The organism is Nocardioides salsibiostraticola (assembly GCF_054783655.1).
Map to the genome: position 1 here is coordinate 397,283 of NZ_BAAGQD010000025.1, position 55,886 is coordinate 453,168.

Annotated in this window: 52 protein-coding genes and 1 pseudogene (1 of these 53 cut by a window edge); 29 read left to right on the forward strand and 24 right to left on the reverse strand. The window is 68.1% G+C overall.

The window, feature by feature from the left end:
- Positions 1-55 precede the first annotated feature (55 nt).
- The 7 genes from rsmI to ACYVLV_RS14215 all read left to right on the forward strand — a co-directional run bounded on the left by rsmI (position 56) and on the right by ACYVLV_RS14215 (position 7,679).
- Positions 56-928 (forward strand): 16S rRNA (cytidine(1402)-2'-O)-methyltransferase, encoded by an 873-nt coding sequence (gene rsmI / locus ACYVLV_RS14185; protein ID WP_460810890.1) that lies wholly within the window; start codon positions 56-58, stop codon positions 926-928.
- The gene (locus ACYVLV_RS14190; RefSeq protein WP_460810892.1) at positions 925-1,788 is read left to right on the forward strand and encodes an alpha/beta fold hydrolase; all 864 of its coding nucleotides are present in this window, start codon (positions 925-927) and stop codon (positions 1,786-1,788) included. The genes rsmI and ACYVLV_RS14190 overlap by 4 nt, the downstream gene beginning before the upstream one ends.
- On the forward strand, positions 1,785-2,624 hold the full coding sequence (locus ACYVLV_RS14195) for a TatD family hydrolase (RefSeq protein ID WP_460810894.1): 840 nt from the start codon (positions 1,785-1,787) through the stop codon (positions 2,622-2,624). The genes ACYVLV_RS14190 and ACYVLV_RS14195 overlap by 4 nt, the downstream gene beginning before the upstream one ends.
- 246 nt (positions 2,625-2,870) lie before the next feature.
- Positions 2,871-4,028 (forward strand): transglycosylase family protein, encoded by a 1,158-nt coding sequence (locus ACYVLV_RS14200; protein ID WP_460810896.1) that lies wholly within the window; start codon positions 2,871-2,873, stop codon positions 4,026-4,028.
- A 17-nt stretch (positions 4,029-4,045) separates the two neighbouring features.
- Entirely contained in the window at positions 4,046-4,945 is a 900-nt protein-coding gene (gene rsmA / locus ACYVLV_RS14205) for a 16S rRNA (adenine(1518)-N(6)/adenine(1519)-N(6))-dimethyltransferase RsmA (protein WP_460810897.1), read from the forward strand.
- A complete protein-coding gene (locus tag ACYVLV_RS14210) occupies positions 4,942-5,865 on the forward strand; it encodes a 4-(cytidine 5'-diphospho)-2-C-methyl-D-erythritol kinase (protein ID WP_460810898.1) in 924 nt (307 codons plus the stop codon). The genes rsmA and ACYVLV_RS14210 overlap by 4 nt, the downstream gene beginning before the upstream one ends.
- Positions 5,866-5,888: 23 nt before the next feature.
- Complete coding sequence (locus ACYVLV_RS14215; RefSeq protein WP_460810899.1) at positions 5,889-7,679, forward strand: ABC-F family ATP-binding cassette domain-containing protein; 1,791 nt, start codon at positions 5,889-5,891, stop codon at positions 7,677-7,679.
- Positions 7,680-7,755: 76 nt separating this feature from the next.
- Here the strand turns inward: ACYVLV_RS14215 and ACYVLV_RS14220 are convergent, their stop codons facing one another.
- Positions 7,756-8,253 carry a MarR family winged helix-turn-helix transcriptional regulator gene (locus tag ACYVLV_RS14220; RefSeq protein ID WP_460810900.1) on the reverse strand — a complete coding sequence of 166 codons (498 nt, stop codon included), beginning with the start codon at positions 8,251-8,253 and terminating at the stop codon, positions 7,756-7,758.
- Positions 8,254-8,321: 68 nt separating this feature from the next.
- On the opposite strand from ACYVLV_RS14220, the gene ACYVLV_RS14225 reads away from it, so the two are divergent.
- Entirely contained in the window at positions 8,322-8,717 is a 396-nt protein-coding gene (locus ACYVLV_RS14225) for a VOC family protein (protein ID WP_460810902.1), read from the forward strand.
- Here ACYVLV_RS14225 and ACYVLV_RS14230 read toward each other — a convergent pair.
- Together ACYVLV_RS14230 and ACYVLV_RS14235 are read right to left on the reverse strand one after the other, a co-directional pair.
- Positions 8,710-9,789, reverse strand: coding sequence for a phosphotransferase family protein (locus ACYVLV_RS14230; protein ID WP_460810904.1), 1,080 nt, complete (start codon positions 9,787-9,789; stop codon positions 8,710-8,712). The genes ACYVLV_RS14225 and ACYVLV_RS14230 overlap by 8 nt on opposite strands.
- A pseudogene (locus ACYVLV_RS14235) lies at positions 9,786-10,886 on the reverse strand (TIGR03857 family LLM class F420-dependent oxidoreductase). Before ACYVLV_RS14235 ends, ACYVLV_RS14230 begins: the two are co-directional and overlap by 4 nt.
- Before the next feature lie 79 nt (positions 10,887-10,965).
- Between ACYVLV_RS14235 and ACYVLV_RS14240 the strand changes: the two are divergent.
- Complete coding sequence (locus ACYVLV_RS14240) at positions 10,966-11,442, forward strand: hotdog fold domain-containing protein (RefSeq protein ID WP_460810906.1); 477 nt, start codon at positions 10,966-10,968, stop codon at positions 11,440-11,442.
- Positions 11,443-11,532: 90 nt separating this feature from the next.
- On the opposite strand, the gene ACYVLV_RS14245 is transcribed toward ACYVLV_RS14240, so the two are convergent.
- The 6 genes from ACYVLV_RS14245 to ACYVLV_RS14270 all read right to left on the reverse strand — a co-directional run bounded on the left by ACYVLV_RS14245 (position 11,533) and on the right by ACYVLV_RS14270 (position 17,668).
- Positions 11,533-12,423, reverse strand: coding sequence for an amino acid ABC transporter permease (locus ACYVLV_RS14245; RefSeq protein WP_460810908.1), 891 nt, complete (start codon positions 12,421-12,423; stop codon positions 11,533-11,535).
- Positions 12,420-13,082 (reverse strand): amino acid ABC transporter permease, encoded by a 663-nt coding sequence (locus ACYVLV_RS14250; protein WP_460810909.1) that lies wholly within the window; start codon positions 13,080-13,082, stop codon positions 12,420-12,422. The genes ACYVLV_RS14245 and ACYVLV_RS14250 overlap by 4 nt, the downstream gene beginning before the upstream one ends.
- Before the next feature lie 87 nt (positions 13,083-13,169).
- Positions 13,170-14,048, reverse strand: coding sequence for a glutamate ABC transporter substrate-binding protein (locus ACYVLV_RS14255; RefSeq protein ID WP_460810911.1), 879 nt, complete (start codon positions 14,046-14,048; stop codon positions 13,170-13,172).
- Between the two features lie 51 nt (positions 14,049-14,099).
- Positions 14,100-14,876 carry an amino acid ABC transporter ATP-binding protein gene (locus ACYVLV_RS14260; protein ID WP_460810912.1) on the reverse strand — a complete coding sequence of 259 codons (777 nt, stop codon included), beginning with the start codon at positions 14,874-14,876 and terminating at the stop codon, positions 14,100-14,102.
- A 94-nt stretch (positions 14,877-14,970) separates the two neighbouring features.
- Entirely contained in the window at positions 14,971-16,176 is a 1,206-nt protein-coding gene (locus ACYVLV_RS14265) for an alginate O-acetyltransferase AlgX-related protein (RefSeq protein WP_460810913.1), read from the reverse strand.
- A 4-nt stretch (positions 16,177-16,180) separates the two neighbouring features.
- Positions 16,181-17,668, reverse strand: coding sequence for an MBOAT family O-acyltransferase (locus ACYVLV_RS14270; RefSeq protein WP_460810915.1), 1,488 nt, complete (start codon positions 17,666-17,668; stop codon positions 16,181-16,183).
- Between the two features lie 149 nt (positions 17,669-17,817).
- On the opposite strand from ACYVLV_RS14270, the gene miaB reads away from it, so the two are divergent.
- On the forward strand, positions 17,818-19,320 hold the full coding sequence (miaB, locus tag ACYVLV_RS14275) for a tRNA (N6-isopentenyl adenosine(37)-C2)-methylthiotransferase MiaB (protein ID WP_460810917.1): 1,503 nt from the start codon (positions 17,818-17,820) through the stop codon (positions 19,318-19,320).
- A 5-nt stretch (positions 19,321-19,325) separates the two neighbouring features.
- On the opposite strand, the gene ACYVLV_RS14280 is transcribed toward miaB, so the two are convergent.
- Positions 19,326-19,613, reverse strand: a complete 288-nt coding sequence (locus tag ACYVLV_RS14280; RefSeq protein ID WP_460810918.1) for a hypothetical protein — start codon at positions 19,611-19,613, stop codon at positions 19,326-19,328.
- A gap of 282 nt (positions 19,614-19,895) precedes the next feature.
- On the opposite strand from ACYVLV_RS14280, the gene ACYVLV_RS14285 reads away from it, so the two are divergent.
- Complete coding sequence (locus ACYVLV_RS14285) at positions 19,896-20,588, forward strand: DUF559 domain-containing protein (protein WP_460810919.1); 693 nt, start codon at positions 19,896-19,898, stop codon at positions 20,586-20,588.
- Between the two features lie 95 nt (positions 20,589-20,683).
- On the opposite strand, the gene ACYVLV_RS14290 is transcribed toward ACYVLV_RS14285, so the two are convergent.
- Genes ACYVLV_RS14290 through ACYVLV_RS14305 form a run of 4 tightly spaced genes read right to left on the reverse strand, consistent with a single transcriptional unit; the run spans position 20,684 to position 21,790 of the window.
- Positions 20,684-20,953, reverse strand: coding sequence for a hypothetical protein (locus ACYVLV_RS14290; RefSeq protein ID WP_460810921.1), 270 nt, complete (start codon positions 20,951-20,953; stop codon positions 20,684-20,686).
- Positions 20,950-21,432, reverse strand: coding sequence for an NUDIX hydrolase (locus ACYVLV_RS14295; protein ID WP_460810923.1), 483 nt, complete (start codon positions 21,430-21,432; stop codon positions 20,950-20,952). Before ACYVLV_RS14295 ends, ACYVLV_RS14290 begins: the two co-directional genes overlap by 4 nt.
- On the reverse strand, positions 21,429-21,590 hold the full coding sequence (locus ACYVLV_RS14300) for a hypothetical protein (RefSeq protein ID WP_460810924.1): 162 nt from the start codon (positions 21,588-21,590) through the stop codon (positions 21,429-21,431). The genes ACYVLV_RS14295 and ACYVLV_RS14300 overlap by 4 nt, the downstream gene beginning before the upstream one ends.
- On the reverse strand, positions 21,587-21,790 hold the full coding sequence (locus tag ACYVLV_RS14305; RefSeq protein WP_460810926.1) for an antitoxin: 204 nt from the start codon (positions 21,788-21,790) through the stop codon (positions 21,587-21,589). Before ACYVLV_RS14305 ends, ACYVLV_RS14300 begins: the two co-directional genes overlap by 4 nt.
- A gap of 62 nt (positions 21,791-21,852) precedes the next feature.
- Between ACYVLV_RS14305 and miaA the strand changes: the two genes are divergently transcribed.
- The 3 genes from miaA to ACYVLV_RS14320 are packed head-to-tail and all read left to right on the forward strand — an operon-like array spanning position 21,853 to position 24,194.
- Positions 21,853-22,794 carry a tRNA (adenosine(37)-N6)-dimethylallyltransferase MiaA gene (miaA, locus tag ACYVLV_RS14310; RefSeq protein ID WP_460810927.1) on the forward strand — a complete coding sequence of 314 codons (942 nt, stop codon included), beginning with the start codon at positions 21,853-21,855 and terminating at the stop codon, positions 22,792-22,794.
- Complete coding sequence (locus tag ACYVLV_RS14315; RefSeq protein ID WP_460810928.1) at positions 22,791-23,333, forward strand: dihydrofolate reductase family protein; 543 nt, start codon at positions 22,791-22,793, stop codon at positions 23,331-23,333. The genes miaA and ACYVLV_RS14315 overlap by 4 nt, the downstream gene beginning before the upstream one ends.
- Positions 23,334-23,384: 51 nt before the next feature.
- Entirely contained in the window at positions 23,385-24,194 is an 810-nt protein-coding gene (locus ACYVLV_RS14320; RefSeq protein ID WP_460810930.1) for an SDR family NAD(P)-dependent oxidoreductase, read from the forward strand.
- 26 nt (positions 24,195-24,220) lie between these two features.
- Here ACYVLV_RS14320 and ACYVLV_RS14325 read toward each other — a convergent pair whose 3' ends face one another.
- Together ACYVLV_RS14325 and ACYVLV_RS14330 are read right to left on the reverse strand one after the other, a co-directional pair.
- Complete coding sequence (locus ACYVLV_RS14325; RefSeq protein ID WP_460810931.1) at positions 24,221-25,750, reverse strand: flotillin family protein; 1,530 nt, start codon at positions 25,748-25,750, stop codon at positions 24,221-24,223.
- A 30-nt stretch (positions 25,751-25,780) separates the two neighbouring features.
- Positions 25,781-26,311, reverse strand: coding sequence for a hypothetical protein (locus ACYVLV_RS14330; protein ID WP_460810933.1), 531 nt, complete (start codon positions 26,309-26,311; stop codon positions 25,781-25,783).
- Positions 26,312-26,538: 227 nt separating this feature from the next.
- Between ACYVLV_RS14330 and ACYVLV_RS14335 the strand changes: the two genes are divergently transcribed.
- The 4 genes from ACYVLV_RS14335 (at position 26,539) to ACYVLV_RS14350 (ending at position 30,040) form a co-directional block, all read left to right on the forward strand.
- Entirely contained in the window at positions 26,539-27,171 is a 633-nt protein-coding gene (locus ACYVLV_RS14335) for an MSMEG_1061 family FMN-dependent PPOX-type flavoprotein (protein ID WP_460810935.1), read from the forward strand.
- The gene (gene dapF / locus ACYVLV_RS14340; protein WP_460810937.1) at positions 27,164-28,009 is read left to right on the forward strand and encodes a diaminopimelate epimerase; all 846 of its coding nucleotides are present in this window, start codon (positions 27,164-27,166) and stop codon (positions 28,007-28,009) included. Before ACYVLV_RS14335 ends, dapF begins: the two co-directional genes overlap by 8 nt.
- Positions 28,010-28,150: 141 nt before the next feature.
- Entirely contained in the window at positions 28,151-28,927 is a 777-nt protein-coding gene (locus ACYVLV_RS14345; protein WP_460810939.1) for an SDR family oxidoreductase, read from the forward strand.
- Between the two features lie 171 nt (positions 28,928-29,098).
- Positions 29,099-30,040 (forward strand): NAD(P)/FAD-dependent oxidoreductase, encoded by a 942-nt coding sequence (locus ACYVLV_RS14350; RefSeq protein WP_460810940.1) that lies wholly within the window; start codon positions 29,099-29,101, stop codon positions 30,038-30,040.
- A gap of 3 nt (positions 30,041-30,043) precedes the next feature.
- Here the strand turns inward: ACYVLV_RS14350 and ACYVLV_RS14355 are convergent, their stop codons facing one another.
- Positions 30,044-31,198 carry a Gfo/Idh/MocA family protein gene (locus tag ACYVLV_RS14355; RefSeq protein WP_460810941.1) on the reverse strand — a complete coding sequence of 385 codons (1,155 nt, stop codon included), beginning with the start codon at positions 31,196-31,198 and terminating at the stop codon, positions 30,044-30,046.
- Positions 31,199-31,510: 312 nt separating this feature from the next.
- Here ACYVLV_RS14355 and hflX point away from each other — a divergent pair, with 312 nt between their 5' ends.
- Entirely contained in the window at positions 31,511-33,022 is a 1,512-nt protein-coding gene (gene hflX, locus ACYVLV_RS14360; RefSeq protein WP_460810942.1) for a GTPase HflX, read from the forward strand.
- 126 nt (positions 33,023-33,148) lie between these two features.
- Positions 33,149-35,065, forward strand: coding sequence for an ATP-dependent DNA helicase (locus ACYVLV_RS14365; protein WP_460811017.1), 1,917 nt, complete (start codon positions 33,149-33,151; stop codon positions 35,063-35,065).
- A gap of 2 nt (positions 35,066-35,067) precedes the next feature.
- Here the strand turns inward: ACYVLV_RS14365 and ACYVLV_RS14370 are convergent, their stop codons facing one another.
- The 4 genes from ACYVLV_RS14370 to lexA all read right to left on the reverse strand — a co-directional run bounded on the left by ACYVLV_RS14370 (position 35,068) and on the right by lexA (position 40,658).
- Complete coding sequence (locus ACYVLV_RS14370; protein ID WP_460810943.1) at positions 35,068-36,378, reverse strand: alkaline phosphatase family protein; 1,311 nt, start codon at positions 36,376-36,378, stop codon at positions 35,068-35,070.
- Entirely contained in the window at positions 36,378-38,081 is a 1,704-nt protein-coding gene (locus ACYVLV_RS14375) for an alkaline phosphatase D family protein (RefSeq protein WP_460810944.1), read from the reverse strand. The genes ACYVLV_RS14370 and ACYVLV_RS14375 overlap by 1 nt, the downstream gene beginning before the upstream one ends.
- 118 nt (positions 38,082-38,199) lie before the next feature.
- Positions 38,200-39,795 (reverse strand): MXAN_6640 family putative metalloprotease, encoded by a 1,596-nt coding sequence (locus tag ACYVLV_RS14380; RefSeq protein ID WP_460810945.1) that lies wholly within the window; start codon positions 39,793-39,795, stop codon positions 38,200-38,202.
- Positions 39,796-39,944: 149 nt separating this feature from the next.
- Positions 39,945-40,658: a transcriptional repressor LexA gene (gene lexA, locus ACYVLV_RS14385; RefSeq protein ID WP_460810946.1), complete on the reverse strand. Its 714-nt coding sequence runs from the start codon at positions 40,656-40,658 to the stop codon at positions 39,945-39,947.
- A 195-nt stretch (positions 40,659-40,853) separates the two neighbouring features.
- Between lexA and ACYVLV_RS14390 the strand changes: the two genes are divergently transcribed.
- Entirely contained in the window at positions 40,854-41,696 is an 843-nt protein-coding gene (locus ACYVLV_RS14390; RefSeq protein ID WP_460810948.1) for an SDR family NAD(P)-dependent oxidoreductase, read from the forward strand.
- Between the two features lie 201 nt (positions 41,697-41,897).
- Complete coding sequence (locus ACYVLV_RS14395) at positions 41,898-42,233, forward strand: LysM peptidoglycan-binding domain-containing protein (RefSeq protein ID WP_460810950.1); 336 nt, start codon at positions 41,898-41,900, stop codon at positions 42,231-42,233.
- A 223-nt stretch (positions 42,234-42,456) separates the two neighbouring features.
- On the opposite strand, the gene ACYVLV_RS14400 is transcribed toward ACYVLV_RS14395, so the two are convergent.
- Positions 42,457-42,915, reverse strand: a complete 459-nt coding sequence (locus ACYVLV_RS14400) for a hypothetical protein (protein ID WP_460810952.1) — start codon at positions 42,913-42,915, stop codon at positions 42,457-42,459.
- Between the two features lie 275 nt (positions 42,916-43,190).
- On the opposite strand from ACYVLV_RS14400, the gene ACYVLV_RS14405 reads away from it, so the two are divergent.
- The 4 genes from ACYVLV_RS14405 (at position 43,191) to ACYVLV_RS14420 (ending at position 48,376) form a co-directional block, all read left to right on the forward strand.
- Positions 43,191-43,730 (forward strand): DUF6318 family protein, encoded by a 540-nt coding sequence (locus ACYVLV_RS14405; RefSeq protein ID WP_460810953.1) that lies wholly within the window; start codon positions 43,191-43,193, stop codon positions 43,728-43,730.
- A gap of 23 nt (positions 43,731-43,753) precedes the next feature.
- Positions 43,754-44,464 (forward strand): PKD domain-containing protein, encoded by a 711-nt coding sequence (locus ACYVLV_RS14410; protein ID WP_460810955.1) that lies wholly within the window; start codon positions 43,754-43,756, stop codon positions 44,462-44,464.
- A gap of 363 nt (positions 44,465-44,827) precedes the next feature.
- The gene (nrdR, locus tag ACYVLV_RS14415) at positions 44,828-45,355 is read left to right on the forward strand and encodes a transcriptional regulator NrdR (protein ID WP_460810956.1); all 528 of its coding nucleotides are present in this window, start codon (positions 44,828-44,830) and stop codon (positions 45,353-45,355) included.
- A 174-nt stretch (positions 45,356-45,529) separates the two neighbouring features.
- A complete protein-coding gene (locus tag ACYVLV_RS14420) occupies positions 45,530-48,376 on the forward strand; it encodes a vitamin B12-dependent ribonucleotide reductase (protein ID WP_460810957.1) in 2,847 nt (948 codons plus the stop codon).
- Between the two features lie 82 nt (positions 48,377-48,458).
- On the opposite strand, the gene ACYVLV_RS14425 is transcribed toward ACYVLV_RS14420, so the two are convergent.
- Together ACYVLV_RS14425 and ACYVLV_RS14430 are read right to left on the reverse strand one after the other, a co-directional pair.
- Positions 48,459-48,848 carry a DUF2237 family protein gene (locus ACYVLV_RS14425; protein ID WP_460810958.1) on the reverse strand — a complete coding sequence of 130 codons (390 nt, stop codon included), beginning with the start codon at positions 48,846-48,848 and terminating at the stop codon, positions 48,459-48,461.
- Between the two features lie 51 nt (positions 48,849-48,899).
- On the reverse strand, positions 48,900-51,062 hold the full coding sequence (locus ACYVLV_RS14430; RefSeq protein WP_460810959.1) for an Hsp70 family protein: 2,163 nt from the start codon (positions 51,060-51,062) through the stop codon (positions 48,900-48,902).
- A gap of 126 nt (positions 51,063-51,188) precedes the next feature.
- On the opposite strand from ACYVLV_RS14430, the gene ACYVLV_RS14435 reads away from it, so the two are divergent.
- The 3 genes in view from ACYVLV_RS14435 to ACYVLV_RS14445 are tightly spaced (at most 56 nt apart) and all read left to right on the forward strand, a layout consistent with a single transcriptional unit that may run on beyond the window.
- Positions 51,189-52,601: a hypothetical protein gene (locus ACYVLV_RS14435; protein ID WP_460810960.1), complete on the forward strand. Its 1,413-nt coding sequence runs from the start codon at positions 51,189-51,191 to the stop codon at positions 52,599-52,601.
- Positions 52,602-52,657: 56 nt separating this feature from the next.
- Positions 52,658-54,487 (forward strand): dynamin family protein, encoded by a 1,830-nt coding sequence (locus ACYVLV_RS14440; RefSeq protein ID WP_460810961.1) that lies wholly within the window; start codon positions 52,658-52,660, stop codon positions 54,485-54,487.
- Positions 54,487-55,886, forward strand: partial view of a dynamin family protein gene (locus ACYVLV_RS14445; RefSeq protein ID WP_460810963.1) — the 5' portion only. 88 nt of this gene lie beyond the right edge of the window; the window shows 1,400 of its 1,488 coding nt (coding positions 1-1,400); it begins with the start codon at positions 54,487-54,489; its stop codon lies off the right edge, out of view. Before ACYVLV_RS14440 ends, ACYVLV_RS14445 begins: the two co-directional genes overlap by 1 nt.

Here is a 55,886-nt window from a genome sequence, read left to right on the forward strand (position 1 = left end):
CCCGAAGATTACTCGCGGTTGGTGGGGCCGCGTACGGGGCTGACATGATCGAGACGTGACTGACCACGGGACCGACCAGGGAGCGGGGTACGGCGTCCTGGTCCTCGCCGCCACCCCGATCGGTCGGGTCTCGGACGCACCACCGCGGCTGGCCGAGGAGTTGGCGACCGCTGCGGTGATCGCGGCCGAGGACACTCGCCGCCTGCGACGACTCACCACGGACCTGAACGTGCAGATCACCGGCCGGGTCGTGTCCTACTTCGAGGGCAACGAGGTTGCCCGCACCCCGTCGCTGGTCGAGGCGTTGCTGGCGGGCGAGCGGGTCCTGCTGGTCACCGACGCCGGTATGCCGTCCGTCTCCGACCCGGGCTACCGCCTCGTCGCCGCCGCCGTCGAGGCCGGGATCACCGTCACCTCCGTCCCGGGGCCCTCCGCGGTCCTGACCGCGCTGGCCGTCTCCGGACTCCCGGTGGACCGGTTCTGCTTCGAGGGGTTCCTGCCGCGCAAAGCCGGGGAACGGTCCCGCAGACTCGCCGGTCTGCTCCACGAGGAACGCACCATGGTCTTCTTCGAGGCACCTCACCGCACCCAGGCGACCCTGGCCGCGATGGCCGAGACCTGGGGTCCGACCCGTGCGGCGGCGGTGTGCCGAGAACTGACCAAGACCCACGAAGAGGTACGCCGCGGTCCGCTCCCCGAGCTCGTCACCTGGGCCGCGGAGAAGGAGGGCGGCGTCCGGGGTGAGGTGACCATCGTGGTGTCGGGTGGTTCGCCGGTGGTCGAGATCGGGCAGGATGCCGAGAGCCTGCGAGCCGCCGTGGCGGAGCGCGAGGAGATCGGGATGACTCGAAAGGACGCGATCGTGGAGGTGGCGAAGGTGGCGGGTGTGCCCAAGCGTGAGGTCTATCAAGTGGTGCACGTCGGATGACCTCCCCGGAGGCGAAGCGGACCTTCGGTGGCCGGTTGACCACGTTGCGGCACGACGGTCTGGCCTTCGACGTCTTCGACCAGGGCCCGCTCGACGGTGAGGTCGTGGTGCTGCTGCACGGGTTCCCCGAACGCAGCACCTGCTGGCGGGATGTGGCGCCCCAGCTGCACGCCGCGGGCTTCCGAACGGTGGCCATGGATCAGCGCGGCTACTCACCTCGCGCACGGCCCCGACGGCGCCGGGACCACAGCGTCACGCACCTCTCCGACGATGTGGCGGCCCTGATCGACGCCGTCGGCGGACCGGTGCACCTCGTCGGACACGACTGGGGCGCGGTCGTGTCCTGGGTGGTCGCGCAAAGATTCCCGGATCGTCTGCGGACGCTGACCGCGGTGTCGGTGCCACACCCCACGGCGTACCTCCGCTCGACGGTGACCTCGCGACAGTTCTTCAAGTCGTGGTACGTCCTGGCCTTTCAGATCCCACGGCTCGCGGAGTGGCTGGCCAGCCGCCACGGCGGGTTCATGGAGAAGCTGCTGCGGACCTCGGGATGGTCGGTCGCGGAGGTCGAGCGCTTCCGCACCGAGATCGTGGAGTACGGCGCGATGCGGGGTGGCCTGAGCTGGTACCGCGCGCTCCCCTTCGCCGACCGTTCGCTGCTGGCCACCAAGGTCGGTGTCCCCACGACGTTGGTGTGGAGCGACGGGGACAACTTCGTGGGCCGCGAGAGCTGCGAACGCAACGAGGAGTTCGTGACGGGGACCTATGAGTTCGTGACCCTCGCGGGTGTCAGTCACTGGATCCCCACCCAGGCCCCCGACGCCTGCGCCGAGGCGATCCTCGAACGCATCACCGCATGAGCGCCCAGGACCGTTCCCCGGCACCGGAGCCGTTGCCGCACCCCGTCGTGGACAACCACTGTCACCTCGACATGGGGCGCGGCGAGGATGCCTGGGATGTGCCGTCGGCGCTGGCCGCAGCAGCAGCCGTCGGGGTGCCCCGGATCGTGCAGATCGGGTGCGACCTGGCCGGCTCGGCGTGGGCGGTCCAGGCCGCGGCGACGTACGACGCCCTCGTGGCCGGGGTGGCCCTGCACCCCAACGAGGCGCCCCGGTTGGCGGCGCTCGGTGAACTCGACGACGCGCTCGCCGAGATCGAACGGTTGGCCGGGTCCGGGGACCACGTGCGCGCAGTGGGGGAGACCGGGTTGGACCACTTCCGCACCGGCGAGGAAGGCCGCGCCGCGCAGGTGGAGTCGTTCCGCCGCCACATCGACATCGCCAAGCGACTCGACAAGACCCTGGTCATCCACGACCGCGACGCCCACGACGAGGTCTTGGCGGTCATCGACGAGGAGGGCGCCCCCGATCGTTGGGTGATGCACTGCTTCTCCGGGGACGCCGACGTGGCCCGCCGCTGCCTGGATCGAGGGGCCCATCTGTCCTTCGCCGGGACAGTGACGTTCAAGAACGCCCAACCTCTGCGCGACGCCCTCGCGATCGCCCCGCAGGACCGGGTGCTGGTGGAGACCGATGCGCCGTACCTGACCCCGATGCCGCACCGCGGTCAGACCAACTTCAGCTACCTCATCCCGTTGACCATGCGCGTGATGGCGCAGGTGCGTGGCGAGGACCTCGAGGAGCTCTGCCGGGCCGTGGACGCCAATACGGACGCTGCATTCGGCGGTTCCTGGTAGGACCTGTTAGTGCACCCGGCGCGTGTTCCTGCTCACCCGTAACCCGCGAGGGCATGGGCCTTCACGGCGAAATCACACCCAAATGGGGGTCCGGGGTTTGCCAATCCGCGTTGCGGGCTGGTCTGGTGGTCTCACATCCAAGGCCGGGATCGGGGGAACGATCTGACCGGCGCGCTGTGGTGGCTGACTCAAGAGCCTCCCGCGCCGTAGCCCCGTGGCCCGGAAAGACCGACGTACGGAGATTGTGTGCCCAGCACTGGACACGGACCGATTGCCCGCCTGCTCAACAGCAAGAAGCTGCTCATCGGATTGGTGAGCGTGGTTGCCCTGGCTCTCGCCGGGACGACCGTCGGCTACGCCTCGATGGGCACCAATGTCGTGCTCTCGGTGGACGGCTCGGAGGAGCAGCTCTCGGTTCGCGCAAGCACCGTCGCCGACGTGCTGGAGGCGGAGGGCATCGAGGTCACCGACCGCGACATCGTCGCGCCCGCACTCGACGAGGAGATCGTCGAGGGGAGCCGCGTGAACGTGCGCTACGCCCGCCCGCTCGAACTGACCGTCGACGGGGTCACCACCACCCACTACGTCACCTCCACCGAGGTCGACGGGGCGCTCGGCGAGATCGGCAAGTCCTTCGAGGACTCCCGCCTCTCCGCCAGCCGGAGCCTGGACATCGACCGCGGCGGCCTGGACCTCCAGGTCATCACGCCCAAGACGCTGAAGGTCAAGCTCGGCGACAAGAAGCAGAAGAAGCAGACCATCGTCGCGCTGACCGCGGCCGACGCTTTCGCCATGCTCGGCGTGAACCCCGACGGCAACGACAAGGTCCGCCCGGCGCTCGACAAGACGCTCAGCGACGGCGACACCCTCATGTTCTCCGACATCAAGGTGACCAAGAACAAGGTCAAGAACCAGACGATCCCGTTTCGCACGGTGGAGAAGCAGGACGACTCCGCGTTCGTCGGTGACAACGAGGTTCTCGATGAGGGCCGCGTGGGTCTGCGCAACGTCACCTACCGCGAGGTCTTCCGCGACGGCAAGCGCACGATCCGCCGCGAGCTGACCGCCAAGGTCACCCGCCAGGCCACCGACCGCGTGGTCAGCGTGGGCACCAAGGAGAAGCCCGTCGAGCCCACCCCGGCCCCGAACTTCGCCAGCGGCGGGACCGTGTGGGACAGCCTGGCTCAGTGCGAGTCCGGCGGAAACTGGTCGATCAACACCGGCAACGGCTACTACGGCGGCCTGCAGTTCAACCCCGGCACGTGGCGCTCCTACGGCGGCACCGGCCTGCCGCACCAGAGCTCGCGTGAAACGCAGATCGCGGTCGCCACCCGACTGCGCGACGCCTCCGGCGGGTACGGCGCCTGGCCGGGCTGTGCCTCGAAGCTGGGACTTCCCAGGTAGCCACTACGGTTCTCCACGTGAACACACCTCCCGCCGGCCCGAGACTCCTCGGACCGGCGGAAGTGCGTTCGCTCGCCGCTCGGCTCGATCTACGGCCCACCAAACAGCGCGGCCAGAACTTCGTCATCGACGCCAACACGGTGCGCCGGATCGTGCGGGAGTCCCGGGTGGGACCCACGGACGTGGTCCTCGAGGTCGGGCCCGGCCTGGGATCGCTCACGCTGGAACTGCTGGGTGTCGTGGACCGGGTCGTGGCCATCGAGCTGGACGAACGGCTCGCTGGGCTGTTGCCCGAGACGATCGCGGAGTACGCCCCGGCGTACGCGGATCGTCTCGAGGTGGTGACCGCCGACGCCCTGCGGGTCACCTCGGTCCCCGGGCCGGGGCCGACGGCGTTGGTGGCTAACCTGCCCTACAACGTCTCGGTGCCGGTGCTGCTGCACCTGATGGCCCTGCTGCCCAGCCTCGAACGGGGCCTGGTGATGGTGCAGGCCGAGGTGGCCGACCGGCTCGCCGCCAAGCCAGGTTCCAAGGTGTACGGCGTCCCGTCGGTCAAGGCCGCCTGGTACGCCGACGTACGCCGGGCCGGGTCGATCGGTCGCAACGTCTTCTGGCCCGCGCCTCAGGTCGACTCGGGACTGGTGGCGTGGACCCACCGGGATCCACCGGTCACCGACATCCCGCGCCAACGCGTGTTCGCGGTCATCGACGCCGCATTCGCCCAGCGCCGCAAGGGACTGCGAGGGGCTCTGAGAGAGTTGGCCGGGTCGACCGAGGCCGCCCAGGCCGCCCTGGAGCGGGCCGGGTTGGATCCGTTGGCTCGTGGAGAGTCACTCGGGATCGGGCAGTTCGTCCGGATCGCGGAGGAACTGCAGGTCGACGCTGCCGGAACGTCGAGTGGAGGGGAGGGAGGATGACGATGAAACGATCGATGGACACCATCCGCGTGCGCGCCGCCGCCAAGATCAATCTGCACCTCGGTGTGGGAGCGCCGCGAGCCGACGGCTTCCACCCCCTCACCACCGTCTATCAGGCCGTGGGCCTGTGCGACGACCTCACCGCGACCGAGGCCGAGGGCGAGTGGTCCGTGGGCGTCGCCGCCGCCGATTGGATCGACGAGACCACCGTGCCGTTGACCGGTGGGAACATCGTGGACGCCGCGGCCCGGCTGCTGGCGGCCCACCACGGCCGCGAACGCTCCGGCCGGGTCGAGATCGACAAGGCCATCCCCGTCGCCGGTGGACTGGCCGGCGGATCCGCCGACGCAGCCGCGGCCCTGGTCGCCCTCGATCGCCTGTGGGGGGTTGAGACCACCGACGAGGACCTGCTGAGGCTCGGTGCCGAGCTGGGGAGCGACGTACCGTTCGCCCTCGTCGGGGGTACGGCGCTGGGCACCGGCCGCGGTGAGATCGTCGAGTCGGTGCCCGACCACGGCACCTGGTGGTGGGTGATCGTCCCGGACTCCGAGGGGTTGTCCACCCCGGAGGTCTACCGCCACTTCGATCGTCTTTTCCCCGACGCGCCCGCGGTGCCGCCGCGGGCCACCGATCTGCTCAAAGCGGTCGCCGCCGGCGACCCCTACGCCTTGGGGCCGTTGCTCTACAACGACCTGCAACCCGCTGCCCTCGACCTACGTCCGGCACTCGAGGAGTTGATCGCGAGGGGCCAGGATCTGGGCGCCTTGCGCGGCCTCGTGTCCGGATCGGGTCCGACGGTGGTGTTCCTGTGTGAGTCGGCCGACGCTGCCCGCGAGGTGGCGGGTGGCCTCCAGGCCGATGGACGCCCCGTCGTCCTGGTGGCCAACGGTGCCGTCGCCGGCGCACACGTCGTGATCTGAATGAAGAACCGAGTGGAGAACTCATGGTCAACCTGCTGAATCTCGAACGCGTCTCGAAGTCCTACGGCGTCCGCCCCCTCCTGACCGACGTGTCCCTCGGGCTCGCGGTCGGTGAGCGGATCGGCATCGTCGGTCGTAACGGGGACGGCAAGACCACCTTGTTGAAGGTGATGACCGGTCAGGAGGAACCCGACTCCGGCCGGGTCTCGCAGACCCGCGGCATCCATATCGGCTACCTCCACCAGGGCGACGAGCTCAACGACACCCACAGTGTCCGCGAGGCCGTCCTGGGCGGCATGGACGACCACGAGTGGGCGGCCGACTACACCACCCGGGAGATCGTCGAGGTGCTCCTCGCCGGGGTCGCCCTGGACCGACCGGTCGACGGGCTGTCCGGTGGCGAGCGTCGACGCTGCTCCCTGGCCGCGCTGCTGCTCGGGGACCACGACCTGATCGTGCTCGACGAGCCCACCAACCACCTGGACGTCGAAGCCGTCGCGTGGTTGGCCAACCACCTCAAGAAGCGGGCGTCCGCGATGGTGGTCGTCACCCACGACCGGTGGTTCCTCGACGAGGTCTGCCAGTGGACCTGGGAGGTCCACGACGGGGTCGTGGACGCCTATGAGGGCGGGTACGCCGCCTTCGTGCTCGCCAAGGCCGAGCGGACCCGTCAGGCCTCCGCGACCGAGCAGCGCCGGCAGAACCTCGCCAAGAAGGAGTTGGCCTGGTTGCGCCGCGGTGCTCCGGCCCGTACGGCGAAGCCCAAGTTCCGCATCGAGGCCGCCAACGCCCTGATCGAGGACGTCCCGCCGCCGCGGGACCGGCTGGAGTTGCAGAAGTTCGCCACCCAGCGCCTCGGCAAGCAGGTCATCGACGTCGAGGACGTGGACCTCCAGCGCGGGGAGCGCAGTCTGCTGACGCAGGCGACCTGGCGGATCGGACCGGGAGACCGGATCGGGCTGATCGGGGTCAACGGAGCAGGCAAGACCTCGGTGCTCTCGCTGATCGCCGGCACCCTCGAGCCGTCGGCGGGGAAGGTCAAGCACGGCCGCACCATCGCGATGCGGCACCTGACCCAACAACTCGACGACCTCGACCCCACCATGCGGGTGCTGCCGATGGTCGAGTCGTTCCGTCGGGTCGTGAAGACCAAGGACGGCGAGGTCAGCGCGACCTCGATGCTGGAACGGTTCGGCTTCACCGGCGACAAGCTGACCGCCCGGATCGGGGAACTGTCCGGCGGGGAGCGTCGCCGCTTCCAGCTGCTGATGCTGCTGCTCGAGGAGCCCAACGTGCTGCTCCTCGACGAGCCCACCAACGACCTGGACATCGACACCCTCAACGTCCTGGAGGACTTCCTCGACGCCTGGCCCGGCACCCTGATCGTGGTGAGCCACGACCGGTACTTCCTCGAGCGCGTGACCGACTCCACCTGGGCGCTGCTCGGCGACGGGCAGATCTCGATGCTGCCGCGCGGGGTGGAGGAGTACCTCGAGCGACGGGCCGAAAGCCTCGCTGCGGAGGCCGCCGCCGACAGCCCGAGCCAGGGGGGCGGCGTACCCACGAACTCGAAGAAGGCCAAGCCGGGCAGCGCCGAGGAGCGCGCCGCCAAGAAGGCGGTGAACCGGATCGAGAAGCAACTCAAGCGGATCCTCACCACCGAGGCCGAATTGACCACCGAATCGGCCGCGGTGGCCGCAGCGGGGACCGACTTCGACCGCCTCGGCGTACTCGGCGGCCAGCTGAAGTCCCTCGCCGAGGAACGCGAAACCCTCGAGCTGGAATGGCTGGAGGCCACCGAACTGCTGGAATGAAAGGTAGTCCCTGACGTTTATGCGACGACACGCCGTCAAAGTTCGCACAAACGTCAGGGACTACCCCGGTGGTTCATCAGGCGTAGGGCGCGAGCAGGGACCGCAGCAGGTCGGCCAGGCGACGTTGGTCGCGGGTCGGGAGGTCGGCGAGTAGGACGGCCTCGGCGCTCAACAGACCTTCGAAGGCCTCGTCCACGGCGGTGCGACCCTCGTCGGTGAGGCGCACGATGACGCCGCGCCGGTCGTCGGGGTCGGGGTGTCGTTCGACGAAGCCGCGTCCGGCGAGGCGGTCGACCCGGTTGGTCATCGTGCCGCTGGTGACGAGGGTTTCGCGCAGGAGGCGCCCCGGCGAGAGTTCGTACGGCGCCCCCGCGCGTCGCAGCGCCGCCAGCACGTCGAACTCCCAGGACTCCAGGTCCCGGGCGGCGAAGGCCTCCCGGCGGGCCAGGTCGAGGTGGCGGGCCAAGCGGTGGATCCGGCTGAAGATGGCCACCGGCCCGAGATCGAGATCGTCCCGCTCATGAGCCCAGGCCGCGACCAGCGCGTCGACCTCGTCGTCCTGGGTGCCCACCATGGGAACGAGTCTAGCGAAGGGCATCGAGATTCTTGACCCCGCTATATCTTGATGTCAAGATACTTCGCATGAGACTTCATCACGTGCAGGTGGCCTGCCCCTCGGGCGGCGAGGACATCGCTCGCGCGTTCTACGCGACCGGACTGGGCATGACCGAGGTGGAGAAGCCCGAGGCGTTGCGGGTCAGGGGAGGCGCCTGGTTCCGCGCGCACGACGACCAGGGGCAGGTCGCGGCCGAGATTCACGTCGGCGTCGAGGAGCCGTTCAGCCCGGCGCGCAAGGCGCACCCGGCGCTCGTGCTGGACTCCGTCGCGGCGTTGGAGGAGGTCGCCTCGCGACTGACGGCCGCGTCCTTCGAGGTCGACTGGACCCAACGTCATACCTTCGACGACCACGAGCGCTGTCACTCCTTCGACGGGGCTGGCAACCGAGTGGAGCTGCTGGCGCCCGCCCGCCTCAGATGAGGTCGAGCGTCCCCAGGTCCCGCATCGCGGCACACGAGCGCGCCACCATGGCGGCGAACATGGCGTCGCCACGGTCACTGCGAGTCCCGTAGGCGCACCCGAACACCGCGATCAGCGGCCCCTGCATCATCGCGAACCGGTAGTCCTCCCAGCAGTCCTCGAGCGAGTAGTCGGCAGCGGCCACGGGGGCATAGGCCGTCAGCGCCTGGTGGTACGCCGCCACGAGGTCGCGCTCGTGTTCCCGGCGCAACTCGATGCTGAGCCCCGTGCCGATCAGGAAGGCCAGGTCGCGGGCGGGGAGGCCGAGCGAGAGCGTCTGCCAGTCCACGGCCGTGACCGGGTCGACGCCCCCGACGCCCTCACTGTCCTCCGGGGCAAAGAGCAGGTTGTCGAGTCGGTAGTCGCCGTGCACCGGGGCGAACCGCTCAGGCCGGGTCAGCGTCCAGGCCGCGACGACGGGCACGCACGCCCGCAGCGTGGCGGTGTCCTCGGTGCTCACGAGATCGCTGAGGTTCGCGAGGAACAGATCCGTGGCGGGTCCGTAGAAGTCGGCCAACAGGTCGGCGTCTGCCTGCTCCTGGATCTTCATCCCCTCGATGTCCAGGAGGGTGGTGTCGCACCAGCGGGGCCCGTGGAGTCCAGCGAGGTTCACCGCCGCGGCCCGGGCCTGGTCCGGCGTACACCCCTGGATCTGGTCACCCTGCTCCGCGGGCGCCAGGTCCTCGAGCAGCAGCGTGAAGTCGCCGCTGGGTAGGCCGAACCCGTAGAAGCATTCCGGCGCACGTACGTCGAGGGTCGGGGCGATCTCGGTGTAGAACCGGACCTCGCAGAGGTAGGCGCCGGCCAACATCTCGCGGGCGGCGGCGTCCGGTGAGGGCAGCTTGGCCAGCACGGTGCTCTCGCCGTCGATGCCGTCGAGGCGTAGGCGGTAGCAGGCGCCGATCTGGCCGGTGCCGACCGGGCTGGCGCCTTTGAGGACCACGGGGCGCCCGAGCGCGGCGCTGAGCCACTCCGAGTTCAGGTCCGCGATGTCGGAACGCACCGACGGCTCGGGAGGGGTGGTGGGCTTCATCGGTGGTGGCTCCATCCGGGGTTGGCGGGCAGGTGGTCGAAGCGTCCGGCGGGACGTACGCCGCGCCACGCCTCCAGGACGGGAATCAGCTCGGTGGGAGTCGCGCCGTGCAGCACGACGCTGTCTGCGCCCGCCTCGAACTGGGCCAGGACGCGCTGCGCGCAGGTGGCGTCGTCGCCGGTGGCCGACGCGCCGGTCCAGGACGCCGGGAAGACCCGATCGCGCAGGTAGGTGAGGTCCTCGATGCTCCCCACGGCGTCGAAGGCTCCAGCGTGACCGGTGACCACCGGGTCCTCGCGGAAGGCCTGCAGGACGGCCGGGGCCCAGCCGTTGGCGGCGACCAGGACGTCGCCGTACCCCTGGAGGTAGGTGGCCAGGCGGCCGACCAACTTGCGTAGCCGGACCTCCTCGGGAACCGAGTCCTCCACGGTGGCCAGGACCGACCAGATGCGCACGGAGGCGGGGTCGCGGCCGGCCTGCTCGGCGGCCGTGCGGATACGCGTGACCATCCGGGCCAGGGTCTCGTCGGTGAGGAAGGTGTGCAGGACGACGCCGTCGGCGATCCGGCCCGCGAGGTCGAGGCTGTTGTTGCCGATGGCCATCATCAGGATCGGGATGTCCTCGTCGAAGGACCCGTCCTGACAGAGGAAGGGGTACTTCCCGGCCGGTCCATCGTGGTCGAAGGCCCCGCCGTGCTACAGCCGGCGATAGATACCGACGGCGTCCTCCATCTGGGCGCCCGTGACCTGGGGGAGCCCCATCAGGTCGAAGAGGATGCGGATCCCGCGGCCCAGTCCGAGCGCGTACCGGCCCCCGGACAGGCGGTGCATCGTGGTGGCCATGGTGGCGGTCACCAGGGGGTGGCGGGTGTTGTGGTTGGTCGCCGCGGTGCCGATCCCGATCGACGTGGTGGCCGCCGCGACCGCACCCGCCATCACCCCGGCGTCCTTCAGGTTGAAGCGCTCGGACAGGAAGATCGACCCCAGGCCGAGACGTTCCGCCAAACGCGCCTCGTCCAAGAGGTCCGCGGGGGAGTTGCTGTGTCCCGCGAGGCCGTAGCAGGCGAGTTCGGGAAAGGCGGGGATTGCAGCGGTCACGATCGGAAACTAGCAGTCTCGTGTGATGCCGATGACAGTTTCGCCCCCGATCATGTTACTGAGCGGTAATGTTCTGGGCATGAGCCAAGTCTTGAAGTTGTGGAACACCGCCACCGACCTGCCCGTCGTGGGCCCGATCCTGGGTCGTCGGGTCTTCTCGTTGGCGTTCAGCCAGAAGGCGCCGTACTTCGCGTCCATCCGTCCGCGTTTCACCGAGTTGCGCCCGAACCACGCCGAACTGGTCATCCCCAAGCGCCGCGGCGTACAGAACCACATCGGCACCGTGCACGCCATCGCGCTGTGCAACGGGTTGGAGGCCGCCATGGGCGCGCTCGCCGAGGCGACCATCCCCTCCGACAAGCGATGGATCCCCAAGGGCATGGACATCTCCTACACCGCCAAGGCGACCAGCGACATCACCTGCATCGCCGAGACCGACCCCGAGCAGTGGACCTCCGATGACCCCGACCTCCCCGTCCGCGTCAAGGGCGTCCGCGACGACGGCACCGTGGTCATCGAGGGCGTCATCCGGCTCTGGGTGACCCCCAAGTCCTGACGGGTCCCTTTGTTACTGACCGTCGTTACTACTAGGTGACGGTTATAACGGTCCGGTAGTAGTAACGACGGTCAGTAACAAGCGTCCGGCTCAGGTCGCGGGGACTTGGTCGGCGATGGCGGAGGTGTCGGCGCCGGAGGCGCGGCTGAGGCGGGCTTCCATCCACACAGCCAGCTTCGAGAGGCCGTAGTTGATCGTGATGAAGATCAGGCCGACCAGGAACAGGGTCTGGATCGTGTTGTCGAGGTTCTGGGAGATCAGGCCACCGCGGTTGAGCAACTCCAGGTAGCCCAGGCTGAGGAAGGCCACCAGCGAGGTGTCCTTGAGGACAACCACGAGTTGGCTGATGAGCGCGGGGAGCATCACCCGGAACGCCTGCGGCAACAGCACCTCGCGCATGGCCTGCCAACCCGTCATTCCGACCGCCAGAGCCGCTTCGCCCTGGCCGCTGGGGAGGGACGCCACCCCGGCGCGGAGGATCTCGGCGATGATGACGCAGTTGTAGAGGGTCAGCCCGAGGACGAGGTACCACAACGCGTTGCTGCCGGGCAGGGGGGCGATGAGGTCGCCGAGCCCCAACTCGAACATGAAGCGCCACACGATGACGATGGTGACGATGACCGGCAGCCCGCGAAAGAGTTGGATGAAGATCAGGATCGGGATCCGGGAGTAACGCCCGGACATCATGCGGGCCACGCCCAGCAGGACCCCGACGACCAAAGACAGGATGATAGCGAGCACGGCCGCCACCAAGGTGTTCGTGAGGCCCTTGCCGATGAGCTTCCAGACGGGGACGAAGCTCTCATCACCCGGATTGAACAGGGGGCTCCACAGTTCGCCCGCGAACTGTCCGTTGTCGTTCAGACGCTTGGCTGCGATGCCGACAAGGGCAAGGATCACCAGGGCGCCCACGACGGTGCCGATGAGGGCACGACGCCGGGCCTTGGGGCCGGGGATGTCGTAGAGGACGGAGGCACTCATCGAACGATCGCCACCTTTCGCTCAATGACCTCCAGGAGTAGCCCGGCGGTCAGGGTGATGATGAGGTAGCCGATCGCCACACCGGTCAGGACCGGGATGAACGCGAAACCCTGAGCGCTGGTGAGCGTGCCGCCGAGGCTGAACAGGTCGCGACCGACACCGAAGGCGCCCACGACCGCAGAGTTCTTGAACATCGCGATGATCACGCTGCCCAAGGGCGGAACAGAGGCCCGGAAGGCCTGGGGAAGGATCACCTGCCCCAGCGACTGGGTGAACGTCAGGCCGATGGCTCGGGCGGCCTCGGCCTGCCCGGCTTGCACCGAGTTGATCCCGGACCTCAGCGCCTCACAGACGAAGGCGGAGGTGTAGATGATCAGCCCGGTGATGCCGAAGACGTAGAAAGAGGTGTTGACCCCAACCTCGGGCAGCCCGAAGGCCATGAAGAACAAGACGATCGAGAGCGGACAGTTACGCCATACGTTCACCCACGCGGTGCCGAAGGCTTGCAGCGAGGGGACCGGCGAGACCCGGAACGCGGCGATGAGGGTGCCGAGCGCGAGTGAGCCGACCATCGCCCACAGGCAGATGCCCAAGGAACGAAGCAGCCCGTCCCAGTACAGGTCGAGGTTCGACAGGACCGGGTCGAAGTAATCGATCATGCTCAGCACTTTCCGATCGAGGGGCACGGTGCCGGGGTACGCCGTTCGGCGTACCCCGGCTCACGTGAGGGCTAGGTGCGGACTAGCTCACTTGCACTCGTTGGGCTCGGGCAGCGTCGGGGTCTCGGTGCCCTCGTTCTGTCCCGCGGTGGCTTCCCAGGCGGCGACGTAGGCGTCCTCGTTCTCGGCCAGCGTCTCGTTGATGAACTCGCAGAACGCGACGTCGCCCTTGGCGATACCGATGCCGTAGGGCTCGTCGGTGAACTGCTCCCCGACGAGTTTGAAGTCATCGGGGCTCGCGGCGACGAAGCCGAGCAGGATCACGTTGTCGGTGGTGACGACCTGAACCTGACCGTTGGCCAGGGAGTCCGCGCACTTGTCGTAGGTGTCGAAGAGCACCAGCTGGTTCGGGTCGGCGAGGAACTCCTTGATCTGCTCAGACGGCGTGGAGCCGGTGACCGAGCAGACCTTGATGCTGGCGTCGTTCAGGTCTTCGGGGCTGGAGACGGAGTCGTCGTCCTTGGCCACCATCAGCTGCTGGCCTGCGGTGTAGTACGGACCGGCGAAGGTGATCCGATCGGCACGCTCGTCGTTGATCGTGTACGTCGCCACGACCATGTCGACGGTGGCGTCCTCGATCACCTGCTCGCGGATGTCGGAGGTCGACTCGGTGTAGGTGATGCCACTGTCGTCGATGCCCAGGGCGCCGGCGATGATCTTGGCGACCTCGACGTCGAAACCCTCAGGGGTGTCGTCCAGGCCCAGCAGACCGAAGCCCGGCTGGTCGAACTTGGTGCCGACACGGATCTCGCCGGCCTCGGACAGGGTGGCCATGGTCGTTCCGGCTTCGAACTCGGGCGAGTCGGCGACCTCGACCTCGGTGTCACCACCGTCGCTGCCACAGGCAGCCAGGGTGAGAGCAAGCGCGGCCACGGCCGCGGCCGTCTTGGATCGGGTGAATCGCATGTTGTTTCTCCTCTTACTTGGGGTTCGGTGCATGTGGAGCGGTGAAGTGGATCAGTGCTTGAGGATCTTGCCGAGGAAGTCCTGCGCGCGTTCGCTCTGCGGGTTGGTGAAGAACTCCTCGGGGGTGTTCTCCTCCACGATGGCGCCGTCGGCCATGAACAGCACCCGGTCGGCCGCGGTACGGGCGAAGCCCATCTCGTGGGTGACCACGACCATCGTCATGCCCTGCTCGGCGAGGTCGACCATGACGTCGAGGACCTCTTTGATCATCTCGGGGTCCAGAGCCGAGGTCGGCTCGTCGAAGAGCATCACCTTCGGCTCCATGGCCAGCGCACGGGCGATCGCGACGCGTTGCTGCTGGCCGCCGGAGAGTTGGGCGGGGTACTTGTCGGCCTGGTGGCCGATGCCGACCCGGTCGAGCAGCTCGGCGGCCTTCTTGTCCGCGTCGGCCTTCTTCTGCTTGCGTACCTTGATCGGCCCGAGCGTCACGTTCTCGCGGATCGTCTTGTGAGCGAAGAGGTTGAAGGACTGGAAGACCATTCCGACCTCGGCGCGCAGGCTGGCCAACTCCTTGCCCTCCTCGGGCAGCGGCTTGCCGTCCAGGGTGATCGAACCCTTGTCGATCGTCTCGAGGCGGTTGATCGCCCGGCACAGCGTCGACTTGCCCGAACCGGAGGGACCGATCACCACGACGACCTCGCCACGCTTGACCGTGACGTTGATGTCCTGGAGGACGTGGAGGTCGCCGTACCACTTCTCGACGCCGTCCAAGACGACGAGCGGTTCGCCGCGACCGGCCTGAATGTCCTCCTGCTGCTGCGCGCTCATACCCGGAACCTAACCGCGCGGGGCCCGCTAGGGCATCACCGGAATGGGCTGGGTCACAGATCGCGACCAAACCGTGACCTGCCGATCAGCGGGTCTAGACGGCTTGCAGCGCCTCGGTCAGGCGCTTGACGAAGCCGGGACGGAGCAGTTTGTTGGCGGTCACGTTGCGCTGGGAGGTCGAGATGATGACCGTGTCGGCGTCGAGGATCGCGTCGATGAAGTCCTGATCATCGGCGGTGTTGCGGTCCCAGAGGAACCGGCCGTCGGCGAAGAGGGGCCGCAGGTTCTCCAGGCCGAAGTAGGTGAAGGAGTCCCCGATCAGGGTGGTGACGCCGGGCAGTGCCGCGTCGCCTGGAGTCCGCCAGCGCTGAACCCCGCCGTACTCCTGGTAGTAGTCGTAGGTCTCGCTGTCCGCGGTGGGTACGGCGGGCGCCCCCACGCTGAGCTGGGCCGACGGGGCGGTCTCCGCCGCGGTGAGCCCGATCAGGTCGTTGAGGTCGCTGACCTGAGTGCGGGTGCCGCTCTCGACGGTGATCCGGGCCGCGAGCGCCGGGTCGAGCGCGGCGGCCAGGGCCTCGGCGTAGGTCAGGGAGCCCACGGTGGTCCAGTGGGTGTCCTGCTTCCAGTAGTTCTGGACGCCTGCTGCGTGCTGATCGGCCAGGGGCCGGCGCAAAGGGAGGTAGCGCGGGTCGTCGTACCGGTCCAAGACGCGGTTCTGGGCCCGGATCCCGGCGCGGGCGCACTGTCCGTGGGGGACGACGTCGGGCAGTTCGTCGCCGACGATCGCGGTCTTGTTGGGAGCGACCGAGAAGACCACGGTGCGGCCGGACTGTTCGATACGGCGTGCCACCAGCGCGAGCCGGTCGAGCTGTTCGGCGAAGGCGGCACCGTCGTCACACCCCCGGTCGAAGTCCTGGCCGAAGAAGAGGTAGCCGTTCTCGCCGCGCACCACCAGCGGGGAGGTGAGCAGGGGTCCGTCCGGGCCCTGGATACGGGGGAGAGTGACGGGTGGCGGGCCGCTGGGCGGCAGGGTGCCTAGCAGGTTGAAGTCCGACCACGCCTTGGCGCGCACGGCCGGCTTGCGGATCGGTAGGTGGTCGGCTGCCCACGGCGCGAGGTCCGCCAAGGCGCTGAAGCCGTCGGACGGGTCGGGTCGGGCCGCAAGGGGGCGGTTCTCGAAGGCCTCAGGACGGAACCCGAGGGCATAGCTCCCCAATGGTCCGAAGACGAACCCGAACGCCACGACGGCGGTCAGCACGCGGCGCAGGCTCATCGGGGTCGTCTCCTTGCGGTGGGTCATGGCATCAGAACTGGAAGTAGAGGAAGGGGCTGAAGGTGCCCGCGATGGCTGCGATGGCGACGTACGGCGAGATCACGAGGGTGCCACCGCGCAACGTCATACGGACCCGGTCGGGCCACTGGTCGAGGCCGTCGAGGACCCGTCCGGTGACCCAGTGACCTGGGATCAGGGTGCTGGCGACCACGAGCCCGAGCAGGACCATCTGGAAGGTACCGATCCCGATGGCGACGTCCGGGTCGAGGCCGAACAGGGGCTCTCGCAGCAGATCGGGTCGCAGCATGGCGCCGGCCATTCGGCCGAACTCACCGAGGTCGGCGGCCCGGAAGAGCACCCAACCGAAGACGATCAGCACGAAGGTGGCGGCGCGGCGTACGACCGTGAAGCCCTCGAGCCGGCCCAGCCCGGTCGCACGCTCGATGATCAGCAGCGCCCCGTGGTAGGCGCCCCACAGGAGGAACGTCCAGGCCGCGCCGTGCCAGAGGCCGGTGAGGAGGAAGACGATCACCAGGTTGCGGTACGTCGCCCCGCCGCCCCCGCGGTTACCGCCCAGGGGGATGTAGAGGTAGTCGCGGAACCAGCGGGACAGTGACATGTGCCAGCGGCGCCAGAAGTCGGTGACCGAGACCGCGGAGTAGGGGCGACGGAAGTTCTCGGGCAGGCGCAGGCCGAACATCAGGCCCAGCCCGATGGCCATGTCGGAGTAGCCGGAGAAGTCGAAGTAGATCTGACCGGTGTAGGCGATGGCGCCGATCCAGGCGGTGGTGAAGCTGGGGTCGTTGACGGCGAACGCGGCGTCGGCGATGGGTGCGAGCGAGTCGGCGATCACGACCTTCTTGGTCAACCCCCAGAGGAACACCGGGAAGCCGAGCAGGAAGTCGTCGAACTTGTCGTGCTGCTGGTGGCGGAGCTGGTCGGCGATCTCGTGGTAGCGCACGATCGGGCCGGCGACCAGCTGCGGGAACATCGCGATGTAGGTGGCGAAGGTCAGCGGGTTGCGCATCGGCGGGCGCTCGCCGCGGTAGATGTCGACCACGTAGGAGAGGTGGTGGAAGGTGAAGAAGCTGATCCCGATCGGCAGCGCCACCGCGATCACCGGCGAGCCCGTGCCACCCAGAGCGCGCCCGAAGGAGTCGATCGCCTCGCTGGCGAAGCCGAGGTACTTCCAGATCGCCAGCACGCCGAGATCGGCCATGACGGTCAGGAGCAGGATCCACTTCGCCCGCACCATCGGCGGGCGAACGATCACCGAGCCTCGTGCCTCGGGGGGTGCGGCCGCCTCCCGTTCGCGCGCCTTACCGATGCTCAGTCCGGCGACGTAGTTGACCACCATCATGGTCAACAAAAGCAGCACGAACTCCTCGCCGCCCACGGCGTAGAAGCCGAGGGAGAAGACCGCGAGCACGCCGTTGCGGAAGCGTTGCGGCAGCACCCAGTGGGCCACGAGGACCGCAGGCAGGAAGTACCACAAGAACAGTGGTGCGGCGAAGGACAACGGGCGCTCCTGGAGCGGATAGAGCGCGGTCGGAGCGCGGAACTACAGGCGCGGTGACTCTAACAGCGTGGACCCGACCGTGTGTGCGTCCGAGGACGGGGCCTCCGAGATGGGTGATGGGCCGGGGTGCGCCGTACAGTTGGACGGTCATGACTGCCACCCCTGTTGCCGCCGCCCGGACCTACGAGGTCAAGACCTACGGGTGTCAGATGAACGTCCACGACTCCGAGCGGCTGACCGGGTTGCTCGAGGACGCTGGACACCGGCCCGTCGCGGCGGGCGAGCAGGCCGACATCGTGGTGTTCAACACCTGCGCGGTCCGCGAGAACGCCGACAACAAGCTGTACGGCAACCTCTCGCAACTGGCGCCGATGAAGAAGGCCAACCCCGACCTCCAGATCGCGGTGGGTGGCTGTCTGGCGCAGAAGGACCGTGAGGTGATCACCGAGAAGGCGCCGCACGTCGACGTCGTCTTCGGCACCCACAACATCGGCTCGTTGCCCGCGCTGTTGGACCGGGCCCGCGTCCAGGCCGAGGCGCAGGTCGAGATCCTCGAGTCCCTGGAGGTGTTCCCCTCCACGTTGCCGACCAAGCGCGACTCGGCGTACGCCGCCTGGGTGTCGATCTCGGTCGGCTGCAACAACACCTGCACGTTCTGCATCGTCCCCGCCCTGCGCGGCAAGGAGAAGGACCGCCGACCCGGGGACATCCTCGCCGAGATCCGTGCATTGGTCGCCGACGGTGTCTGCGAGGTGACGCTGCTGGGGCAGAACGTCAACGCCTACGGCGTCGAGTTCGGGGACCGCCAGGCCTTCTCGAAACTGCTGCGTGCCTGCGGTGAGATCGAGGGACTCGACCGGGTCCGCTTCACCTCACCCCACCCGGCGGAGTTCACCGACGACGTCATCGAGGCGATGGCGGCCACGCCCAACGTGATGCCGCAGTTGCACATGCCGCTGCAGTCGGGCTCCGACCGCATCCTCAAGGCGATGCGTCGTTCCTACCGCACCACCAAGTTCCTCGGGATCATCGACCGGGTCCGTGCGGCCATGCCGGACGCGGCGATCACGACCGACATCATCGTCGGGTTCCCCGGCGAGACCGAGGAGGACTTTCAGGGGACGCTGGATGTCGTCGCGGCGGCGAGGTTCGCCGGTGCCTACACCTTCCAGTACTCCAAGCGACCTGGGACGCCGGCCACGGATCTGCCCGATCAGGTGCCGCCCGACGTCGTGCGTCACCGCTACGACCGTCTCGCCGCGCTGGTCAACGACGTGGCCTGGGCCGAGAACAAGCCACTCGTGGGTCGCCGGGTCGAGTTGATGGTGGCCGAGGGTGCGGGTCGCAAGGACCGCGAGACACACCGGCTGTCCGGGCGAGGACCCGACAACCGCCTCGTCCACTTCCTGCCTCCCTCGGGTGCCGAGGCCGATCACGGCATCCGACCCGGTGACCGCGTCACGGTGGAAATCACCTATGCCGCGCCGCACCACCTGGTCGCCGACGGGCCGGTGCTGGACGTGCAGCACACCCGATCCGGGGACGCCTGGGCGATCCGACAGGGCCACCCCGTGGCCACCCCCGGAGTCACGCTGGGCATGCCGACGCTCGGAGTCCCCGAAGCCCTACCGCCGGCGCCCGCCTGCGGCTGAGGCCCTCAGACCCCGTCGTGGCGACCTGGCTCATAGGCCGCCTCGTCGGAGCGCGGGTCATAACTCGAGTACCCCGATTTCGGGGGAAGGCCGGCCTGGGAGTTCTGCTGGTGGGGCTGGTCCTCGATGGCGTCGGTCTCCTCGCGGGGCTCGCCCTCGCTGGTGTCACGGCTCCCCGTGGGGGCGATCTCACCTTCGCTGGTGTGGCCCGGTCGCCCACTGCTGACCCCGATGTCGCCCTCGACGTTCTGGTCGGTGGCGGTGACGTCGTACTCCTGCGGATCGTTGCTCATGGGGCATCGGTACCCCGGTACGCGAATGTCATGCAGGCCCGGGGCTAGGCCTGTGGATAGCCGGATGCGGCGCAGCCGGATCGCGGCGATGCTGCACTGGTGCCCCTCTCGGTTTCAGACGCGATGCTTCGACTCGGTGGTGTGGCGCGTCGAGGTCAGTTGGTGCAAGTGACCTCACGAGCCGCGGTCGACGCGGCCCTTCGAGCGAAATCGATCGTCCCCGTTCAGCGAGGGGTCTATGCGTCAGCGGCAGCTGATGACGCGCTGCGCGTAGCCGGCAGCATGTCGGGGACTTTGTCCCATCTGAGCGCCGCGCTGCACCATGGTTGGGCGGTCAAGGTGCCTCCCGAGAAGCCGGAGATCATCTTGCCCCGCGGCCGTCGCATCGGCTTTGAGCATCGTCGCTCGGCTCGCATCATGCGCGCCGACCTGGGGCCGGACGACGTGCGGGACGGGGTGACCACCCAGGAGCGGACCCTGATGGACTGCCTCAAACGAGAGGAGTTCGATTCCGGCCTCGCCGTCGCCGACTCGGCTGTACGCGCGGGCTTCTCGCATCCCTTGATGCTGGCGCTCGCCCGGGACGTCCGAGGACCCCACGCCCTTCGGGCTCGCCGGGTGGCAGCGTCGGCCTCGCCCCTCGCGGCAAATCCGTTCGAGTCAGTTCTCCGGGCCATCGGGACGGAGGTGGTCGGGCTGCAGCTTCGGCCCCAGGTGCCCATCTACGGTGTGAACTTCTTGGGTCGGCCGGACCTCGTAGACCCAGAACTGCGCATCATCGTCGAAGCTGACTCCTTCGAGTGGCACGGCGGACGCGCGGCGCTGCGGTCAGACACGCGGCGCTACAACGAGTTCGTGGTGCACGGGTGGTTGGTGCTGCGTTTCGCCTGGGAGGACGTGATGTTCGAACCGGAGTGGGTGCGGTCGGTGCTCCAGCGGGCCGTTGCACAGCGGTCCGGCAACGCAGCCTCGTAGCCAGACATACACATTTCGATCTCGGCGGCGCCAGACCCTGCCACTGCGGGGGATGAGATCCTGCGATCTGAATTGTGTATGTCTGGCTACGACAGTCAGGCCGGAGACTCCTCGTCGGCTTCGCCCTCGTCGCCCGTGTCGTCCTCGTCCTCCTCGCCGTCGGACTCGGTGGCCTTGGTCGAGGTGTCCTCGCCCTTCTTCATCTCGTCGGGAAGGGCGTCCTCCACCGCCGGATTGTGGTCGGGGTCGAGATCGTGCACGGGTGGGGTGGTTTCGCCCGCGTCGATGGCGTCCGCGCCTCCGGGGTTGGTCTCGCCGGGCTCGATCTTCGCGTCGGGCTTGGGGCCCAGGTTGTCGTCGCTCATGAGGTCCTCTCGAATCCAAAGGTGGAATAGGCGGTCGTGGTGCCGGTGCGTAGAGACTCCAGCACCGACAGTTCGTGGGGCACCACCGGGTGGGGCAGTTCGTTGAGCGGGAACCATCTCAGATCGGCGCACTTCGCTGGCTCCACGATTTGCGGTTCGCCGCTCCACGACCAGGACTGGAAGAAGAAATCCACCCGTTCGTCGATCGGCAGGTCGTGCTGCGTGCGGTGCATGGTGGTGACGAAGTCCAGGTCCAGGTCGGCGACACCGATCTCTTCGAAGGCCTCGCGCTGCGCGGCCTGCGCCGCGGTTTCGCCCCGCTCGACGTGGCCGGCGGCGGCCGCGGCCCAGTGGTCATCCATGTAGCCGGTGTTCTGCCGCAGTTGGAGGAGGACCTCGACGTCGGCGCCGGCGTCGCGCATCAGATAGATGTACGACGCCGGCACCACGACGAAACGCCCCGAGGCGTCGGTATTCACTGGGACGGCTGGTCCAAGGAGGACTCTGCGTTCTCCGCCTGCTTCTTCGCGGCGTCCGATCCGCTGTTCTCGTCGGCGAGTTCGCTGTCGTGCTCCCCGGGCGGAGTCTGCTTCGGCTCGCCGGTCAGGTCGTCGTCGGTCGTCGGGGACTCGCTCACTTCAGGTCGTCGTTCTTACCGTCGAGCTTGTCCAGCGCGTCGGTGAGCTTCTCCGAGGCGCCAGCGATCTTGTCGCTGTGCTTGCCGCCGGTCTTGTCGTCGACGAAGTTGGCTGCCTTGTCGAGGCCGTCCTCGATCTTGTCGGCGTGCTCGTCGACAGCATCGGTCAACTTGTTCTTCGCGTCATCAAGAAATCCCACGGTGTTCCCCCTGTGGTCGGTCGGCTCCGCGGTCGAAGCCGGGTGCTTGCGACACTACCCACATGCCTCGCACCCCGGACAAACCCCCGATCATCGCGATCGTCGGGTTCACCGCCTCCGGGAAGACGGGGCTCTCTCTCGATCTCGCGCAGGCCTTGGGTGGAGAGGTCATCAACACCGACTCGATGCAGGTCTATCGGGGGATGGACATCGGCACCGCCAAACTCCCCGCCTCCGAGCGCCGGGGTGTCCCCCATCACCTCCTCGACCTGTTGGACGTCACCGAGCCGCTGACCGTGGCCGAGTTCCAGGGCTGGGCCACGGAGTCGGTGAGCGCTCTGCGGCAGGCGGGGAGCACCCCGGTGCTCGTGGGGGGATCGGCGCTCTACACCCGCGCGATCACCGATGGGTTGGCCTTTCAAGAAACCGACCCGGAGGTGCGCGCCCGCTGGGAGGCCGAACTGGCGCGGGTGGGGGAGCAGGCCCTGCACCGGCATCTGACCACGGTGGACCCGACGGCCGCGGCGACGATCCCCGCGGAGAACGGGCGCCGAGTCGTTCGCGCACTCGAGGTGATCGAACTGACCGGCCAGCCGTACGCCGCCAGCATGCCGGAGTTGGCGTACGCCGATCCGCTCACCGTCCAGATCGGTCTGGCCATCGACCGGCCCACGCTGGATGCGCGCATCGAGCAGCGGGTGCAGCAGATGTTCGACGCCGGATTCGTCGCCGAGGTGGAAGCGCTCCTCGCGATGGGGCTCGCGCAGGGCCGGACGGCGTCGCGGGCGATCGGCTATCGGGAGGTGGCGGCGTACCTCGCGGGGGAGATGAGCCTGGCGCACGCACAGGAGCGGACCGTGATCCGGACCCGGCAGTTCGCGCGGCGGCAGGACGCCTGGTTCAAGCGGGATCACCGCATCGAGTGGGTGCCCTACGACTCGGGTGACCTGTTGTCGGCGGCCACCTCCATCATCGAGAGCCTGACCACTGAGGGGACCTCATGACCACGTACCGCTACTACACCGCAACGACCCTGGACGGCTACCTGGCCGACGAGAACGACTCGCTCGACTGGTTGTTCACCCAGGACATCGATGCGGCGGGCGCGATGAACTACGCCGACTTCATCTCAGAGGTCGGGGCTGTGGTGATGGGCGCGACGACCTACGAATGGGTTCTCGAGCACGAGGTGGCCCAGGGGAACCCGTGGCCCTACGACCAACCCTGCTTCGTGTTCACCCACCGGGAGCTGAGCCCGGCGGTCGAGACCGTGCACATCGTCCAGGGCGAGCCGGGGGAGCATCGCGCGCGACTGGAGGAGGCGGCCGGCGAGCGCGGTGTCTGGGTGGTCGGTGGAGGCGACCTGGCGGCTCAGTTCGCGGCGGCCGGGATGCTCGACGAGGTGCTGGTGAGCATTGCCCCGGTCACCCTGGGGGCGGGCCGGCCACTGTTCCCGCGGCCCTTCGACCTGCGACTGATCGAGGTGGCGCAGAACCGGGCCTTCGTGTGTGCGAGGTACGCCGTGGTGGGGCCACACGTCTAGACCACAGAGGAAAGCCCCTCCGTCCGCCCGGCGCAGCCCTATCGTCCCCTCATGAGCCTGCCTGCCCCCGCCCCTGATCGCACCGCCGTCGTCACCGGCGCCTCCTCGGGGATCGGGGTCGAGATCGCCCGCGACCTGTCGCGGCGCGGCCACCGGGTGAGTCTGGTGGCCCGGTCGGCCGACAAGTTGGAGAGCCTCGCCCACGAGCTCCGCAGCCGTGGAGGCATGGCCGACGTCGTCCCCGCGGACCTCACCGATCGCGAGACTCGGGCGGGTTTGCTGGGTCGGGTCGAGGCCCTCGGCGCGACGGTCGACATCCTGGTCAACAATGCCGGCTTGACCACGATGGGGCCCGTCAGCAAGGCCGATCCCGTTGCCGAGATGGCCATGATCGAACTCGACGTCACTGCCGTGGTCGACCTGTGCGCGCGGTTCCTACCCGGCATGGTGGCGCGGCGACGTGGGGGCATCCTCAACGTGGCCTCGGTGGGCGGTTTCCAACCGCTGCCGGGACAGGCGGGGTACGGCGCGTGCAAGGCCTTCGTCCTGTCCTACGGCCAGAGCCTGGCCGGGGAGCTGAAGGGCACCGGGGTCACCTCCACGGTGCTGTGTCCGGGACCGGTCATGACCGGCTTCGGTGAGGCGGCCGGGTTCTCGATGGACGACGCCAAGGACTCGCTCCCGGCCGCGATGTGGGTCACCCCCGAGGACGTGGCGAAGGCCGCGGTGGCGGGCCTGGCCAAGGGCAAGATGGTCGTCGTACCCGGTGCGGCCAACCAGATCAGCGTGCTGGCCACCAGGTTCGCGCCCCGCTCGCTGCTCGTGCCGTTCCTCGCGAAGAGTCACCCGAGTCTGAAGTAGTCGATCCCGGGCCGCACCAGCGGGGGCTAGCTGGCGGAGCCCTTCACGACGTCGGTCGAGCCGCGACTGGTCGAACCGTCGCCCTTGATGGCGCCGTCGACCGCGCTCTTGATCAGGCCCTCGAGGTCCAGCCCGGTGGCGGTCTTCAGCATCGCCAGCGACTGCACCATGTTGTCGGTGACCTGAGCGGGGATCGCGCCAGCGCCCTGCGTCGACACGATCGTGAGCTGATCGATGGCGGCGATCGGGGCGGCCACCTCGCGGGCCAGCTGCGGCAGCATCTCGATGAGCATCTGGAGGACGGCGGCGTCGTTGTAGTGCGAGAACGCCTCGGCGCGCTTGTCCATCGCCTCGGCCTCGGCATGGCCCACCGCGAGGGTGGCCGCTGCGGTGGCCTCACCCTCGGCGCGGGTGGCGTCGGCCTCGGCCACGCGACGGTCTCGTTCGGCCGCACCGCGACGTTCACCCTCGATCGCCTCGGCCTGTGCGAGGGCAGACCGGCGGGCCTTCTCCGACTCACCGCTGAGCTTCGTCTCTTCGGCCTTGGCCTGGGCGGCAGCGATCGTGGCGGCCTTGCGGGCATCGGCGGCGGCGATGTCGGCGTTGCGCTGCGCCTCCGCCTCCTGCTCGATCTTGTAACGCGCGGCGTCGGCGGGTTTGCGGACTTCGGTCTCCAGCTTGCGCTCGGTCAGGGACGCCTGGCGTACGGCGACCTTCTCCTGCTCGGTGAGGATCGCCTGGTCGCGATCGGCCTGGGCCAGCGGACCGGCTGCGGCCGCCTGGGCGCTGGCGGCGTCCGTCTCGGCCTTGATCTCCGACTCTTTCAGCGCCAGCGTGCGTTGGGAGATCGCGATCTCCTGTTGCGCGGCGATCGTGGCCTGTTCGGCCGCCTGTCGGGCGTTCGCCTCGGCGATCCGAGCGGTCTGGCTGACCCGGGCGGCCTCGGGGCGTCCCAGGTCGGCGAGGTAGCTACCGTCGTCGGTGACGTCCTGGATCTGGAAGGTGTCGAGAATGAGTCCCTGACCGGTCAGGGAGTTCTCTGACTCGTCGGCGACCCGTTGAGCGAACGCGGCGCGGTCGCGGATGATCTGCTCGACGGTCAGTCCACCGACGATCGAGCGCAGGGCCCCGGCGAGGACCTCCTGGGTGAAGGGCTCGACATCGGCCTGCTGACTCTGGAAGCGCTGGGCGGCGAGCCGGATCTGGTCGGCGTTGCCGCCGACCTTCACGATCGCGACGCCCTCGACGTTCAGCTTGATGCCCTGTCCCGAGACGGCGCCGCGGATCTGGACCGAGATGCGGCGCGAGGAGAGGTCCATGGTCGCGAGCTTCTGGACGAACGGGATGACGAAGGTGCCCCCGCCGAGAATGACCTTCTGCCCGGACAGGTCGGTGGTCAGCGCGCCGGTCTCCGGGTTCAGCACCGCCTTCCCCTTGCGGCCGGTCACGATGTAGGCCTGGTTGGGTCCGGCCACCTTGTAGCGGCTGGTGACCAACAACAGCAGGAGAACGACCAGGGCGATGAAGCCGACGACGGGGATCAGGACAGGGTTCACGAGATGACCTTTCGGGGCCTGAGGGAACTACTAGGGCGAGCTGGGGAGTTCGATCTGGTCCCACAGCGGTGCGACGTCGACCGCGGTGGGGGACAGGATGTTGGTCACGTGGATCTCGACCCCGGTGTCGAGGGGTCGATCCGCGCGGGCGTTGAGGCGCAGCACATGTCCGCCGAGGAGCACCCGGACCGTTCCGTAGCCATCGGCGGGAATCGGTGAGATGACCGTCCCGTCACGGCCCAGGACATCGGACGTGTGCGGCGTACCGTCGCTCCCGCCGTCGCGGATCAGCCGGGTCAGCCACACCGCGAACCAACCGAAGCCGACACCGGAAGCGATCCCGATCGGGATGGCGACCAGCCCGGGGAGCCCGCTACCGACGGCGATGGCGCCGCCGAAACCGAAGGCGGAGACGAAGGCGCCGATCACTGCGGTCGAGAAGATGTCGCCGGCCAGTGCGTCGAAGAGACCGTCGAGTACGCCGTCGAAGAGATCGCCGAGCAGAAGCGAGGCGGTGAGCAGGAGGAGGCCGACGATCCCCAGGATCAGGAAGGTGGTCATGCGTGCTCCTTGTCTTCGGGGTGCTGCTGGCGGGTGGGGCGTGGAGGGTATCTCGACCCTACGTCGGAATGCCGGGCGCGGGAGTTTCACCGGCCGGCCGGTGAAACTGGACCTTGGACGAGGAAACTTTCTCGTCCAAGCAGGAGTTTTCTCGTCCAAGGTCGGGGATCTGCGGGTCTCGGGAGGGATCGGACCGGCTCGAACCGGTACGGCAGTAGTCTCCGAGGATGACCAGGTACGTCGACATCTCCGATCCGGAGCAACTGACCGCACTCGTCGGCGAGCCCTCGGATCGGGTGCGCGACAAGGTGCGATCGGTTCTGTTCGACATCGACCGCGACTGGTTGAGCGCGAGTCCCTTCTGCATCGTCGCGTCGGCCAACGCCGCCGGTCAGTGCGACGCCTCGCCCAAGGGTGATCCGGCCGGATCGTTGGTCCACGTGATCGACGACCGGACCATCGCGTTGGCCGAGCGACCGGGCAACCGACGCGTCGACGGCTACCGCAACGTCCTGGAGAACCCGCAGGTCGGTCTGAACTTCTTCATCCCCGGCCGCGGGGACACCCTGCGGATCAACGGCCCCGCCCGGTTGGTCAGCGACGCCGACTTCTTCGACGACCTGGTGGTGAAGGGTCATCGGCCGATCCTGGCCCTGGTCGTCCAGACCGACGAGGTCTTCTTCCATTGCGCGAAGGCGTTCCTGCGCGCCGGGTTGTGGAAGCCCGAGACCTGGGATCCCGAGGGCTCGGTGCCCCGGCGCGCGGTGCTCGCCGCAGAGGTCGAGCCTGCGGGGATGATGGTGGGCCAACTCGATGACTACTACCTGTCGGGAGACAACGGGCGTGAACTCTATGGCTGAGCACACCGCCTATCCCTTCCTCAAGGGACACGGCACCCGCAACGACTTCGTCCTGCTGCCCGACCACGACGGCACCATCCACGGCGAGCTCTCCGCCGACCGGGTCCGGGCCCTGTGCGACCGCCGCGCCGGCATCGGCGGGGACGGGGTGCTGCGGGTGATCCGGACCGCGGCCCTCGGCTTCGAGCCGGGGATCGACCCGGGCACCGGGGACGCCGAGTGGTTCATGGACTACCGCAACGCCGACGGTTCGTTCTCCGAGATGTGCGGCAACGGGATCCGCGTCTTCGCCCGACACCTCGTGGAGGAGGGGCTCGCCGACGCGGGCCAGCCGATCCCGATCGGTACCCGGGACGGGGTCAAGGTGCTGACCGTCCACGGCGACCAGATCACCGCCGACATGGGGACACCAACCATCCTCGGGGACAGCGACGTCTCCGTCGGCGACCGGCACTGGCCGGCCCGACACATCGACGTCGGCAACCCGCACGCGGTGGCGTTCGTGGACGACCTCGCCGACGCCGGAGCACTGCTCGAGGCGCCGGCGTACGACGCGGGGGTCTATCCACACGGCGCAAACGTCGAGTTCGTCGTACGACGCGGGCCACAGCACGTCGCGATGCGTGTCCACGAGCGCGGCTCGGGGGAAACGATGTCCTGCGGCACCGGTGCGTGCGCCGTCATGGTGGCGACGGCGGCCGCGGACGGGGCCGAGCGGGACGTGGACTACCGGGTCGACCTGCCCGGGGGGACCCTCACGATCCGGCAGACGAGCGAGGGTCGGCTCCTGATGACCGGCCCGGGCGTCATCGTGGCCCGCGGGACCAGTCAGCTCTGAACCGGGCCAGCTCTGAACCGGGCCAGCTCTGAACCGGGCCAGCTCTGAACCGGGCCAGCTCTGAACCGCGGCGAACTCTGAATCAGAGCGAACCCTGAACCACGGCGCCGACCCCTGCGCGGACCCGCTAACCTCGCCCGCATGACTCTCACAGGAACCTCCGCCATCGTCACCGGCGGCGCGTCCGGCATCGGTGCCGCCGCTGCCCGCGCCCTCGCTGCCCTCGGCGCGACCGTTGTGGTCGCCGACCTCCAGGCCGACAAGGGCGAGGCCCTCGCCGCCGAGATCAAGGGTGTCTTCGCCCAGGTCGACGTCACCAACACCGAGCAGATCGCCGCGGCCGTCAAGGCGGCCTCCGACATCGCCCCACTGCGCTCGGTCGTGAACTCCGCCGGGATCGGCTGGGCCCAGCGCACCATCGGTCGCGACGGCAACGTCGAGTCCGCGCACTCGCTGGAGGCCTTCACCAAGGTCGTGGCCATCAACCTGATCGGCACCTTCGACATGGTCCGCCAGGCCGCCACCGTGATGAGCCAGAACGAGCCCGACGCCGACGGCGGCCGCGGCTCGATCGTGAACATGGCCAGCGTCGCCGCGTTCGACGGACAGATCGGCCAGGCGTCGTACTCCGCGTCCAAGGGCGGCGTCGTCGGGATGACCCTCCCGGTCGCCCGCGACCTGGCGGCCTCCGGGATCCGACTCAACACCGTCGCCCCCGGCCTCATCGACACCCCGATCTACGGCGAGGGCCCCGACTCGGAGGCGTTCAAGGCCAACCTCGGTCAGAACGTGCTGTTCCCCAAGCGCCTCGGCACCCCTGAGGAACTGGCCAGCATGGTCATGGAGTGTCTGACCAACACCTACATGAACGGCGAGGTCATCCGCGTCGACGGCGGCATCCGGATGCCCCCCAAGTAGTCACCACGCACCACCCGGACCGGCCCGCCGTACGACGTACGGCGGGCCGGTCTGTCGTCCGGGCGTCGCCGCCCGCCACCGCCCGCGCTGACCGCGGGTCGTGTGCCTGTGCCCGACCTCCGGGTGGGCCTGCGGCACACGACCTTGGTCGACGCGGGGAGAATGGCCGACATGGACCCCGTCATCGTCGTCGGAGCCGGCATCTCCGGCGTCCGTTGTGCCCGCACCCTGCATGACCACGGCGTCCCGGTGGTGCTGCTCGACCGCGGCTACCGGATTGGCGGCCGGATGGCCACCAAGCGCATCGACGGTCGGACCGTCGATCTGGGGGCGTCCTACTTCACGGTCTCCGACTCCCGCTTCGGTGACCAGATCGAGCGGTGGCAGCGCGCGGGGTTGGCGCACCCCTGGACCGACACGATCGCCGTCCTCGCCCCCGACGAGGAACCGCAGCAGAAACCCGGACCGATGCGGTGGGGTACGCCGGGAGGCCTGCGCACGTTGGTCGAGGACCTCGCGGAGGGGCTCGACGTACGCCGTCATGAGGTCGCCGAAGTGACCCGCACCTCCGGGCTCCGAGTGGACGCGATGCCGGCCGCTGCGGTGGTCCTGGCCATGCCGGACGGGCAGGCGGCCCGACTGCTGGGTGCCGGCCTGGAGTCGACCGCAGGTGATCTGGATCGGGGATCGGAGCCGGTCCTGGCCCTGGTGGCGACGTACGCCGAACGCGCCTGGGACTTCGACGGGGCGTTCGTCAACGGGGACCCGGACCTGGCGTGGATCGCCGACGACGGCTCCCGACGAGGGGATGCCGCGCTTGTGCTGGTGGCCCACAGCACCCCCGAGCTCGCGGCCCGGCACCTCGACGACCCCGACGGGGCCGAACCCCATCTGTTGAGCGCACTACGTCGGCTCGGAATCGAGGCGGACCCCGTGTCCAGCCAGGTCAAGCGGTGGTCGATGGCCCGACCGACGGGGGAGCGGGATGCGAGGTACCTGTTGACCGAGGACGACCTGGGCGTCTGCGGTGACGGATGGGGACCGCAGTCGAAGGTGGAAGGTGCCTACCTCTCGGGGCTGGCGCTCGGAGAGGCCCTCGTCGCTCGGCTCTGATCGTCAGACGTCGGTGCGCACGCCACCGCGATCCGAGCTGGTTTGGATCGCCGCGAGCACCCGCTGGACGCGCAACCCGTCGGCGAACGATGGCGAGGGATCGTGGCGATTCTCGATCGCCGCCAGCAGGTCGGCCGCCTGCGAGGTGAACGTGTGGTCCCAGCCCAGGACGTGCCCCGGCGGCCACCACGCCTCGAGATAGGGGTGGTCCTCCTCGGTGACGAGAATCCGCCGCGACCCGCTGGTGCGGCCGCGGGGTCCGTCGTCGAGCTGCAGCTCGTTGAGCCGTTCGAGGTCGAAGCTGATCGACCCGCGGGTGCCGTACAGCTCGATGGTCAGGCCGTTCTTGCGACCGGTGGCCATCCGGCTCACCTCGAGGCTGACCACCGCTCCGGACGTGGTCTCGAGCGTTGCCCAGGCCGCGTCGTCGACGGTGACCTGCTCCAGCGAGGGCTGTGTGACCGTGCCGCTGCCGCGCTCGGTGACGAACGTGTGCAGGTGCCCTCGGGCCGTGGTCACGGTGTCGCCGAGGAGGTGCTGCACCTGATCGACGAGGTGGGAGCCGAGATCGCCCAGCGCACCCGACCCGGCGGTCTCGCGGCGTAACCGCCAGGTCATCGGGGTCGACTCGTCGGCCAGCCAGTCCTGCAGGTAGGCCACCCGCACCTGGCGCACGGCCCCGATCCGGTTGGCAGCGACCAACTCGCGGGCCAGAGCAAGAGCTGGAACCCGGCGGTAGTTGAAGCCGATCATCGAGCGTATGCCGCGGCCCGCGGCTTCCACGGCGGCAGCGGCCATCGCCTCCGACTCCTTCACCGTGTTGGCGAGGGGCTTCTCGACCAGCACGTGCTTGCCGGCGGAAAGGGCGGCGAGGGCGATGTCGGCGTGGAGATGGCCGGGCGTGCAGATATCGACGATGTCGATGTCGTCACGTCCGATCACCTGGGTCCAGTCGATGGCCCAATCGGCCCAGCCGAGCTGTCCGGCTGCCTCCTTCACCGCGACGGGGTCGCGACCGACGAGCACCTGCTGGGACACGGCAGGGCCTGCGGGATAGAACGCGCCGACGTTGCGCCAGGCGTTGGAGTGGGCCCGACCCATGAAGGAGTAGCCGATGACGGCGACCCCGAGTGGTCGGGTGATCCTCGGCTCAGGCATGGGTCGCCTCACCATCATCGGGTGCGGCGGTGAGGGAGAAGGGGACGGCATCGACGGGTGTCACGTTGACACTGTGGCATGGGGGGTCGCCGGCCCTTGGCCGAAGCGCTGCCCGGCAAGGCGCTTCGCAGGTCGCGGATAGGGTTCTGTGGTGCTCGAGAACCCAACTGATCAGAGTGCGCTGCCGAGCGGTCGAGGCGGCGCCGTGGAGCACCTCGTCACTCATCCGAGGCAGCGCTCGTGAGCTCCACCCGCAAGGCCAGGATGAAAGTCGTTCGTCCCAGCGTTGAATCAGACCTACCCTGGAGGCATATGAGCAACGCTGACGAGTTCACCCTGGAATCCGAGTTGGCCCAGACCGACGACTGGGACGAGAACGCCGAGGACGGCTTCGAGTCCGGGTACGCCGACGAGCCCGACCCCGAGGACAACACCAAGGACCCCACCCAGGGGGCGATGCAACTCGCCGAGCGGCACCAACTCCGCCGGGTCGCGAACCTGCGCACCGAGCTCGAGGACATCACCGAGGTCGAGTACCGCCAGCTGCGCCTCGAGCGCGTGGTGCTGGTCGGGGTGTGGACCGAGGGCACGACCGAGGACGCCGAGAACTCCATGGCCGAGCTGGCCCTGCTCGCCGAGACCGCCGGCTCTGAGGTGCTCGAGGCGATCTACCAGCGCCGTCAGAAGCCCGACCCGGCGACCTACATCGGGCGGGGCAAGGTCGAGGGGATGGCCGAGATCGTCGCCGCTACCGGGGCCGACACGGTCATCTGCGACGGCGAGTTGGCCCCCAGCCAGCTGCGTAACCTCGAGGACCGACTCAAGGTGAAGGTCGTGGACCGCACGGCGCTGATCCTGGACATCTTCGCCCAGCACGCCAAGTCCAAGGAGGGCCAGGCTCAGGTCGAGTTGGCCCAACTGAACTACATGAAGCAGCGTCTGCGTGGTTGGGGTGGACAGCTGTCCCGCCAGGCCGGTGGACGCGTCGGCGCCGATGGCGCCGGTATCGGTGGTCGTGGGCCCGGTGAGACGAAGATCGAGACCGACCGTCGCCGGATCAACGACAAGATCGCCAAGCTTCGTCGCGAGTTGAAGCACATGGTGGGCACCCGTGAGGTCAAGCGCGGCTCCCGCAAGCGGCACCAGATCCCCTCGGTGGTCATCGCCGGCTACACCAACGCCGGCAAGTCCTCCCTGCTCAACCGGCTCACCGACGCCGGGGTGTTGGTCGACGACTCCCTGTTCGCCACGCTCGACCCGACCACGCGGCGTACGACCACGGCCGACGGGCGCGTCTACACGATGAGCGACACCGTCGGGTTCGTCCGGCACCTGCCCCACGGCTTGATCGAGGCGTTTCGCTCCTCGCTGGAGGAGGTCGGGGACTCCGACCTGATCCTCCACGTGGTCGACGGGTCCCACCCCGACCCCGAAGGTCAGATCGCGGCGGTGCGCGAGGTCTTCGCCGAGATCGGCGCCGACACGGTGCCGGAGTTGATCGTGATCAACAAGGCCGACGCGGCCGACCCGATGGTGCTCGCCCGCCTCAAGCAGCGCGAACCCCACTCGGTGGTGGTCAGCGCCAGGACCGGCGCCGGCATCGAGGACGCCCTCGCGCAGGTCGAGGGCGAGCTGCCTCGCCCGGACGTCGACTTCCATGCCCTGGTGCCCTACGAGCGCGGCGATCTGGTCAACCGCCTTCACCAGCACGGCGAGATCGACTCGATGGATCACACCGGCGAAGGCACGGTCATCCTCGGCCGCGCGAACGAGGACCTGGCGGCCGAGCTGGCGCCGTACGCCGTGACGGTGGCGCGCGACTGACGGACTGTCCGAACCCTCCTCTAGGGTGCTCGGGTGTCTGAAACCGTCCGGTCCTCTCCCGAGTCTGCTGTCCTGGCGCGTGCCGTCGCTGCGCTCGGCGGGAGCGAGCGATCCGGGCAGGTGGAGATGGCCGAGGCCGTCGCGACCGCGTTCCGTGACGACCAGCATCTGCTGGTCCAGGCCGGCACCGGCACCGGGAAGTCGCTGGCGTATCTCGTCCCGAGTTTGCTGCACAAGAAGCGGGTCGTGATCGCGACCGCGACGCTGGCGTTGCAGAACCAACTCGTCGAGCGCGACGTCCCCCGGTTGGTGGAGGCCGTGAAGAACGACCCTGATCGCCCCGACGGTGTGGACACGTCGTACGCCGTGCTGAAGGGCCGCTCGAACTACGCGTGTCTGCACCGGATCCGGGAGGGCGTCCCCGACGAACAAGGCGTCCTGGTCGAAGCTCCCCAGGGGTCGATGGCCAAGAAGGTCTTGGAGCTGCGCTCCTGGGCCGAGGACGAGGCCAAACGCTCCGGCACCGGGGAGCGCGACAGCGCCCCGCGGCATACCGACAAGGAATGGCGCCAGGTCAGCGTCAACCACCGCGACTGTCTGGGGGCGACCAAGTGTCCCTTCGGGCAGGAGTGTTTCGCCGAGCTGGCCAAGGAGAAGGCGCAGAAGTCGCACCTGATCATCACCAACCACTCGCTGCTGGCGATCGACGCCATCGAGGGTGTGCCGATGATCCCGGAGTACGACGCGGTGGTCATCGACGAGGCCCACGAGCTGACCGCGCGGGTCACCCAGGCCGCCACCGACGAGTTGTGGGTGGCGGAGGTCGAGCGGGCCGCCCGTCGCTCCCAACGCCACGTCGAGGGTGATCAGGCCGACGAACTCACCGACGCGGCCGGGGCCCTACGCGATGCGATGGCCGACGCACGGCCGGGCCGGTTCGAGTCGATCCCCGAGCAGCTCTCCGACGCGCTGGTGCTGGTCCGCGACGCCGCCAGGGCGTGTGTGTCGGCGTACCCGAAGGCGGAGTCCGGTGGGGCGGGCAGCGAGGCCGACGGCGACGCGGGTCGGGCACAGGCCAAGGGTTCGGTGCAGGAGGTCTTCGCGACCACCGACCGGATGGCGGCCGACCTGAACTCTGACGTCCTGTGGCTGACCGAGGGCAGCGAGCGGATGCCGCCGCGGTTGTGTGTGGCGCCGCTCCAGGTGTGGGGCCAGATGCGCGACAAGTTGTTGAGCGACAAGACCGTGGTGATGACGTCGGCCACCCTGATGCTGGGTGGCGATTTCTCGGCCGTCGCTTCGACCGTCGGGCTCAAGCCGGCCGAGCGGCTGGTCGACGGCAGTCCCGTGGTGGCCAAGACCGAGGAGACCCTGCCGTGGGTGGGTCTGGACGTCGGTTCGCCTTTCGACTACGGCCAACAGGGGATCCTCTACATCGCCCGTCACCTGCCACCGCCGGGGCGTGACGGCCTGGTCAAGGCCCAGCTGGACGAGATCGTGGAGCTCATCGACGCGGCCGAGGGGCGCACCCTGGGGCTGTTCTCCAGCCGCCGGGCAGCGGAAGCGGCCGCCGAGGTGGTGCGCGAGCGGCTGCCGCACCTGACCACCCTCGCGCAGGGTGACGCTCAGTTGCCTGAGCTGGCCAAACAGTTCGTGGGGGACCCCCACACGTGCCTGTTCGGAACGCTGTCGTTGTGGCAGGGCCTCGACGTCCCCGGGGAGACGTGTCAGCTGGTGCTGATCGACCGGATCCCGTTCCCGCGCCCCGATGACCCGTTGATGAGTGCCCGCCAGAAGGCCGCCGACCAGGCGGGCGGCAACGGCTTCATGCAGGTGGCCGCCACCCACGCCGCCCTGCTGCTCGCCCAGGGCGCCGGGCGCCTGATCCGCACGACCTCGGACCGTGGGGTTGTGGCGATCCTCGACCCACGCTTGGCGACGGCCCGCTACGGCAGCTTCCTCAAGGCCAGCCTGCCGCCGATGTGGAGCACCACGGATCCCGCGGTGGTCCGCAAGGCGCTGGCGCGACTCGCCTCAAGCTGAGGTCATAGACGCGCGACGCCGTCGAATTTCCGCTTCGGCCCCTTGACCCCGAAGAACGACGCCACGGTGGGGGCAACGTCGATGGTGCGGGCGTGGGCGCTGCTCGAGCGGCCCTTAGGCACGCGTCGGTGGCCGCCGCCGACGAAGAACGGGATGGAACGAGTGGCTGGGTGGCCGTGATTGCCGGGGATCGGGTTGCTGGTGACCGGGTCCGGGTCGCTGAAGCGCCAGCCGGCCCTGCAGAAGACGATGACGTCCCCCGCCTCGGGGCCGAGTTTGAGCCACCGGTTGGTGCGCGGCTCTGCGCGTAGGACTCCGGGGTGGGTCTTGGCGATGGCTCGCATCCTGGTGATCGCGGCGGCCTTCTGCGCGGTGGGGCCGGTCCAGTAGAGGAGGTCTGCGCCCCCGTTGTCGGCGATCTGGACCTTCCCGGCCAGGACGGGATCGGCCTCGAGCATCGCCGCGAGCGACACCACCTTGTGAGGCTGGGACCAGTCCATGGAGTGGTCGGCCAGGACGAGGACCATCGACTTTCGCCAGCGACCCGACGACTTCAGTTTTGCGACGAAGTCTCCGACGAGACGGTCGGTGTTACGCAGTGCGGCCTGGCGGGCCAACCGCAGACTGGGTCCGGTGAAGTCGCTGTGGCCGACTCGGTCGACGTCTCCGAGGTTGATGAACATCAGATGGGGGTCGAACTCGTCCATCATGTCGAACACCGCCGACATGGTCGCCTCGTCCGGAGCATGCCCCGAGACGGGGATGATCGGGAACGGTTCCCACCGGTGGGTGGCCCGTTCCCCGAAGACTCCGTAGAGGTACTCCTTGCTGAGCACCGTCCCGGTCCGGTAGCCCTTGCGGTTGAGTCGCTCGAGGATCGTGTCGACCTTGATGTCGCTGGGTCGATCCATGGTGCGGATGTCGCCGAGGGCTCGGTCGTAGATCGAGTTCGCCGGCACGCCGGTCTTGTCCGGTCGCTTGCCGGTCATCATCATCACGTGGTTCGGGATGGTCTCCATGATGGGCATGGAGGACGCCTTCGGGTGGTGCAGTCCGCCCTCGCGCAGAGCGCGCAGGTTCGGCATCAGGCCACTGTCGATCTCCCCGGGCAGGCAGCCGTCCACGACCAGGACGTAGGCCCGCTTCCGGGCGCCACGCAGCCTGCTCCTGGCGGCGGCCGCGGGCGTGGCCCGGCTGGCCACCGCGGTGGAGAAGACCAAGCCCGCGCCGGCGCTCTTCAGAAGCGTGCGGCGCCCGGTGCCGAGGTCGATCTCGGAGCGCTCGAAGGCATCCGAGGGGAGGTGGTCGCACATCAGCGCACCGGTCCGTTCTGTCGGACGACCCGGGAGGTCCCGCTGGCGGTCGCGTAGGAGGTTTCGTGGGTCAGGGAGGACCGTCGGTCGGCACGATCGCCGATGATGAACCAGTCCATCTGGGCCCGTTTGGGGGTGACATCGAGGATCGAGAAACCGTGGTCGTCGAAGTTGAGGTACTTCACGTGCCGGTTGTTGGCCTTGACCGCGTTCTCCACGGCCACACTGCCGGTACGCCGGGGGACGCCCAGGATGTCCTTGAGGTTGTTCGAGGTGACCGATGAGCAGACGAACTCCACGCCCGCGGTCTCACCCTGGGCCGGATACGTCGCGTTGTCGTAGGGCAGGTCACAGGCCCAGCCGGAGTGGATGTCGCCGGTGACGAAGACGACGTCCTTCACCTGATGGTCGCGGATGTAGTCGAACACCTCGCGTCGGTCATCGGTGTAGCCGTCCCACTGGTCCACGTTGTAGGGCTGACCGTCATCGGGCAACAGGCCGACCACGTCGTTGACCGGGCCGATGAGGTCCTTGGGAAGCGCCCCGAAGGTGACCGGCGAGATCATCACCGGATTGCCGATGATCTTCCACTGCACCCGTTTGCGGTTGATCGACGTCTTCAGCCAATTCATCTGGGCCCGTCCGGTGATGGTGCGTTCCGGATCGCTGACCGCGGGAGAGCCGAGTGAGGCCTGTTCGCTGCGATTGGTGCGTAGGTCCAGCATGCTGAGTTCGGCCAGCCGCCCGAACCTCAGACGTCGGTAGAGGCGGGCGCCGTCGCCGAGCCTGGCGGTGGCGTTCATCCGCACCGGCATCCATTCGTCGTACGCCCTGTGGGAGCGAGCCCTGCGCGCCGCGTAGTCGCCCTCGTCGGGCTGATGGTTCTCAGCACCGGTGGCGTGGGCGTCGTTGGTGATCTCGTGGTCGTCCCAGGTGACGATGAAGGCATAGCGGGCGTGCAGTCGCTGGAGGTCCGGGTCCTGTTTGTACTGCGCATGACGCTGCCGATAGTCGGACAGGGCGACCATCTCGCGCGGTGGCCGGTGCCGCCGGATGTCGATGTCGCCCTGGCCGTAGCCGTACTCGCCCGGGGCGTACTCGTAGAGGTAGTCGCCGAGGTGCACGATGGCTTGCAGGTCATCGCGGGCCGCAAGGTGACGGTAGGCGCTGAAGTGACCGGCTTGAAGGTTGGCGCACGACACGATGCCCAGACGCAGGTTGGACGGAAGCGACTGCCGGGAGGGGGCGGTCTGCAGACGCCCGGTGCGCGAGAACACCCCGCGGTAGCGGAACCGGTAGAAGTATTCGGTGTCGGGCCGAAGGCGACGCACGTCCACCTTGACCGTGTGATCGCGACTCGCGCGCGTCGTGAAGGATCCTGAACGAACCACAGAGCGGAACCGACGATCCGGGGAGACTTGCCAAGCCACGGTCGCCTCAGGTCCCTTGCCAGAGCCCGGCTGGGCGAACCGGTTCGGGGTCACCCGCGTCCAGATGATGACGCTCTTGGGGAGGGGGTCCCCGGAGGCGACGCCGTGCTTGAAGAAGCGTCGCCCCGTCGCGGCATCGGCCCGTTCGCCGGACGTGGCGGCGGCGACGCCGACAGCAGTGGCGCCGGTGGCCAGAACAGTACGACGGTCGACGCCCCGGTGGACAGCGTCCGAAGGCCGGGGCTCGGAAGGGGCGGGAGATGGAGTGGTCACGCTCTATAGAACGATGAGATCAGGGTGGAGTGACGGGGTCACGCCGGTTGAACGCGAGCGTTCATCTCGTCGTCACCTGTAGGTCGCGTGCGGGGAGCCCGACACCCAGGCGGCTGGCTCAGCGTTGAACGGCGTACGCGCGCACCTTCTGTTTGAGGAAGTCGTCGCGGGACTGACCCTGGCAGGAGTACTGCGTCCTGCTGTTGCAGTCATAGCGAAGCGAGGCGTTGGCCAGCGTGACCTCCACCCACTTGACCTTCGATCGGGAGAACTTCACCTGTTTGAAGCCGTTGCCACGCTGGTCGAGGCGGACGATCTTGGTGCCGAGGTGACCGGACTTCTTGCGGATCCGGATCAGGGCCACCGACCCCTTGACCCGATCGGCCATGTTCACGGTGACGTTGAGCTTCCAGTTGCTGGCTCGCAGGTTCTTGGCCGGCCTGATGCGGAAGGTCGCGGTCGTCAGGTGGTCGAGATACTTCGAGAACACCGGGGTACGTCGCTTGCCCGCGCGCAGGAAGGTCTTGCCATCCAGTTTGGAGTGCGGGTAGTTGTTCGCACGAGCCTCGTCGTAGTAGTAGGCCGGTTTGCGGTTCGCTGCGCCGTACTTCGCCTGCCACTCCCCGAGGGAGGAACCCCGTGCCTTCAGCACCTCGTCGACCGCCTGGACTGAGTACTTGTCCGGTGCGCCGGTCGAGCTGTCGGCCTGCTTCCACATGTCGAGGATCAGATTCGGCATCGTGCCCGTGCGAGCCCGGTAGCGCTCGGTCAGCAACCGGAAGAACGACCAGGTGCCGTAGGGGTAGTAGCCGTCGAAGGAGTCCAGGGGTTGTTGGGGTCGAGTCATCGCGCTGTCACGCAGGAACTGCACGCTGTCGTTGACGTTGTCGAACAACTCGTCCTCGGCCCAGGTGGCGGTGGCTTCGAGGAACCACGGGTCCTCCGCGACGTCGTAGCCGAACTGGACGGCGTGGAAGTACTCGTGGGCCGCGGTGACCTGGAGATTCTCCAGGGGAGTGTTGCTCGGGAACTCCGCGGCGGAGTAGTTGTTGTCGAGCACGCAGTAGGCCCAGGTGTCGTAGGGCTTGGCGTTGAGGGTCGCGGTGGGCTCGTCGCTGGTGCAGTAGCCGTACAGCCCGCGTCGGCCGATGTCGGCGAGGTAGATGTCGGTGCGAGCATCACCGCCGCGGGTGCCGTCCGCCTTGGGCGCGCGGTAGCCGGCCTCGACGTAGGTCCGGTGGACCGTCGAGACCGTGGCCAGCGCGGTCTCGACGTAGTCGGGCACGGTGTTGTTGTTGGTGTCGGTCGAAGCGACCGCGTGGCTTCCGCTGGTCGTGTAGTGCACGCACACGTCCTCGGAGCACTCGGGAGGCGCCTCCGGGACGTCGTACCCGTTGCCGAAACCGTCTGAGCTTCCGTCTGTAGGCCGGGCCAGCAGGCTGCTGGCCTGCCGCTGACTCTGGGGATCCAGGTCCTCCTGGGACAGCGCGAGTTCGCGTAAAGCGATCGTGCCCTCGACCCGGAAGGTATCGGGCAGGGCTCGGCGCAGCAGCCCGGACACGGCGTTCGGCTCGAGGATCGCGGTGGCTTCCTCGAGGGCGGTCTGGGCCGTCTGTGCCTCGGTTGCTTCGAGGGGTTCGGGCGTGCCCTCGTCGGCAACGCCAGGAGCCAGGGGCGCGGCAAGGAGGACCGCGATCGCGACGAACGCGACCATTGGGGTGCGCGACAGCGCGGTGCGGGGAAGGTGAAGCAACGGGACTCCGTCAGATTGCGGGCGGGGTGCCTTTTCACACTACGCGTCGGACCTGTGGAACCGAAGGCGCCGGACCCCGCGCCGCGCGGGTGTTCTGTCGGTGTGGGGGCCTACAGGCTGCGGAGTACGGCGGTGACCTTGCCCAGGATCGTGGCGTGGGTGCCGTCGATCGGGTCGAAGGCGGTGTTGTGCGGCATCAGCCAGACCTGGCCGTCCTTCTTCTGGAAGGTCTTGACGGTGGCTTCCCCGTCGATCATGGCGGCCACGATGTCGCCGTTGTTCGCCGTGGGCTGCTGGCGGATCACGACGTAGTCGCCGTCGCAGATGGCTGCGTCGATCATCGACTCACCACTGACCTCGAGCAGGAACAGTTGGCCGTCGCCGACCAGCTGGGCGGGAAGCGGGAAGACGTCCTCGATCCGTTCTTCGGCCAGGATCGGCCCACCGGCGGCGATCCGACCGACCACCGGCACCATTTTGGCGGCAGGGTGGGCGTCGCCGACCCCCGTCTCGTCGTAGGACGACTCGTCGGCCGAACCGAGGGACCGACGCGCCGCCATCACCTCGGGCAGGAAGACCTCCAGGGCGCGAGGACGGTTCGGGTCGCGCCTGAGGAAGCCCTTCTCCTCGAGCACCTTGAGCTGGTGAGCGACACTGCTGGTGCTGGTCAGGCCGACGGCGCCGCCGATCTCCCGCATGCTGGGTGGGTAGCCCCGGCTCTCGATGCTGTCCTTGATGTGGGCGAGGACCCGCAACTGGCGCGGGGTCAAGCCCGTGGCGTCGGGAGGTCCGTCGGGGAGTTCGGTGACGGTCTTCTTGGCCATGGGGGCGCCTTCCGGTGAGGTATGACGACCGAGTCTCGCCGGGGCGGTGCCGGTAAGGGTCGGTCAAAGATCGGTCAAAGTGATCTGAGAGCAACCTAGACCGATCCACGGCGTTGTTCAAACACCTGTTCGAACCGCGTGTCGCGGTTCGTTCACCCCCGCCGCGAGACGGTGAGCGGTGCCAGACTCCGATCTATGAAGACTCCCTCCGTACTGACGCGTTCCACGACGAAGCCCGACCCGGCGAGCTGTGTCGTCACCGGCGGCGCTCGGGGGATCGGGCGTGGGATCGCCGAGAAGATGATCGCTCGCGGCCATCGGGTCGTGATCACCGACATCGACGGCGACGGTGCGGCGGCAACTGCGCTCGCCATCGGCGCGGTGGCTGGGATCGCTCAGGACGTGCGTGACCCGGAGTCCCACAGTGCTGTCGCCGCGGTCGCCGCCGAACACGGCCGACTCACTGCGTGGTTCAACAACGCCGGGGTCGGTTGGGACGGAGCGCTGATCGAACTCAGCGAGGAGCAGGTCCGGGGCCTGGTCGAGATCAACGTCCTGGGCGTCATGTGGGGCACACGGGCCGCGGTAGCGGCTATGTCGGCACACGGTGGCCGGAGCGACATCGTGATGACCGCTTCGCTGTCGGGACTGGGCCCGGTGCCCGGGCTGTCGACGTACGCCGCGACCAAGGCAGCGGTGGTGTCGCTGGCCATGTCGGTCGATCTCGAGACGCCCCGCTCGATCCGGGTTCACGCGTTGTGTCCCGACGGGGTGGCCACTCCGATGGTGGAGGAGATGAAGCAGGACGGTCTAGCTGCTCGGTTGGTCAACTCCGGTGGTGGGTTGCTCAGCATCGACGAGATCTCCGACAAGGCGGTCGCACTGGTCGGATCTCGTCGCGTCATCCGGACCGTGCCCACGTGGCGCGGTGCAGCCATGCGCGCCACGTCCTTGACTCCCTCGCTGGCCGGCGGCGCCTTGAAGGTGTTCGCAGCGCAGGGGAAGGGTGCGATCAAGAGGGGCTCGGCACGATCGTGAACTGAGGTCGTTAGAACAAATGTTCGGCTGAGGGGTTGCATTCGTTCGAACACCTGATCTAGTCTCGCTCATGTGTTCGATCGAACGTCTGATCGATTCACCGCCAACGAGGTTCGGATCGGGATTGATCGGCCGGACTGTCGGTGGCGGCGATTAGACATCGGGGAACACAGAGACGCACCCCTTCCCCAGGAGTTCACGATGACCACAGCCACCTCGTTCCCAGTCCGCCCCGCTAGTGCGCGGGCGACGATGCCCGCCTACCGACTGACGCGTCGCGGTCGTTGGGCCGTCCTGATGGTGGCTCTCGTGGGGGCGCTGGTGCTCGGGGTGCTGCTCTCCTCGGTCTCCGCAGCCAACGAAACGCCGGAGTCCACCCAGGTCGTGGTCGTCGACGCGGGGGACACCCTGTGGGCGATCGCCTCTGAGCACGCCGAAATAGGCGGCGTACGCGACATGATCTTTCACCTGCAGGACCTCAACGGCCTCGACAGCAGCCGTCTCTACGCCGGCCAGCGACTTCGCGTGCCTGCCTGAGGCAGCCAACCCACATACTTCGCCAGCCTCTTCGACCCAGGCTGGCGGGCCGGGGAAGACAGGGGGCGAAGCCGTCGCGCACGGCTTCGCCCCCTGCGGCATTTCAGGTAGAGGACTCTCGGCGTGCGGGGCTCGAGGCAGGTTTCGGCGACGTCAAGGTAGCCGCCCTCGACACCACCTGGTCGGGCTGAAGTTCGTCCGACAACTGTCCGACCGCTGAGGGTCAACCCAAAGCGCGGTGCTCGCCGGTCGGCGGGTCGGAATCGTGCTCCGGAGGTGGCCACTCGCTGCGGGTCGCGCCGGATGGGCCTGCATGACGCGGGGGGACGGTCGGCTGGGTGGACGCGGTGATGGCGCTGAGCGGGTCGGCCTCGGGGGCGCTGGGGGCGCGGAGGTCGTCAGGGGGAGGGCTGGTGATGCCCAGAGCGCGCGAGAGTTGGGCGATGAGCATCAGTCCGACGAACAGGCACGCCACAGCTCCGATGGAGGCGAGCGCGAGGAGCCACCACGCGCTCGACCGGCCGGCACGCGCCTGCGTGCCGAAGTCGATGGCGGCGAAAACCAGATATCCCCACGCCACCACCGCCAGCGTCACGCCGCCCGCGAGGGCGAGCAGGACGGGACGAAACTTCTGTTGAGGCCTCGCCCCTCGGCGAGAACCTGCGCGTTTCCCATGGGCCACGGCACCATTGTGGCTGATGGGGTGAGCAATCTCGGCCAATCGGTCCGGTTGTCTCGCCCCCAGCCGCGTGGGTGAACGATCGACAACCACCTGTGACCCCGGATGCACCTCCACCGAGGTGGCGGAGGTGGCCTGGGTGTCACCTGGGGCAGGGGAGGCGCGCAGAACTTATCCACAGGTCTCGGATCGGGCCTGTTGCTCTGCCGCCTGAGCGGTTAGATTCGGCTCGTCGCCGCGCGGTTCCGAGGCGATGAGTTCTCGGAAAGGACCACCAGATGAGTCGTATGCGTCGCTCCGTGATCGCTGCTGCCCTGACGGGACTCGTGCTGACCGGGTGCTCGGGAAGCGGCGAACCCGAGGTGGAGTCCACCTTCACGCCGTCGCCGACGGCTTCTTCGTCCTCCGCTGCGCCCACCGCCGAGCCGACCGAGCCCGCGTTGGGGCCGGAGGAGACGGTGCGGGCCTGGGTGGAGGCCAGGAACACGGCTCTGCTGAGCGGTGATGTCTCGAAGGTCACCGCGCTTAGCGATGCCGGATGTGAGCCCTGCGCCGCGTCGATTCAAGCCATTGCCGATATCTATGCGGCGGGCGGGTCTATCGAGAGCGATGGGTGGAAGATCGTCTCCAGTCGTGTTGGGGCCAAGTCGGTAGATCGAGCCGAGATTCGTGTCGGATTGGTCTACTCACCCGGGGTTACCGTCACAGAGGAGGGGGCCCCGCCCGTCCGGTTCGAGGAGTCCAAGCGCATTGCAACCTTTCGCTTGACCAATGGCCAAGGGGCTTGGGTGGTCTCCTTCTTGGGGTTCCTCTCGTGAGGCGACTTTGTACGGTACTTCTCTTGGTCGTCGGAGCGATTTTCCTCGCCCCTCCGACGGCCTTTGCCGGATGCGGCTACGACGAGCAAACGACCTATTTCGAGGGCTTCGCTCAAGTCGAACTGGTGTGGACCTGCAGTGGAGACAAAGGCGCTGCCGAGACGGCATCGAATGTCGGCAACCCTGAGCCTCCACGAGAATCCGATCTAGACACGGTCTGCGTTCGCGAGGCGATCGAGCAGGGACTCGACATCTTCGACTTCTGCGACATCCCACCCGAGGAGGTCGACGTCGCGGACGTGACGCCGGATCTGGTGGCTGCCGCGATGCGACGGGTGCCCGTTCCCGGCGCCGAGGTCGTGGTGCAACCGCCCGGAGGCACGACGCTGGTCAACTTCGAGACGAACTTCTACACCGATACCCAACCGTTCACCCACCAGCTCTCGCTGCTGGGTCAGCGGGTCGAGTTGCGGCTGACTCCGGCGACGTACACCTGGCGCTTCGGGGATGGCGCGGTGCAGCAGGGGCCGAGCCCCGGGTCGGCGTACCCCGACCTGGACGTGACCCACGTCTACACCAGCAGGCAGGAGGCTCGGCCGAGCGTCGACACGACCTGGACGGCGACGTACCGACTCAACGGCGGTCCCAGCCGCCCGGTGCCCGGAGACCTGACGGTCGCTGGGGCCCCGGTGAGCCTCGAGGTGATCACCGCTCGACCCCGACTCGTGGGCTGAGACCTTTCGGGGCTCGTTTCGACGGTCGAGAACCCGATTCGGAGCGTCCCGAAGTCGTTCGAACCCGCCTTTCGCGACTCGCGTTGTCGGCCGTTCGGCGCACGGACCACGGCTGACCTGCGGTTTCGCGACAGCTGTGAGCCGCGTCGCATTTTGGTCCTCGACCCCCCTTGCGGTGGGTCCGACAAGCAGCGTACGGTTACCACAACATCTAGTAGTTACACCGATGTAGTTATCCACATCTAGTTCACAAGCCGGATGGGGAAGCCCCACAGGTTGCTGGTTGTTATCCACAGGTAAGACCGTCTTTATCCACAGCCCGGCGCGCCACAACCGGGATTCGCGACCGAGAGGAGCCCCGTCGTGCACTGTCCCTTCTGCCGGAACACCGACACTCGGGTGCTCGACTCACGCGTCGCCGACGACGGATGGGCCATTCGCCGCCGCCGCGCCTGCCCCGCCGATTCCGGCGGTTGCGGAAAGCGCTTCACCACGGTGGAGCAGATGCAACTGATGGTCGCGAAGCGCTCTCACACGACCGAGCTCTTCGACCGACGCAAGGCCGTGGCCGGCGTACGCAAGGCCTGCAAGGGCCGACCGGTCAGCGAGGACCAGCTCGCAGTTCTCGGTCAGCGCGTCGAGGACACGCTGCGACAGGCAGGGTCTGCTGAGATCCAGGCCCACGAGATCGGGCTGGCCATCCTGAGCCCCCTGCGCGAGTTGGACGAAGTCGCCTACCTGCGCTTCGCCAGCGTCTACCGCGCCTTCGAGTCCGCGGAGGACTTCGAGGCCGAGATCGCCGTGCTGCGCGCCGAGCGCACCCTGGCCGCCACCGCGGATGAGCCGTCGGCTCCCGAGTTGGTCGACGCCACCTCAGCCAATACCGGCTGACCACAGACCGCCCGGCAGGTAGTGGGGAAGCTGCCTGCCGGGCGCACCAATTGAAACCCAACGCATCGAGTCCGACCCCCCAATGCAGCAACGCAACACGGACTGTCGGTGCACCTCGCAACACTCACGAACGAACACCAGCGCCCGCATCAGGACACCCGAGGAGATCTGCCCATGACCGAGACGGTCAACCACGCTGACACCACCCACGACTCCGGCCAGAACTCCACCTTGAATCTGGAGCGGGTCTTCAGCACCGAGGGCGTTCACCCCTACGACGAACTCACCTGGGAGCGTCGCGACGTCGTCCAGACCAACTGGAAGACCGGCGAGTCCGTCTTCGAGCAGCGCGGGGTCGAGTTCCCGGCCACCTGGTCGCTGAACGCCTCCACGATCGTCACGACGAAGTACTTCCGCGGCGCCGTCGGCACCGCCGTGCGCGAGACCAGCCTCAAGCAGCTCATCGACCGGGTCGTGAAGACCTACCGCAAGGGCGGCGAGGACCACGGCTACTTCACCTCCGCCGCCCAGGCCGAGCTGTTCGAGGAAGAGCTGACCTGGCTGCTGGTCAACCAGTACTTCTCCTTCAACTCCCCGGTGTGGTTCAACGTCGGCACCCAGTCGCCGCAGCAGGTTTCGGCGTGCTTCATCCTCTCGGTCGACGACTCGATGGACTCGATCCTGAACTGGTACAAGGAAGAGGGCTTCATCTTCAAGGGCGGCTCCGGTGCCGGTCTGAACCTCTCCCGTATCCGTTCCTCCAAGGAACTGCTCTCCTCCGGTGGCACCGCCTCGGGCCCTGTGTCCTTCATGCGCGGCGCCGACGCCTCCGCCGGCACCATCAAGTCCGGTGGCGCCACCCGCCGTGCGGCCAAGATGGTCGTCCTGGACGTCGACCACCCCGACATCGTCGAGTTCGTCGAAACCAAGGCCAAGGAAGAGGACAAGATCCGGGCCCTGCGTGACGCGGGCTTCGACATGGACCTCGGCGGGGTCGACATCACCTCGGTCCAGTACCAGAACGCCAACAACTCGGTGCGAGTCTCCGACGAGTTCATGCGCGCGGTCGAGGACGGCACCGACTTCGCCCTGCGCGGTCGCAAGACCGGCGAAGAGATCGAGCGCGTCGACGCCCGCGACCTCTTCCGCAAGATCAGCACCGCCGCTTGGCAGTGCGCCGACCCCGGCCTCCAGTACGACGACACCATCAACGACTGGCACACCAACCCCGAGACCGGCCGGATCACCGCATCCAACCCGTGCTCGGAGTACATGTCGCTGGACAACTCCTCGTGCAACCTGGCTTCTCTGAACCTGATGAAGTTCCTCAAGGACGACGACACCTTCGACGGTGAGCGGTTCTCTCAGGCCGTCGACGTGATCATCACCGCGATGGACATCTCGATCTGCTTTGCCGACTTCCCGACCGAGCCGATCGGTGAGACCACCCGCAACTACCGCCAGCTCGGCATCGGCTACGCCAACCTCGGCGCGCTGTTGATGGCCATGGGCCTGGGCTACGACTCTGACGGTGGTCGGGCCATGGCCGGGGCCATCACCTCGCTGATGACCGGTGTTTCTTACCGTCGCTCGGCCGAGTTGGCCTCCGTGGTCGGTCCCTACGCCGGATACGCCCGCAACGCCGACGCCCACAAGCGCGTCATGCGTAAGCACCAGGCGGCCAACGACACCGTTCGCCCTCTGACCATCGCGGACGCGCAGGTCCACAAGCTGGCCACCTCCGCATGGGCCGATGTCCAGTCCCTGGGTCAGGTCAACGGCTTCCGCAACGCCCAGGCCTCGGTTCTGGCGCCGACCGGCACCATCGGCTTCATGATGGACTGCGACACCACCGGCATCGAGCCGGACTTCTCGCTGGTCAAGTTCAAGAAGCTCGTCGGCGGCGGCTCGATGCAGATCGTCAACCAGACGATTCCCCGCGCTCTGCGCAAGATGGGCTACCAGCCCGAGCAGGTCGAAGCGATCGTCGACTACATCGCCGAGCACGGTCACGTCATCGACGCCCCGGGCCTGCGCCTGGAGCACTACGACATCTTCGACACCGCCATGGGTGCGCGTTCGCTCAAGCCCATGGGCCACGTGCGGATGATGGCGGCCTGCCAGCCCTTCCTCTCCGGTGCCATCTCCAAGACGGTCAACCTGCCCGAGGACGCCACGATCGAGGAGATCGAGGACGTCTACCTGCAGTCCTGGAAGCTCGGTCTGAAGGCCACCGCGGTCTACCGCGACAACTGCAAGGTCGGTCAGCCCCTCTCGGACGGCAAGAAGAAGGCCGCCGACACCGACGAGGGTGAGACCAAGGTCGTCGAGAAGGTCGTCTACGCCCCGACCCGCAAGCGCCTGCCCAAGTCGCGGGTCTCGCGCACCACCTCCTTCACCGTGGGCGGAGCCGAGGGCTACATGACCTCTGGCGCCCACGACGACGGTGAGTTGGGCGAGGTCTTCCTCAAGCTCGGCAAGCAGGGCTCGACCCTGGCCGGAGTGATGGACGCCTTCTCGATCGCGGTGAGCATCGGGCTCCAGTACGGCGTACCCCTCGAGACGTACGCCGCCAAGTTCACCAACCTGCGCTTCGAGCCCGCCGGTCTGACCGACGACCCGGACATCCGGATGGCCCAGTCGCTGATGGACTACGTATGGCGCCGCCTCGCCCTGGACTACCTGTCCTTCGAGGAGCGTTCCGCGATGGGCATCTACTCCGCCGAGGAGCGTCAACGCCACCTGGAGACCGGCTCGTACGAACTGGTCGAGGAGACCGGGTCGCCTTCCGAACTGACCGCCGAGGTCACCCTGGTGGAGCCGGTCGCGACCACCCCGAAGGTCGACGTCGTCGACCCCGCCACCTCTGGGCAGGGCGCCCAGACCACGGCTGAGCTTCTGGAGAAGCTCACCGGCACGGCGGTCGACTCCCCGCTCTGCATGACCTGCGGCACCAAGATGCGTCCCGCCGGCTCGTGCTACGTGTGCGAGGGATGCGGGAGCACTTCCGGCTGCAGCTGAGGATCTAGTCCGTCACTGATCAGGGGAGCAAGATCCGCGCAGGCTGCGGATTTTGCTCCCCTGATCGGTTCGGTCCCTCGGATCAGATGAGGTCACCGGGACTGTCCGGAACGTCGACCGCGTGGGCTCGGAGTACCTCCAGCGGGACGACTTGTAAGGCCCGGACGTTGGTGGAGGCCAGCACCACCGGTGCCGCGGCACCGTCCTCGACGGCTTGCAGCCAACGAACCGCGACCACACACCAACGGTCTCCAGGAGCCAGGCCAGGAAAGTTCCACTGCGGACGAGGGGTGGACAGGTCGTTGCCGACGGCCGCCTGATGCTGGAGGAACTCCTCGGTCATCACCGCGCACACCGCGTGCAACCCCTGATCCTCAGGACCGACGGTGCAGAAACCGTCCCGGTAGAAGCCGGTGACGGGGTCGGTCCCGCACGGCTCGAGATCGCCGCCCAACACATTGCGTTCACTCATGAGCGTCACTGTGCCACCGAGGGTGCGCTGCGGCCCAGCGGCCCGCCGCCGTCAGCTGGCGTCGGTGATGGGCCAGCAGTTGCCGCTGGTCCGTTGCTCGAGCTGGTGGTTCCCGTCGGCCGCTCGGACGCACAGGGCGTCGGGCACCCCGTCCGGACTGCCGATGTCGCTCAGGGTTCCCTCGAACGAGGTGGGCTGATCCCACACGCGCCACGACCCGCCCCCGATGGAGAACGACCCCGGAGCGCCGGCCGTCTCGGGCGCGACATTACTTCCGAAGATGTGCAGGTGGGAGCCGCTCAGATCCAGGTCTGCACCACCGGTCGAGGCGCTGCTCGTGAAGGTGGCCGTGATCGAATTCCCGTCCCAGCTCACGTCCTGGAAGCAGGCCCAGGTGTCCTTGCCGCGAACCGTCTCGTTGCACTGCTCACTGGGCGACTGGATCGGTGTCGTGTGCTTCACGTCGGCTACTCCTTCGACCCCGGCCGCGGCATCGAGGATGCTCTCCCGAGTCGTCTCGTCGTAGACCAAACCGGTGAGGGTGACGACGTCATCTGCGAAGTCGATGCCGATGGTGCTGAGCTCTGGGTCGTAGGCGTCCTCGACGGCCTTCGTGACAGTTTCGAGCGACGCGGGCGACGATTGGGCCGAGCCGGAGCCGTCGGAGGCGTTCGCGTCAGGATCCGTCGATGAGTCGTCACCGGACCCGACGAGCCCGAAGCCGACCCCACCAACGATTGCCACGCCCACCAGGGCGGCTGCCGCGATGAGCAGGGGGCGCTTGGACTTGCCACTCGCCTCCGGGGTGGGTGACGCGACCGGGAGGCCCGGGGGCGGTTCATGGGGACCGTCGGCCGCTGGGACAGTGTTGAGCGGGTCTGCTGGTGTCGGGGTACCCGGGACGGCCTCGAGCGGAGCGGCGGGCGTCGCAGGCGCTGCCGGTGTTGTCGGCTGCGCGGCGGGTGTCGCTGGTGACGGGGGCTCTACTGGGGGCGCTGCCGTAGGCGCTGGTGTCGGGGGCGCTGTGGGTGCGGCCGCTGGTGGTGGAGCGGAAGGCGCTTCGGGCGCGGGAGCCGGCGCTGCCACGGATGCGACAACGGGCGCCACCGGGGTGGCGCTGGCGGGTGCTGGGACGATCGGGGAAGGGCCTGCTACGGCCGCCGCTGCCGCGTAGGCGGTGCCGAGGGCGACCGCGTGCTTCGGGTGGGTGTCGACTGCGACCGGGCGACCCAGCTCCGCTCCGACCATTTGGGCGACCAACGGGATGCGTGAGGACCCGCCAACCAGCAGCACCGCACTGACGTCGTCTGCGGTGAGGTCGGCTGAGGCGAAGGCACGACGCATCGCGCCGATGGTGTCGGCCAGGCTCGGGCGGATCATCGCCTCGAACTCGGCCCGGGTGATCCGGACCTCGGTCTGGATGTTGGGCAAGAGGACCGAGACCGACACATCGGAGTCCGTCGACAGCGCCACCTTGGCCTCGACGCATTCCTGCCGGAGTCGGGCAACCGCTGACATGGCCACCGGGTCGTCCTCGTCGAGCTCGGCGAGTTTGCCCTGAAGGCTGCGGGCCACATGGGCGAAGATCGCGGCGTCGAAGTCGATCCCGCCGAGGCGCTCGATGCCTTCCGGGCGACCGAGGAGCTCGAAGCTGTCCTCGGTCTTGCGCAGGATCGCGGCGTCGAAGGTGCCGCCGCCGAGGTCGTACACCGCGACGACCTTGCCGGGCTCGACGGCTTGTTCACTGGCGTAGAAGATGGCCGCGGCCTCGGGCTCCGTCACGAAAGTGGCTACGCCGAGATCCGCCATCCGCACCGCCTGCGCAAGGAGATCCTGCTTGTACTGGCCCCAGTTGGCGGGATGGCACACGGCCAGGTGCGTGGGTTCGCGTCCCTCGCGTGCGGTGACCTCGTCGGCCACCCAGCGCAGGAGCCGGGCCATCAGGGCCTCTGCGGACTGAGGGGCACCACCGAGGAAGATCGGCGTCGTGTCGCCCACCCGTCGCTTGAAGTCGCGCGCCACCCGTCCCGGCTCGGTCATGCCACGCCGGTTGGCTGCCTCGCCGGTCAGGATCGAGGAGTCCTCTTTGAGCAGTAGGACCGACGGGATCGCAGCCGATTGGTTACCCAGGCTGGCGATGCTCGCCCGTCCGTCCTTGAAAATCGCGGCTGCGGTGAAGGTCGTTCCCAAGTCAACGCCGAGGACGTAAGTCATATATGTGTTCCTCTGGTGGATGTCCGATCACTGTAACCATCGAAGCGTCCCTCGGCTGACGAGTAACCCCACAGATCCAAGTGCGGTACGTTCGAAACCGAATCTCGGAAGACCGCAGGAGCTCATATGAGTGATGTATCCAAGACCCCGATCTACACGAGAGAAACCTCCGACACGGGTGACGGGTACGGCGGGGCGCAGATCGCTGAGGAAACCCCCGACATGGCCGACGGGTACGGCGGGGCAAAGGTCGCTGAGGAAACCCCCGACATGGCCGACGGGTACGGCGGGGCAAAGGTCGCTGAGGAAACTCCCGACATGGCCGACGGGTACGGCGGGGCAAAGGTCGCTGAGGAAACTCCCGACATGGCGCCCAAGCCCGACGGGCCGGAGTACCGCGATGAGAACGGCAACCTCGACATCACCGAGTGGATCGTGTCGAACTGCACCGGCTTATTCTCCGGGGACGAGGAGACGATCCGTTCCTTCGGCGAGAACCCCGAGGCCTGGTGCGGTACGAACCTTCCGCCCGATTGCGGTCCCCAGGACATCTCCCGCTGTATGCCCGAGATCGTGGAACGGTGCGCACAGGAGGGCGGCGACAGCGGTTCCTCCCAGGAACTCGCTCGCTACTGCGGCAGCTTCTCCCAGAACTCCTCGAGCACCTACCACTCCTCGAGCAGTTCGTCGGACACGACCTACACTTCCGGCTCCCATTGCGCGACCGACACGGTCGTGAACGAGATCTGCTACACCGTGAACGTCTACCACCAGACGAACATCTACACCCACCACGAGGACACGACCACCGACTGCTTCGGCGACCGCACACCGTGCACCACCACCGAGATCGATGAGGACTTCGGCTGTTTCTACCCGGACGACGTGCCGTCCTGGAACCCGGACGCCCCCGTCGACTCGTGGGACTCCTCGACCGGCACCGGGTCCACGACTCAGGACGGCATGGAACCTCCGGGCATGGCTCCGCCGACGACGACCACGCAGACGCAGACCCAGGACATGGGTACGGCGACCGAGGCGGCTGGCGCTGCGGAAACCATCGAGATGAGCCCCGCGACGGCCACGATGGTCCCCGGCAGGGCTGACCCGAAGCCTGACCCCGAGCCCGACTCCTCGACCGACCCGTCGCCCGGGGGCCCCATCCCGACCCCGTACCCGAATGCGGACGCCCCGGAGACTCCGACCCCCGCCTTCGGCGAGGGATCGACTCCGGAAACGGCACCGGTGCCTGGATCCGACGCAGCGGGCGAGACCGGGTTGGACCCGACAGCCGGCACCACAGACCCCTCGCTGCCAGACACGCCCGAGTCCGGATTCGGACAAGGCGCCGCCGGCGATCCCCTCGCGGACGTCCCGGTGGCGGAGGCCGACCCCGCCCCTGCGGATCTGGTCGAAGAGGTTGTGGAACCGGTTGCTGATCCCGTCGTCGAGCCGGTGGTGGAAGCGGCGTACGAGGCTCCGGCCGAGGACTTCACTGCGCCATCCGAATCCGGTACCGATCCGACAGACCAGGGCTGAGTAGCAGTCGGCACCGGTGATCTCGTCGCCCACATCCGATGACTGAACCCACTCCGATGGCTGAACCGACTCGGTCCCCGGCCGTCGAGCGTGCCCTGGCCACCGCCGGCCAGGGGCGCGCCGCAGCCAACGCGTACGGCCGCCCTGACCTCGCTCAGCGGATCGAGCGATCGGTGCAACGGCTGCTCGATCCCCAGTTCCATGTCCTGGTGGTGGGGGAGTTCAAGCAGGGAAAGAGCACCTTGGTCAACGCACTGGTGGGCCAAGAGGTGTGCCCGGTGGACGACGACATCAGCACCGCCGTGCCCACGGCGCTGCGTTGGTCGGCCGCACCGACGGCGGATGTCATCCGGACGCAGGCCGATGTGTCCGGTGACGAACGTCCGGCGCCGGAGCGGGTCAGGATCGAGTTCGCAGGTCTCGACGGCTATGTGGTGGAAGGGGGAGCGGGGTACGCCGCCAACATCACCTCCATCGAGGTCGGGATCCCCAGTGACGTCCTGCGGGACGGGATGATCCTGATCGACACGCCGGGTGTGGGTGGTCTCGGTTCTGCACACGGAGCCATCACGGTCGGCGCGTTGCCCATGGCCGAGGCCGTGGTCTTCGTGACCGACGCCGGTCAGGAGTTCACGGCCTCGGAGATGGAGTTCCTGACGTTGGCGCGCTCCATGTGTCCAAATCTCGTCTGTGTCCTGTCGAAGACGGACTTCTATCCCTCGTGGCGCAAGATCCGGGATCTGAACGCGGCCCACCTAGCAGCGCGAGGGATCGACGCGGAGATCCTCGCCGTGTCCTCGGACGTCCACCGTCAGGCGCGTGAGACCGGCGACGAGGTCCTGGACCGAGAGTCGGGGATTCCCGCCGTCCTCGAACACCTGCGGGTCGACGTACTGGGACGGGCACAGGATCTCGCGATCGCTGCGGTGGCTCGCGACCTGCACCACGTCACCGATCAACTGGAGGCGCACTTCACGAGCATCGCCGACGCCCTTGACAACCCGGCCAAGATCGAGGCGAAGAAGGCCCAGATGCTGGCGACCAAGGAACACGCCGACGAACTCAAAAGCCGATCGGCTCGGTGGCAGACCACGCTGAACGACGGGGTCTCCGACCTCAACACCGAGGTCGATCACGACCTGCGGTTGCGCTTTCGCAACATCAACCTGGAAACCGACAAGGCTCTCGACGTCACCGACCCGGCCGAGACCTGGGCAGAGTTCGAACCGTGGCTCTACCGCCGCGCCGCGCAGGACCTGGTGGGGAACTACCAGTTCCTCCAGGGGCGTGCTCGGGCGCTGGTCGAGGAGGTGGATGGCCATTTCGAGCGGGGATCGGAATCGTTGGACCTCGCGTTGGATCCGCGCGACGCGACGGCGGCGATCGAGTCGGCCGGGGTCAACGCCGACCTCGACGTCTCGAAGGACAGCGCGGTGACGCAGGCGATGAGTGGGGTGAAGAGCACCTACTACGGGATGTTGATGTTCGGCGCCCTGGGAGCCATGGCGAATCTGGCCCTGGGCCCGATCCCGATCGGGATCGGCCTCCTGATGGGTCGCAAACAAGTGCGCGACGAGCGGGAACGTCAACTGGTCGCTCGACGGGGCCAGGCGCGCAACTCGCAGCGGAAGTACCTCGATGAGGTTTCCTTCCACGCCAGCAAGGACTCTCGTGACTCTCTGCGTCGGATCCACCGACTGGTCCGTGACCACTTCACGATCCGGGCCGAAGAGCAGTCCGTGACCATCAACGAGATGCTCCAGGGTTTGCAGTCCGCGGCCCGCGCCGACGCCGAGGGGCGGGCGAAACAGTCCGCCGACGTCAAGGCTGAGCTAGGTCGCATCGCTGGGCTGCGGGCTCAGGTCGACCTGGTCGGTACCCGCTGATGAGCCAGCAGTCAGGCACCCTTCCGCTGCTGGAGACGGTCCGTGTCCTCCTCAACCACGCCGTCGAAACCTTCGCCGGCACCGCTGAGGAATCCGAGGTGCGGGCGGTCCTGGAGCGGCTGGACGAGCCCCTTCGCGTCGCGATCGCGGGCAAGGTCAAGGCGGGCAAGTCGACCATGCTCAACGCGCTAGTGGGAGAGGAACTCGCACCGACTGACGAGGGCGAGTGCACCAAGATCGTGACCTGGTACCGCCACGGCACCACCTACCAAGTGATGTTGGAACCCAGGGAGGGTCAGCCACGCCAGGTTCCGTTCCGTCATGACGGCGGGGCCATCGCGGTCGAACTCGGAGACAGCAGCCCTGGTGAGGTCGAACGCCTCGTCGTGGACTGGCCGACGAAACGCCTCGAGGCCATGACCCTGATCGACACCCCGGGACTGGGTTCCCTCTCGGAGAACGTGTCCGAGCGGACGGTCGCCTTCCTCACCCCGGGAGAGGACCGGGTCACCGCCGCCGACGCCGTCCTCTATCTGATGAAACACCTGCACGCCTCGGACGTCGGTTTCCTGGAAGCCTTCCACGACGAAGCGGTCTCACAGGCCACCCCGGTCAACGCTATCGCCGTCCTGTCGCGTGCCGACGAGGTCGGGGTCGGCCGGCTCGACGCCATGGAGTCCGCCGAGCGGATCGCCGCGCGCTACCGGCACGACCCGAAGGTACGACGGCTCGCCCAGACCGTGGTTCCCGTGGCCGGGCTGCTCGCCGGTTCGGGTGCGACCCTGCGGCAGGTGGAGTTCGAGGCGTTCCGTGCGCTGGCCGACCTGCCAGAGTCCGAGCAGCAGGCGATGCTCGTCTCGGTCGACCGTTTCGTCGATCTACCGACCACGGCGGGGCTGACCTCCCTGGAGCGGCAGGCGCTCCTCGAGCGCTTCGGTCTGTTCGGCATCCGGTTGTCGGTGGACCTGATTCGGCGTGGAGAGGTCGAGACCGCCTCCCAGCTCGCCGCCGCGCTGGTCGAACGCAGCGGACTCAACGAACTACGCGCCGTTCTCCTGGCGGAGTTCGGAGAACGGCGCAACGTCCTCAAGGCCCGATCGGGACTTCTCGCCATCGAGACCGCCCTGCGCCGCTGCCCCTCCGCGGACGACGGATCCCTCGCGGCGGACGTGGAGCGGATCTCGGCCAGCGCTCACGAGTTCAACGAACTGCGACTGCTCAACTCCCTGCGCACGGGCTCGGTGGTGGTCAAGGACGCGGATGTCGCCGAGATCGAGCGACTGATCGGTACGAGCGGGTCGAGTGCGGCGGCGCGTCTGGGGCTGCCGCCAGATGCCGAGGCGTCCGCGGTGGGGGCGGCAGCACACACGTCGATGGCCAAGTGGCAGCGCCGATCGGA

Excerpts from the sequence above, each read along its gene's own strand:
- ACYVLV_RS14190 (WP_460810892.1), top strand. The coding sequence starts at position 925 with ATGACCTCCCCGGAGGCGAAGCGGACCTTCGGTGGCCGGTTGACCACG.
- ACYVLV_RS14195 (WP_460810894.1), top strand. The coding sequence starts at position 1,785 with ATGAGCGCCCAGGACCGTTCCCCGGCACCGGAGCCGTTGCCGCACCCC.
- ACYVLV_RS14210 (WP_460810898.1), top strand. The coding sequence starts at position 4,942 with ATGACGATGAAACGATCGATGGACACCATCCGCGTGCGCGCCGCCGCC.
- ACYVLV_RS14215 (WP_460810899.1), top strand. The coding sequence starts at position 5,889 with ATGGTCAACCTGCTGAATCTCGAACGCGTCTCGAAGTCCTACGGCGTC.
- ACYVLV_RS14220 (WP_460810900.1), bottom strand. The coding sequence starts at position 8,253 with ATGGTGGGCACCCAGGACGACGAGGTCGACGCGCTGGTCGCGGCCTGG.
- ACYVLV_RS14225 (WP_460810902.1), top strand. The coding sequence starts at position 8,322 with ATGAGACTTCATCACGTGCAGGTGGCCTGCCCCTCGGGCGGCGAGGAC.
- ACYVLV_RS14230 (WP_460810904.1), bottom strand. The coding sequence starts at position 9,789 with ATGAAGCCCACCACCCCTCCCGAGCCGTCGGTGCGTTCCGACATCGCG.
- ACYVLV_RS14240 (WP_460810906.1), top strand. The coding sequence starts at position 10,966 with ATGAGCCAAGTCTTGAAGTTGTGGAACACCGCCACCGACCTGCCCGTC.
- ACYVLV_RS14245 (WP_460810908.1), bottom strand. The coding sequence starts at position 12,423 with ATGAGTGCCTCCGTCCTCTACGACATCCCCGGCCCCAAGGCCCGGCGT.
- ACYVLV_RS14250 (WP_460810909.1), bottom strand. The coding sequence starts at position 13,082 with ATGATCGATTACTTCGACCCGGTCCTGTCGAACCTCGACCTGTACTGG.
- ACYVLV_RS14255 (WP_460810911.1), bottom strand. The coding sequence starts at position 14,048 with ATGCGATTCACCCGATCCAAGACGGCCGCGGCCGTGGCCGCGCTTGCT.
- ACYVLV_RS14260 (WP_460810912.1), bottom strand. The coding sequence starts at position 14,876 with ATGAGCGCGCAGCAGCAGGAGGACATTCAGGCCGGTCGCGGCGAACCG.
- ACYVLV_RS14265 (WP_460810913.1), bottom strand. The coding sequence starts at position 16,176 with ATGACCCACCGCAAGGAGACGACCCCGATGAGCCTGCGCCGCGTGCTG.
- miaB (WP_460810917.1), top strand. The coding sequence starts at position 17,818 with ATGACTGCCACCCCTGTTGCCGCCGCCCGGACCTACGAGGTCAAGACC.
- ACYVLV_RS14280 (WP_460810918.1), bottom strand. The coding sequence starts at position 19,613 with ATGAGCAACGATCCGCAGGAGTACGACGTCACCGCCACCGACCAGAAC.
- ACYVLV_RS14285 (WP_460810919.1), top strand. The coding sequence starts at position 19,896 with ATGTCGGGGACTTTGTCCCATCTGAGCGCCGCGCTGCACCATGGTTGG.
- ACYVLV_RS14290 (WP_460810921.1), bottom strand. The coding sequence starts at position 20,953 with ATGAGCGACGACAACCTGGGCCCCAAGCCCGACGCGAAGATCGAGCCC.
- miaA (WP_460810927.1), top strand. The coding sequence starts at position 21,853 with ATGCCTCGCACCCCGGACAAACCCCCGATCATCGCGATCGTCGGGTTC.
- ACYVLV_RS14315 (WP_460810928.1), top strand. The coding sequence starts at position 22,791 with ATGACCACGTACCGCTACTACACCGCAACGACCCTGGACGGCTACCTG.
- ACYVLV_RS14320 (WP_460810930.1), top strand. The coding sequence starts at position 23,385 with ATGAGCCTGCCTGCCCCCGCCCCTGATCGCACCGCCGTCGTCACCGGC.
- ACYVLV_RS14330 (WP_460810933.1), bottom strand. The coding sequence starts at position 26,311 with ATGACCACCTTCCTGATCCTGGGGATCGTCGGCCTCCTCCTGCTCACC.
- ACYVLV_RS14335 (WP_460810935.1), top strand. The coding sequence starts at position 26,539 with ATGACCAGGTACGTCGACATCTCCGATCCGGAGCAACTGACCGCACTC.
- dapF (WP_460810937.1), top strand. The coding sequence starts at position 27,164 with ATGGCTGAGCACACCGCCTATCCCTTCCTCAAGGGACACGGCACCCGC.
- ACYVLV_RS14345 (WP_460810939.1), top strand. The coding sequence starts at position 28,151 with ATGACTCTCACAGGAACCTCCGCCATCGTCACCGGCGGCGCGTCCGGC.
- ACYVLV_RS14350 (WP_460810940.1), top strand. The coding sequence starts at position 29,099 with ATGGACCCCGTCATCGTCGTCGGAGCCGGCATCTCCGGCGTCCGTTGT.
- ACYVLV_RS14355 (WP_460810941.1), bottom strand. The coding sequence starts at position 31,198 with ATGCCTGAGCCGAGGATCACCCGACCACTCGGGGTCGCCGTCATCGGC.
- hflX (WP_460810942.1), top strand. The coding sequence starts at position 31,511 with ATGAGCAACGCTGACGAGTTCACCCTGGAATCCGAGTTGGCCCAGACC.
- ACYVLV_RS14365 (WP_460811017.1), top strand. The coding sequence starts at position 33,149 with ATGGCCGAGGCCGTCGCGACCGCGTTCCGTGACGACCAGCATCTGCTG.
- ACYVLV_RS14370 (WP_460810943.1), bottom strand. The coding sequence starts at position 36,378 with ATGTGCGACCACCTCCCCTCGGATGCCTTCGAGCGCTCCGAGATCGAC.
- ACYVLV_RS14380 (WP_460810945.1), bottom strand. The coding sequence starts at position 39,795 with ATGGTCGCGTTCGTCGCGATCGCGGTCCTCCTTGCCGCGCCCCTGGCT.
- lexA (WP_460810946.1), bottom strand. The coding sequence starts at position 40,658 with ATGGCCAAGAAGACCGTCACCGAACTCCCCGACGGACCTCCCGACGCC.
- ACYVLV_RS14390 (WP_460810948.1), top strand. The coding sequence starts at position 40,854 with ATGAAGACTCCCTCCGTACTGACGCGTTCCACGACGAAGCCCGACCCG.
- ACYVLV_RS14395 (WP_460810950.1), top strand. The coding sequence starts at position 41,898 with ATGACCACAGCCACCTCGTTCCCAGTCCGCCCCGCTAGTGCGCGGGCG.
- ACYVLV_RS14405 (WP_460810953.1), top strand. The coding sequence starts at position 43,191 with ATGAGTCGTATGCGTCGCTCCGTGATCGCTGCTGCCCTGACGGGACTC.
- ACYVLV_RS14420 (WP_460810957.1), top strand. The coding sequence starts at position 45,530 with ATGACCGAGACGGTCAACCACGCTGACACCACCCACGACTCCGGCCAG.
- ACYVLV_RS14425 (WP_460810958.1), bottom strand. The coding sequence starts at position 48,848 with ATGAGTGAACGCAATGTGTTGGGCGGCGATCTCGAGCCGTGCGGGACC.
- ACYVLV_RS14430 (WP_460810959.1), bottom strand. The coding sequence starts at position 51,062 with ATGACTTACGTCCTCGGCGTTGACTTGGGAACGACCTTCACCGCAGCC.
- ACYVLV_RS14435 (WP_460810960.1), top strand. The coding sequence starts at position 51,189 with ATGAGTGATGTATCCAAGACCCCGATCTACACGAGAGAAACCTCCGAC.
- ACYVLV_RS14440 (WP_460810961.1), top strand. The coding sequence starts at position 52,658 with ATGGCTGAACCGACTCGGTCCCCGGCCGTCGAGCGTGCCCTGGCCACC.